This window comes from Alistipes sp. ZOR0009, from assembly GCF_000798815.1.
Taxonomy (GTDB): Bacteria; Bacteroidota; Bacteroidia; order Bacteroidales; family ZOR0009; genus Acetobacteroides.
Genome location: NZ_JTLD01000119.1, coordinates 141,438 through 199,108 on the forward strand (window position 1 = coordinate 141,438; position 57,671 = coordinate 199,108).

Sequence of the window (57,671 nt, forward strand, 5' to 3'; positions counted from 1 at the left end):
TAGGTTGTCCGACAGCATCGCATACCCTATGGAGTGAATGTCGTAGTCGAACATCCGATCCTGAAACTTTTGAACCCGAAAGGCATCCAGCAGCCCGCAGGCGTAGAAATGCTGTTTGGCCTTTTGAATACTTTTTTCTTGTACCAATTCAAAAAGGGCAAATATCAAGTTACACCTAAATAAACGCCCTATTCTAGGGCTATCCATCTCATATTTTAATAAAATAGACTCTAAATCCTGATAATCATTTCTAATTTCTACCACGCCTAAAAATCATTAGAAAGTTTTGTAAAGTAACCTGCACCATCACTCTTATCTATAGTAAAGACATAACGTTCAACAATATTTTCGTTCTTTCTTAGCGTATTAGATAAATCTTTATGTATACCCCCCCGCTCGCTGTAGTCTACATCAGCGCACTAGGCTGGGCGAAGATTAGCTTCGCTGAGCTCGCACTTCGTGCTCGGTTGCAACTTCGTCTTTGCTAAGTAGCAGTCTGCAGCCCGCCATCCAAAAGTAGCAAAAAAGCAAAGCGCAGCTGTTGATAGGAGCATCTGCATTCTGCTGGTTTCTTCCCGCTACTTTTTTGTATCAAAAAAGTAAAATCCCAACGCTTAATCTTCTATTGCTAAAGCTCCTTTTTAAGATAGATCATATCAACAAGCTGTATGTCGCCATCGAACATGGGATGGTCGTAGTTGTCGGTGAAGAAATTCTTTACTCGATGCGATTTTTCGAACCCGCAGCTTTCGTAGAACGATAAGGTGGTGGGAGTTTCGCCTGTACCGACAAGCATCGTTTGGTAGCTGTTTTTGTAGAAGTCAGAAATAAAGTTTATTAGAGTCCTACCATATCCTTTGCCCTGATACTTCTCGTAGGTTGCAATGTTTTTGAGCTCGCAGGTTTCGTTGTTTATTGCTACCACAACGCAAATACTTTTCAAATCATTGTCGTATAAGGCAAACATTTCTCCATTCGGTAGATACCTGTCAACCATATCTTCCTGTTCGTCTGCCAATAGCAGTAAGTCGAGAAACTGCTTCTTGTTTTCGGTAATCTTCTCTATTTTCATGCGATCTCAGCTGTTGTTTTTAGTATAGTAAAAACCCTGCCCTTTTGCCTTCCGCTCATCTTGAAGCTTTCCCCACGATTCCCAGCCCTTCTCCCGTAAAACAGAGTTGTCGTTTTTTAGGAAGGAGTAGCCTTCGAATAGTTCTGGAAAATGTTGGCAAGGGTAGCTCTCACAGAATGCGCACATTTCAACATTCTTTTCCTTAGCGCACAATCTTATTTTGCAGCCTGGATTTCCGCTCCCCGCCTTACACGATATGCATACGCCTCCGGTGGTCATCCCTTTTAGAAACGACCAAAACTTATCTCCATCGGGGAAGAAGGACATAATTTCGGCAAACCCTAGCTTCTGCATTTCTTCATACAAAACTTTTGCAGCCGGTTCAACCTTCATCTTAACATCGCAATTTTCGCAGTAAAGACCGCAATAGCAGCTGTATTGTTTGTCCATTTTTAGTGTACTATTTAGTCAATTTGTAGTTTACAGGCTCATTGTAGTTTAGATCGAGCCATTTTTATCTTACAGCCAACCCTAATATATAGGCTACTGGCAGCGCTTACTTTATCTTTTTACTTTTCCCTTCGACGTAGGTGGTAAAGTTCACGCCGTCTCTAGATATTTGGAACCTTGTATTTACCGTTTCGTTTTCGAGCAACTCGTAGGTTAACCTAAAAAATGGAGCGTTCTCCACCTTTACGCTTGTCAACGTAATAGATTTGTCGGTGTATGCTACCGAGTAGCTAATCGTGTGGCCTTCATTATCAAAGTATATTGCCTTTGTAGAGCTATCGCTGGCATCAAAGTGGACTATCATTAAATCGTCGTGTACGATTTTTGGTTTATTATTAGCTGCAGGATACTCCGAGTGACTTTTGCGGACTACTATATTTTTATCTAAGTCAAACGAAAAAGAAAATGTCCCGCTACCTTGACCGGGCTGTCCACCACCTTCACCCTTCCATTCGCCTATTAGCCAGCTCCATTTATTCCAGTTGGTGTTCTGTTGACTGTGACAAACAGCAGTCAGGGCAAGGAAAGCTATAATTAATGGTAGTCTTGTCTTCATTTTCATACCGTCTTTAATGTTTTTTGATTATTCCGAAGCATTAAAATGGCCTTCTCTGCTCTAGCTTGTCTTGTTGATTCTTGCTTGGCAGAGCCAACCCAGTCGCAATATCCCTGTTTGTACGATTTTGATAGTGTATTGAAAAAATCCTGAGCATCCTTGTCGTTATCTAGCAGCTTTTGTAGCTCTTGAGGAACTCCTTCTATGTGATTACCTTTTTCCATCATGGTATTAATCCTTTATAAGTTTTTGCTAGCTACCTAATCTATGTGTAGGCGCTACTTGCAGCATACTTTATGGCAAGCAGGGCGAAAACGAATTGTTACTTAACGCCATCCTTATTTTAGGCTTACGGTTATTAAGTAGGGTGGCAATATAGCATTTATTAGTAGGCGTTATTGTACGTGAGCCAAAGCAACCCTATCTTTTTTGCCGTATTGGCCCAAAATATTCTTTTCGAAAGCGCTTCTCCGTCAAAAAAAGTGGCAATATCGGGGTTTTTAGCCCCTTTTTCGAAAATCACAAAAGCTGTAAAAACGACCAGTTATCGGGATGAAACGACCAGTTATCGGCTAAATCGTACCACTTAATTATTTTTTTCAATTTGTTGATACCAACAGCTGGTTTTGTTACTATTTTGGTGTTACAATAAATGTTAAACAAAATTCTAACGTATGAACGAGTCAAATACTCTTTTTTATCGTTTGCTTACTGGCCTCAATAAATATGTCAAAGGGAATGACGTGCTTATGGGGATTCCAGCCATAGAAGCAGCAACTTCGAAGATAGATTTGATCATCTCGAAGATAGATAAAACGGCAGTGCTTGTTGATACCGAAAACAAGGGAGTGTATATCGCCGTAGAGGTTGCTACCAAAAGGGTTGTTGCGCCGCTGTTTGCGGTGGTAAAGTCTATGGAGCTCTACTACGGTTCGCAAAACGATGCGGCCAAGATGGCCGAGCTGCACACCACCCGTTCGGAGATACAGCGCATGCCGTACAAGATGCTCGATGCTACGGTAAAAACGATACTAAAGTTTGCATCGGCCAACCTTGCCATTTTGGGTACCTATGGCATTACAGCTGCAACCTTAAAGGAGATAGAGGATGGGATGAAGCAGCTGCAGCTTGCCAATACGGTGCTCGAAGCCTACCTCGAGGAGAAGAGCCAGAATAGGGCCGTACTTTCCGCGCTGGTAGAGGACGGGAAAAAGATTCTCGTCGAGTGCGATATGCTGGTCGAGATTATCAGCCTAACCCACCCCGCTATTTACAAGGGGTATATGGAGATACGTAGTAAAAAGGAGTACTCCGAGCGGCTGCTAACCATTACCGTGCTTAATAGCGAGACCAGGAAGCCGGAGGAGAACGCTAGGGTGGTGATGGTATCTACCACTCGGACGGTAAAGGGTGAGCCCTACGTGCTCCTCGATAGAAAAACGGGAAAGTTGGGCGAAGTTCGTAATAGCCGTCGCGAGTTTGATATTTACAAGCTGACCGTCGAGAAGGTTGGCTGCGATTTACAGGAAGAGATTGTTACAGTTGCCGATAATACACCGCTACGGCTGGTGGTGCTGCTTAAAAAGAAGCAGGTGTCGAGCTAGATTGTTCTTTATTTGGATAGGTTTGTTACACTCAAAGGCGCAGCTGCTATTTAGCAGCTGCGCCTTTGATATGTGGTAGGCTGTAGCTGCGGGCTATGCAGCATCACCAAAAAAATAGCGGCGTTGTACTGTCGCAAATTTGCCTAAATGTAGTCTTAGAGTCAACAGGCTGTAGTCAGGGCCCTTTTAGGGTCCCTGTAGCAGGGAGGTTTGAGCTCACCTTATCCCTGCAGGCAGCCTTATTCTAAAATAAACATATTAGGATGAAACATAGCTGTTTTTTAAAATTTACTCTATTGGTAGGTCTTCTTATGGCTGCTGGGGGTGTATCTGCAGCCATTAATAGGGGGAATATTACCGGAAACGTTGTTGATAAGCTAAGCAGTAAGCCCATTCCGTATGCTGTTGTTACCCTAGGGCTGCTTCCCGATACCACCGTAAAAAAGTCGGTGCAGACCGATGCTAGCGGGAGCTACGTTTTTAATCAGGTTCCCGACGGGAGTTACGTGGTAACGGCCCACATGGTGGGCTATGGGCGTAAGCACTCGAGCCCGCTGGTGTGCCGGCAAAATGCGGTAACGGTGGAGACGCTGGCCATGGAAAATCTGGTTATTAGCGGGGTAACGGTGTACGGTAAGCGTCCCGAAATTGAGGTGAAGGCCGACAGAACGGTGGTTAACGTTGATAATAGCGTCACCGCCACCAGCGAAAATGCCTACGAGGTGCTGCGAAAGGCTCCGGGCATAAATATCGATAAGGATGAGAATATCTCCTTGAAGGGTAAGGATGGGGTGATGGTTACCATTAACGATAAGCCCACCTACCTTTCGGGTGCAGAGCTGGCCAGCTACCTTAAAACCCTTAGCGGTACAGAGATCGAAAAGGTGGAGTTGATTACCACGCCACCTTCGCGCTACGAGGCTGCTGGTAACACCGGCATCATCAACATTAAGCTAAAACGGAATAACCTAGTAGGGGTAAACGGATCGGTAAATGCTGGTGCTGGCATTACCCATAAGGTTAGCGAGTATGGTGGGCTGTCGCTTAACCTGCGTAGGGGGAAGTTGAACACCTTTGGCTCTATTAATGGCAGGTATAGCCAATATAAGAATAGCCTCGATATTGAGCGAAAGCTGAAGGGTGACGCCGATACCTCGCTAATTACGCAAAGCTCCACGTCGCGAGGCACCAGCAAGGGCTACAGCTACAGGGTAGGCGCCGATTACGAGCTAAATCGCCGTCATACTTTTGGGGTGATGGCCAATGGCTCGGTATACGAGTCGAACTCGGTGCAGAACGTGGGTACCTCCCTGCTGCTTAAGGATGGGATGCTAGCCAAAAGCCTCGCTAGTACTACCAGCAGAAGTGGTAGCTACCAAAATATCCTTTTAAATGCCAACTACAAGATGGCTATTGATACGAATGGGCGAACGCTTAACGTCGATGCCGACTTTGTAAAGTACTACAACCGTGCTACAGAGTTTAGCGACACCTACTACTTTGGTTCTTCGGGTGCCGAGGTCGCGATGCCGTTGCTTCTTCAAAGTCATACACCTTCTGATATCTACGTCAAATCGTTTAGGGCAGATTACGTGCATCCTTTCTCGAAAACGGCCATTTGGGAGGCCGGAGTAAAGGGTAGTATGGTTAATAGCGACAACGACCTGCGCTACGAGCGTTCGGTAGATGGTAGCCACTCGTATGTAGATGATCCCAGCCGCTCTAACCATTTTAAGTTTGACGAGCGTATCGCCGCAGCCTACACCTCTATGGCCTACGATGCCGGAGGATGGAGCCTGAAGGGCGGGCTACGGGCGGAGCATACTTGGAATAGGGGCAACCAGGTTACCACTGGTGCTGTAAATAGGAGCAGCTACCTCGATCTATTCCCCAGCCTATTTGTGCAGCGCCGCATTAACGAGAAAAACTCGCTGGGGGTGAGCTACAATCGCCGTATCGATAGGCCTAGCTACGGCAAGCTAAATCCGTTTGTGTGGAGAATTGATGAGTATAGCTATCGGGGAGGTAGTCCAAACCTACGACCTCAGTATTCCAATAATATAGAGGTTAGCTACTCGTGGAATAGCCGTGTCTTTTCGAGTATTGGCTACTCGTACACCAACGATATACAGACGCAGGTTGCCGAGGAGGTGGATATTATACGCCCTGCAGGCGGATCGAGCCCCGCAAAACCGATTAAGGCGGTAATGCTTATCGATAGAAACTTGAGCAGCCTTAAAACCTTTAACGGTAATGTGAGCGTAAACCTAAATCCTGTAAAGTGGTTTCGGACTAGCAGCAGTATATCGGCCTCCTACAGGGAGTACGGTAGAGGAGGCGACCAATCGGGTAAAAGCACCTTTATGTACTTACTTCAATCTACCAGCAGCTTTATCCTACCCAAGCAGTATACCTTCGAGGTCTCGGGTTGGTATCGCAGCCCTACAGTGTACGGAATGATGGACCTAGATCCGCAGTATATAGTGAATGTTGGCGTTCAAAAGAAGTTTTTAAATGATCGGCTATCGGTAAAGGTTAGCTTCGACGATGTTTTTCATACAATGGAAAACAAGTCGTGGGCTAGATACGACAATATGGATATCTCCTTCTACAACAGGTGGGATAGCCAGCGGCTCAACCTCTCGCTCTCCTACCGTTTTGGGAGTAAGGATGTGAAGCAGTCGCGCCAGCGCACCATTGGCGCAGACGAGGAACAAAAGCGTATGGGCAACTAGGCCTTTTAACAAGAGAAGCAAGAGGACGTTTAAAGAACGTCCTCTTGCTTTGCATATTTGAAGTAGATTTTTTTTTAGTTAGATGGTTCTGCAAGGAGTGTCGTGTAGCCTTGCGCTACTGCTGATTCTTCATTCCGTACACTGCTCCTGTTTCGGGGCGGCGATAGAACTTAACTCTTTTCGATAGGCTTCCCTTTTTGCCGCTAGGTAGCGTAAATTCGACTATCACATCCAGCTCTACCATTATTACCCCTTTGGCGAAGTAGCTGTTGTCTGTCCAAGTTACTATCATCTCGCTGGGGTTGCCTGTTGCACTTACTCCTCCTGCTACAGGATCAGACAGCCTCCAAGAGTAGGAGTACCCGTCGTACTTGGTAACTTTAAATACCGTTTGCCCTTTGGCACAAGCAATGTTGCCCGAGGGTTCCTCCCAGCTTATAGGCTGGCGGATGTTAGCCTGAAGGGCATCCTCGGCCCAGCAACCTGTAGTTGTATTTACGGCTCGCACTTTTAGCTCATCGCCGTTAATCAGGGCATCGGAAGTAAACGTGTTAGACTTTCCTGCTGCTTGAACTGAGCTGCCGTTTACAAAAAACTCGTAGGTGCAATCCGCTGCCGAGGAAGTGGCCGTAAAGGTTATAGAGGTACCTGGCTCTACCATGCCAGCAGCGCTCGATTTCAGGTTGACGGAGATGTTATCTACCTGAATCTTCTTCGTTGATGTTGATATGCAGCCATCATCGAGCGTATAGGTTAGCCTTATTGCTCCTGAAAGACCCTTAGGGTCAAACGTATTAGCGGTAACTCCCGTTCCGCTAAAGGTTCCTCCTTCCGGCGTAGCAACTAGCGCTATTGTACTGCCCGACGAGCATGTCGAGGCGGGTAGGTTAAAGGTTATAGATGGTTTTGTTTTGACCGTCACCTCTACCTGCGTACGGTTGCTTTGGCATTGGGTTAGATTGTGCACCGCTACCCAGTAGGTGGTATTGGTGGAGAGCGCCTCGGTTTGTAGCTGCGAGCTGGTGGCAATGGCAGCTCCACCATCGGCTGTGGTGTACCATGTAAATATTGGATTGTCAATGGTCGATGTTGCTGTGAGCGTTGCACGTTCGCCTTGGCAAACTGGCTTTGTGCTAACGCTAGGTGCTGGTGCTTTTTGGGTTGCTACCACAACCTCTACTGCGGGCGACTGCGCCGAACAGCCGTTAGCATCTACCACCGCAACCGTGAATGTTTGACCGGGGGTATCAACCGTAATCTGCCTATCGGTCTTTCCATTTGACCATTGGTAGGATACCGCCTCGGAAGAGGTGAGGGTAACGGTTGAACTGGGGCATATAGGTACCTTGCCCGATGGCATTATGGTAGGTTTAGGTAGCGGATTGACCTTTATAACAACAGGACGAGACTCCTTTTTGCAACCTGTTTTGTCGCTAACCACCACCGTGTAGCTTCCCGATTGTGTAACCTCTAGGCTTTTTAAGTTGGCTGTTGCAATATCTATCCCATCGCGTCGCCACTGGTAGTTTTTACTTAACGTGCACGAAAGTTTTACCGAGCTGCCTTCACAAAAGGTGGTGGAACCATCAGCTGTAATTGTAGGTTCGGGAATTTGTGCTCTCGAACGCACCTCAACGTATTCGGAGGTTTGCGAGCAGCCTTTTTCGTTGGTAACAGTAACCTTGTAGTAGCCGGGTTGGTTTACCGTAATGGACGAGGTCTTTTCGCCCGACGACCATCGATATTCAGTGGCATTTTGTATCGATGAAGAGAGTTTGATTGAGCCAACGTCGCAAATGTTTATTGGTCCCGAAGGATCGATGGTAACTTTTGCAGATATCAGCTTGTCAACCACCATTTCGTCCGAGCGGCTGCTGCATCCTGTGAGCTTATCAGAAACCTTTACCCAATAGTTACCTGGTTTATTGGCTACAATCCCAAACGTTTTAGCACCCGTAGACCATTCGTAGTTATAGCCATCGGACTGTGTAGCAATGAGAGCTATTGACGGATCGGGACAAATATCATTGGACGCAACGCTGAATATCTCCGGTTTATTGGGATTTCGGTTTACTTTGATGTAAACCTCAGGCGAGGTATAGGTACACCCTTCGGGGTAGGTAACCGCTACGGAGTAGCTAAAGGATCCAAACTTTGTTTCCTCCTTTACAGGAATGGTCGATGTAGTTGCCCCGTTGTTCCATAGGAAGGTGGTCCCTTCGGATGGAGCTGCGAGCGTAAGCTCCTCTCCTTGGCAGATGGTTAGTCCTCCTGCAACTTCGATCACAGGGTTTCGGACAGGATGCTTGCCGATGGTTACAGAGGGCGATGTTGCGGTACATCCGTTTGCATCGGTGGTGGTAATAGAATAGGATCCTGCATCTTTAACAGTTATAGATTGGGATACCTCTCCCGTACTCCATTGATAGGCGATGGCGTTGCTGGCATTAAGAACTACTGATTCATTAGTACAGAGCATATTCTTGCCCGAAAGGGTAACCGTGGGTTTTGTCACCTCGAACATGGTAACATCAACGGCATCGGAAGCTAGCGTACAGCCATATTCGTCGATAACCGTTGCAAAGTAGGTGCCTGCTTTATCAATCTCAATTTTTTGTGTATGCTGGCCGCTATTCCATACAAACGAACTTCCATGGTCTAACTCCAGCGTTAGCTTTTCACCTGGACAAATTGCGGTTCTTCCGTCTACCGTAATCATCGGTCTTCGGCTGCGTATTAGCACCTCCACCTCTTTTGATACGGATGTACAGGTGCTTCCATAGGTAAGAGCAACAGAATATCTTCCGGGTTTACTAACCTTTATTGTGCGGGTAGATTCTCCTGTGCTCCATCTGTACTCTGCCGCTTCGTTTGCTTCGAGGGTTACCTCATCATCTGGACATATATATATTTTATCGTCGACTACTGGTTGTGACGAAGATATGGTTGCAGGAGGTATTTCTCCTGTATACTGTTGCACTGCTAACGGGGCCGTGTTAAAGCGGCATCCATTTTCGTCTGTTATGATAGCAGAATAATCACCTGCTTTGGTTACGGTGATGGATGGCGTTTTTGCTCCAGTACTCCATTCGTACGCTATCGCATTTAATGTCCGTAGCTCTAATGCATCACCAGCACAAAGAATGGTTTTACCCATTGGTTCAACGGTTGGCTTCTTTTCTGGATAAACCGAAACCTCAATGGTTGGTGTTTGAACATCGCAGCCGTTGGCATCGTATACTGTAGCCTTGTAAACTCCAGCAGAAGAAACCTGAATCGTTTTATCTGTTTGTCCCGTATTCCATGCGTAGGCATTTCCTTCGCTAACGGTAAGCGAAAGGCTTTCGCCCGGACATAACTTTGTTGATCTAGAAGCAATAACTGAAGGCTTGATGGTTACAGGCACCTCCTTAACGGTAATACTAGCCGAAGAAGGGCAGCCAAAGCCATCAGTTACCGTTACCGCGTAATCACCAGGTTTCATAATAGAGATTTCGCGCTTAGTATCCAAGGTAGACCATTGGTAGCTTGCTGCATCGGGGGCTGTTAGCGTTATCGCTCCACCCTGACAGAGCGTACTCCTTGAAGAGGAGATGGAGGCTAGAGGCGTAAGCGTTCCGTTTGAGATCACAGTAACCTTGTTTGACGTAAATACGCAGCCAAAAGCATTGGTAACCCGAGCCTCGTAAATGCCGGCTTGGCTTACGTTGATATTGGCTCCAGCTAGCGGCACAAGGGCGCCATCTTTATACCATTCAACCCTTGCTCCTGCTGGCATTACGCTAAGTGCAACAGGCTTGCCGTAGCAAATGGTGGTTGATGATGCTAAAACCTTTGGTTCTAGGTTATGTACAATTACAGAAACAGGTGCAGAGGTAGCCTCGCATCCATTTGCGTCGCCAATGCGTACGGTGTAGGTGCCGCTTTGGGTGGCATCAATACTTTTAGAGGTTGATCCATTCGACCAGCGGTAGTATGCGGCATCAACAGAGGTTAACCGAACAGCGCTCCCCATACAGAACTCGGTGGCACCTTCGGGCGTAATAATCGATGTTGGAGAGGGAAGCGATGCCTGCTTTATCTCGATAGGTTCGGACGTTGCCACGCATCCATTCTCATCCTCAACTGTTACCTGATAAGTTCCTGCAACGCTTGCTTCTATTGCTGCTGAAGTAGCTCCGGTGCTCCAAGAATACTTAAACGCTTTAGAAGTTGTAAGAGGGACGGAGCCTCCCAAGCAGATGGTAGAGGAACCTCCAATATCAATAGTAGGCTTAGGTAAGCCATCATTAAACTCGGCAAAAAAGATCTTAGACTCCTTTGAGCATCCTTTAGTGCCGTAGATAATCAACTTAAAATATCCCGACTCTTTTACTTCTACGCTTTTCGATGTGCCATATTTTGTCCATGTTCCTGTAGGAGTATCCGCTCGCAACCATTCATAGGTTGTAGCTTCCGATCCTGTAAGAGTTAATGTCTTTCCTTTACAAATGGGTATCGTTCCAGATGCAGTAATAGTTGCTGGCTTCAACTCAATGCAAGGATCCGTGAAGCAAGATAGCGGTTGCTGCTTAGAAGCGCCTCCGTTGTAGCATCCAAGGACATTACCCAACGAGCTAGAGGCGTCGGCACAGGCAAGCCTATTGAAACGAGCAATACCTCCGCCGTATAAATTTGCAGCATTAGGATTTTCATCGGCTACCGTTTTACAGGCTACAGCCATTGCCTTAGAGATACCTCCCTTAAACATACTGGCACCATCAGTGAGGCTTGTTCCTGCATTGCTACAGCCTAAAGCGGTAATTGTCGATGATCCACCTCTGTATACATCCACCTTTCGTCCCATGGCAATCGGTTCGCCGCAGCTGATGGAGGTGTAGCTGCGCCCTCCTTGAAATACGGGGTAGATATAGTTAAGAAGAGTTGGGGCATCAAGGCACGAAATAGCAGGTAGTGTACTTACCGAGCCTTTATAAAGTCCTGTTAAAGTCTCATCAGGGGTTAGTATAGAGGGGGCTCCGCATGATATTGGCTCTACATTGCTGTCTCCTCCCTTGTAAATTCCTCCATGGATCTTTCCATCGGCAGATAGTACAGCTCCTTTTAGGCATCCTGCGGGGAGGGTATTCAGCGGAGGTGTATCACCTTTATATATGGATAAAAAAATTCCAGCCTGTAATAGCATACCACAGCTATGCAACGAAGAATTGGACGTACTTCCCCTATAACAAGGTAAGTCTTCGTCTCCTTCAGTTAAGGAGGATAGGGATGTCGTTTTGCTACCGTTTGCTGCTAAGGCAGACATAACTACTGCAAAAACGAGCAGTATGCAGGAGTATAGGACTCTCAACAAGATGCTTTTTAGTAGATTAATAGGAGTATTAGAGAATAAATGAAGCGTTTGGGCGTATTTTGTGCCACCGGTAATACCCCAAACTATAATATAAGAACGATATTATGGTGCAGTGCGAACACCTCTACCACCATAGCTATCCTGTCGTGAAGCGTCAGTATCGTTTGCTTTAAGCCTATCAGAAATTCGCGCTCTATCAGGATGATCCTCGAAGCTGCCACCTCTGAATCCTAGTCCTGTACCATTAATATTGGGCCAAGTTCCAGGCAAATCAGGATTAACGCCTGGGCCTATCTCTCCGTTACCATGGTTACCTATAAAGGTACGACCTGTGGCATTACCTAAGCCAACGCAGCGTTCCCATAGGTTTCCTGACATCTCCATAATACCCCAGTAGGTTGCTCCAGCTTTTGTTCTGCTGCTTACAGGAGTGGCAAAACCACCCGATCTTATTGGTCCAGAAAGTACTGCGGTAACTTTACTATCTGAACCAACCTTTCCTACAGCGCAGTTGGCCTCGACGTTTGAGGGAGCCTCGTTGTTCATTCCCTCATTAGATAAACCTAGCGCATTATTAATGCTAATGCTACCCCATGCGTACTGCGTATTATTGGGTGCGGATGGCACGGCAAGGGTGCCTCTACATGCTTTTTCATACTCTAATTCGGTCATAGGTCTAAGGCCAGCCCAATCGAGGTATGCAAGCACGTCTTTTGCAGATAAAAAATTACAAGCTCTAAACGCATCGCCTGCATTCTTTAGGTCGTACGACGCAGGTGTTGTCCCTGTTCCCCCATTCTTGACAATCCCATGACGGGCTTCAGCCTTGTTTGGGAAATATGTTCCAGCATTTTTTACTGCAACGGAGACCTTATTTAAGAATAATACATACTCTCCTTGAGTTATTTCATGCTTCATACAGTAGAAACCTGCATATCCTTTGGGATAGTTAGCGTCAAGATTTCGTCCTGTATAGTAATCGAAATCATCGCCAACACCAGCACCAGCACCAGTCCAGCTTTTATACGATTCGCTAAAGTACGAGCGCATATGAGATGGGGTTGTTTCTGCATTTATGAAGGCAGGAGCAGTGCTGGTATAGTTGATTAGCCTACCTGTAGAAGAAAAGTCTCCAGCATAAAAAGCACCCTCAGGGACATATACCATTTCTGTTGCAAGCACGCAAACCTCAACCTGTTCTCCGCCAGTAAGCCCATTGGCTTCGTAGTCCCACTCCAACTCTACGTCCTGAGCGGTAAAGTTTCCGTTTCCATCCGTTTTACGGTAGATAAATGCGCCTACTCCTGGGTTTACATCCTTGCCGTTGATGTTCGCAGGGCTTGTTCCTACCTTGTAGTCTGCATTATCTGGAACCTTATGTTTTACTCCTGTACCTGTTGCTAGGTAGCCGTGGTACCAATCTTCGTTGGGAACTTCCCTGAACTTAATAAACACCCATGCTGCATCCCAGTTTTTGGGGCCTGTTGCTTCTGATGATATTCTCCACGAGTGATCCCAAGTTACGGTGAACTTTACCTGAGCTGTTTTTTTGTCGGAGTTAGTAGTGACGGTGGTGTTGAGAACCTGAATTCCGCTTGCCAATACCTTACATGGAACAGCTATTACAGCGAATAGACAAACAAGCGCTCCCAACAGCGTTGACTTACAATTTCTCATATTTATATTTTACTTAGCCAGATTTTTTTAAATTATGGCAAAGATAGGCTCTAAGGCTTCTGTATTTTTACAATAATTACCGCTCTGCCGCTTTTAAACTTTAATTAAGTAAGTTTTTGCTAACTAGGTTAAGGTGTCTTGGGGTGTGTTGTCGTTTCCTGATTTTAATCTCTTAGTAATCAAATTTAGGGAGCATGTTTTGGTTGGCTTATAAGTATTTCATGCAAGTGTACTTTAACATACAAAAAATGGGGCGGCATAAATTTTATCCCGCCCAATCCTAGTTGTAGCGTTGTAGCGTTTTTTATTTTGTTAGAATGCTCAGGTTTGTTGTTTGATGGTTGTTTTGTTGCGGGTTGGAAAAGTGTCATTTTGCAATATCTCGCCGAATGTTTGGCAGTATACATAAAAAAGAGGGTGCTCTACTGCACCCTCTTCTTTTTATCTATGTCTTTAGCTATTGATCCGTTAAGTAGAGCCTGCTTCTTAAATTATACGGAATGAGCCTACTGTTGAAACGGAAGTGTTTCCAGCCGCATCTTTAGTAACCACCTTCCAGAAGTAGGTTTTACCGCTGTCGAGTTTCTGTTTAGTGCTTGATTCTGTTAATGATTTAACTACCTGCGTCGAAGCATCCTTGTTGTCGAGGTAAAAAGAGTAGCTGACAATGTCGTTATCTAGATCATTACCCTTCCAGCTGAAAGATACTTCTATAGATGTCGCTCCATCAGAGCTGATAGCTGTTCCATTTATTGGCGTTTGCAGTTCGGCCGGGAATGGCACATATTTTTCGGCTATCTGGCCTGCAAGATAAAAGAACCACGTTTCGGAGGTTGTTTTACCCGTTACATTAATAGCCTTTACGCACCAAGAGTAGGGTTTGTTTGGCTCTAGTGCAACCTTACAGGATGTCTCTTTTGCAGTGTAGGTTGTTGCTTTTTGAGTTTTTAAATCTTTAACCTCAATTTCGTAGCTATCAGCATTGGCGGATTTTGCCCACTTAAGCTCGACTTCTGGCTTATCATTTTTAATACAGGCGCTATTGTTCGCTGGTTGCGATAGTAAAAATAAGCCTGGTGCTGGTTCGCTATCCGACTTCCCACAGCTGGCAAGTGTTGCGCAAATGGCAACTATAGAGAGAACCGTAGAAATTCTATGTAACATAACTTTTAATTTAGTGGTAAGGAGTCGACGTAAGAGTGTTTCTTTATTGAAATTCTTACGTCGAGCTCATGTTTATTTCACGTTTATTTTTCGGTAGCACTGCTACATCTTTATCAGCTTTTGGTTGTAGCTAAGTTTTGTACCCTTGATGATAACGCCATAGGTTCCAGAAGGAAGGTTCGATACGTTTAGTTCAATCGTGCTCCCTGAGTAGATTGCATATTTTTGGCTGAAGCATATGCTGCCACTTGGTAGAGATACAATTTGAAGGAAGATATCCTTTTCTTCTGTCTCTGGAATTCTTACGGTAACCTTATCGGTTGCTGGATTAGGGTACATGATGAAGTTTGTACTACCGTCATTATGAACAACCTCCTCAAACACTCCTTGACAAAGTTTTTCTGTTGCAATCCTAATTCTGTTTTCACCCAACTTTAATGAAAGTTGTAGATCAGAATCGTAGGTTTGCGTAGTATTTCCGTTAAGGGTAACATAGTACTGCTCTCCTCCCTTTAGGTGGTAGCTGGCCATATTTTTGGCATTGTCAACTTTTTGGACGTTGAGTGCTTCTGGCTCTGCTATGGTGACATCGAAATTTTGTTCGTAGCCACTGAGTGCGGCAATCCTAAAGGTTACGGTGTAGTTGTCAGGTACAAGATTCGTTACTGTTAACTCAGTTCCAGAGGTGAGGTAGGGAGTCTTAGATCCTGTCTTTTCCCCTTTTATGCTGATCTCGTAGTCAAAAGCTTTGCTCATATTCAGTTTGAGGATCCCATCGTTGGTTCCTCTACAGCTACAGTTGGTGGCTTTTAACTGGTAGTTAGTGGTAGCGACTAATTCCGATATACCAACAACGGCCAGCTTTGAGGCTTCATAGATTGTACCATCTGATACCTTTTTCAGCGTAATGGTGTAGGTGCCAACCGGGATATCAGAGAATACGTTGCTGCTTTGGTAGGTTGTTCCGTTGATGCTGTATTCGAAACCAGCGGCAGGTGTAACCGTAATTGCTCCCGCTAATTTTTTATCGGTTGGCTGAGTAACCGTAAAATCAATGGGTTCAAAAGAGGCAACAAGAGTACGGTCTGACGCATCAACATTAAAGGTGTATGCAGAGTTGGAGGCAACATCTACAAGATTTTCTTTCCAACCCGTGAATGCATAACCGCGTTTTGCTGTTGCTGTTAGCGTGCAGCTTGCGTTGTAGGGGTACGATCCAGCACCAGAAATGTTTCCTGCTGCATCAATTGATGTAGTAGCAGCAATGGTGTAGCTGTTTACAGTCCATTGTGCTTGGGCTGTTTGGTTTGATGAATAATTCCAAACTTTTGAAGCATCTATGCTGCTGTCCCCGATTTTCCAGCCTGCAAAGGTGTGTCCTTTTTTGGTAGGAGTAGGAAGATCGCCAAAGGTGTCGCCGTAGCTCAAATTTTTACTTGTGGTGGTAGTTTCGCCTCCAATTGCATCGAAGGTGAGGGTGAAAATACTGCTCCAGCTACAAATTTTTTGGTTCCAAGCGCCTTCTGTAATGAACGATTGCGGGCCGAATTTAGGAATCGCATTGGATGCTCGATCTCCTCCTTTCAGTGTTCCCATACCGCCTGTAATAGTAACGTCGTTGTACCAGTTTAGAAGAGCAGTGCTTGTATAACTACAAGGGAAAGTTGTTGCAATAATATTTCCGCCTCGAATAGTAATAGTATTGGCTGCTATCGAACTTGTGCTATTACAATTCTGGCCACCTGTGATTTGTATGTTTCCACTTTGAATTGTAATAGAGTCATTGGCTACAATTCCTTGCGTGTTAGATACTTTTCCAGGTGCAGTTATAGTAAGTGTTCCTTTTCCTGCAATGTTTAGGCTCGAGTAGCTTTGTAGAGCCACATTGCTATTTATATTAGAAGGTGATGTTATGGAGTTACTCCCTTCAAAAGCAATGTTTATAGTGTTTGTTGCGTCAAATGATACGATGCCAAACTCTATATTGTTAAGCTTATAAGTATTGGTAATGTCTGCATTTTTGAGTTTTAGAGTAAAGCTGTTAGGGTCGTAAGTTGCCATTCCCTTTCCACACGCAATGGAGAGTTGGTTGGCCGTAAATTCTTGTCCATTAGCGTATACTCCATAAGGGGTTGCCCCACCTTTATTCCATTGGCATTCGGTCCCATTCCAACTTCCAGAGGTAATTCCAACTCCATTTTTAAAGAAGGGGAGCGAATTGAAGGCTATATCAGTTGTTGTTTGGGTGTTTGCTTTTGCACTTCCACTTCCTCCACTAATGTTGAATGTCGACTGATTGCAAAAAACACCCCAAGAGTGAGCTTCGTTTGAAATGGCTCCTCCTGTGATATTAACATTCCCACCAGCAATTGTGATGGAGGATTGGGTTGCGTAAATACCGCTACTAATCCCTTGTTTGTAACTTACATCACCACCTATGATAGAAACACTACCGTTACCATCGATTGTGATATTGGCTAAATTAGTGGAAATTCCAGCAGATAGTGATTCTTCGGTAGGGGCAGGATGAATGCTATTATTACCTTCGAGCATAATTTTCACCTCTCCATACTTTGCTACTATGCCAGCCTTGGGTTGGTTGGGTGTTGTGGCGGTTATTTCCGCATTGTTTAGCGTAAGTGTACTATTACTTGCATTGTATGTTGCAGATCCGCTTCCACATGCTACCGTATTGTTGGGAGCTGTAATGATATTAGTTCCGTTTACATATAACTCTAAGTTAGCTTCTTTTGCTGTTAATTCATAACTACCCGTCATTCTCGGGAAATGAGAGCATTGTAGCAAGTAGTATTCACCGGGCATTAACATCTTGTCTGCATCCCAGAGGTTTTTATTTATGAGGCTAAAGTTGTTCTCTCCATTCTTTTTGTAAATGAAAAACTCAGAATTTGAAGATCTGGTAAATGATACTATTTGTTTTTTTGCGATAGTCAACTTGTGGGCTACTGCAAAGTAGGCGCCTCCTGCCTCCATAAAAGCAGGTACATTTTGTCCTAAAATGAGAGGAGATTCTTCTGTAAATTCACCTTTTCTAGAAAAAGGAAGTTTTTCGATTGAAGGTGCTGCATTTAAAAAGTCGTTAAGAGTTAAGGCTGGGGATTTTTTTACCTCAAGAGCATATTCTCCCGTTTCGCGTGGTTCGTACGCACTTCCTACAATATAGTATTCGCCAGCAGATAATTGCATCTCTAGCGAAGTGGTTGATCCTCTTCGATACTTTGCCTCTAATTGGCATTTGCCACTGGCACCTTTCTTATAAAGGAAAATGGTGCTAGCCCTTCTGCTTGTAAAACTTATTTCAACCGATTGAGGAGTGCTTACGATTACCTTATGGGCTACAGCATAGTAACTGTTTCCGTATTCTCCAAATTCGGGTAGGGTTTGGCTTAGAACTGGAGTTGATTGATTGGTAAATTCTCCGCTTGTATTAAAAGGTAATGTTTTAATTTCAGTGGCTCCAGAAATAAGTTCGGATAGCGTGATTGATGTAGAGGCATCTGCCGTTAAGGAATAGGTTCCCGTTGTTCTTGGAGTGCTCGTTGTTCCTACAATGTAGTAGTCTCCTGCTTGGAGAAGAATATCAAGAGGTGAGACGCCATTTTTGCTGTTGTTTGTAACAAGACTAAAGCTATTGTCTGCATTCTTTTTGTACAGGTAAATGCGGGAATTTGTGGCCTGTGAAAAGGTCGCTCTTAGTTTTTTAGGAGTGTCTGTTGCTATTTTGTAGGCTACTGCATAGTAACCGCAGCTTTGTTCTCCAAACATAGGCTCTGTTTGTCCTAAAACAAAATTTGATTGGCTGGTAAACTCTCCTTCTTTAGAAGAAGGAATAACTCCTAAATCGGGAGCATTTGTTAGCAGCTCATTTAGGGAAATGGCTGTTGATCTGCTCACGTTAAAGGTGAATGCCCCAACTTCTCTATAGTTTTCAGAACTTCCTACAAAATAGTATTCGCCGGGTGTGAGGGTGATATCGAATCCTGTATTTCCATTGCTATTAGCCTTTTTTTTGGATACCAAAACGTAGCCTTTGTTGCTATTTCTTTGGTAAAGGTAGATGTTAGCCTTTGATGAGTTTAATTTAGAGTATGTTACGGCAATGTTTTGAGATGTTTCGATTGTTAGTTTGTAGGCCGTAGCATAGTGACTTCTGATATTGTACCCAAACGGTGGTTGACTTTGGGCTAACACTGCTGTTGACTGATTGTTAAATTCTCCGCTATTAGCGTATGGTAAAGCATCTATTACAGTCGCTTTTTCGAGTAGATCGTTTAAGGATATTGCAGTAGATTCGTTAACCTTAAAGCTATAGGATCCTTTTGTTTGAGGGATTCTGGTGGATCCAACTAGGTAGTACTCTCCTGCGTTGAGTTTTATATCAAAACTTGGATCTGGCTCGAATGAGTAACCCATTACATCAGAGTAGTTATTGCCATCTTTTTTGTAGATGTAAAATCTTCCTTCTTTTTGAGAATGTTCATATTTGAAAGCAAGATTTTTAGTTGTGCTAAGATTTATTTTGTAGGCTACGGCATAGTGTACCTCGTCAGAAAAACCAAAACCTGGGTTATTTTGACCTATTACACGAGCAGATCGGTCGTTGAATTCTCCGCTTTGTGTGAAATTTAGAGGATCTATTTCTGTGGCTCCTTTTAAGAATTCTTTAAGTGTAGTTATAGTTGATTGTTCAACTACGAATGAGTAAGTTTCATTGGTTGCAACCTCAGACGAATATCCTACTATGTAGTAGTCTCCTGGAGCGAAAATTTGTTCAATAGTTGGATTGTCAGAACTATAGGTCTGCTTGTATAGTTCGTATTTATTGTCGGTATTCCTCCTATACACGTAAAGATTAGAGTAGTAACCTTTCTTAAACTTTATCGCGAGATATTTGGATTCGCTGAGGGTTAACTTACGGGCTATAGCATAGCTGGCCTTGCTGTCGTCTCCAAAAATGGGGTTGGATTGACCAAAAACAGACTTGGCTTGGGCTAAGAACTCGCCAGATATGGAAAATGGCATAGATCCGATTGGATCAGCTTCATTTAATAGCTGGTTTAAGGTTATTGTGGATGAGTTTGTTATTTCTAGCGAGTAAGTTCCTGTAGCATTTTCGTTGTTGGAAGTTCCTACTATATAGTATTCGCCAGCTGCAAGCTGACGATCTATTTTCGTAGAGTTTCCATTCCAATTGTATTTTTTTTCTATGAGGGTATAGCTGTTGTCGGTATTCTTTTTATACAGATAGATAGCTGGACTTATTGCGAATGTGAACGTTGCAGAAATCGCTTTAGGTGTATCTAGTATTAACTTTTTTGCTATTGCATAGTAAGATCCACCTATTTCTCCAAAGTTGGGGGTTTGTTGCCCAAACGTAGATGTAGATTGTAGGGTAAACTCTCCGGATGTAGATGCTGGTAATGCTTCTATATTGCTAGCACGAAGCAGCAGCTGGTCTAGGTCTAGAGACGTAGAGTTGGTTACTTCAAACGTGTAGGCTCCTTGAGCTTTTGGGTTCTCTGTAGTTCCTACTAAATAGTATTCTCCAGTGGTAAGCTTGAGGTTTAATTTGCAAGATCTACTATTGCCATTTTGGGCTACAACAGTGTAGCTGTTATTGGCGTTCTTTTTATAAAGGTATAGGGTGGCATTTGAGTCAAATGAGAACGTTGCAGTAATTGCTTTAGGTGTATCAATTGTTACTTTTTTTGATACAGCATAGTAAGTACTTCCTGTATTTTTAAAAGATGGATTGGTCTGCCCAGGAACTAAGTCGGATTGAACGGTAAACCCTCCACTTTCTGTAAAGGGCAGAGTAGCTATAGCAGGTGCTTTATCTAAAAGCTCATTTAGAGTAGTGAGTTTTATATGATCTACGGACATCGTATAATTCCCCAAGGTATTAGGCTGGTAGCTGGTGCCTACAAAGTAGTATTCACCAGGTTTGAGAGAGAGCTCTAGCAAAGAGTTGCTATTTCCAGCTCTGTCATCATCGCTATTCACTAGTTCGTAGCTGTTGTCTGCGTTTTTTTGGTAAACATAAAGGTAGGCATCTGAGCTTAATTCAAATTTGATGCTTACATTTTCGGTTCTACTGGTTGTTAACTTATATGCTACCGAATAGTAGTTGCTTCCGCTGTTTCTAAAACTGGGGCTTGATTGTCCTGCAACTAAAACAGACTGGCTAGTAAACGTTCCTTTTTCAGTAAAGGGTAACGTGCTTATTTCAGAGGCTTTACTTAAAAGCTCTGAAAGAGGAATGGCGCTGGATTGTGCTCGAAGCGGCAAAGACGCAACAGCAAAAAAGATCCATGCCATTAGACTGACAATTGTTTTGGATTTCATAAGAGATTAATTTCAATGTATGTTGATTTTTTTTACATCTACTTAAAATAGTTGTGTTATTCTAGATGTTGCTAGAAAACATCTAGAAGGGAGTGTCTGCTTTTATTTATACCCCCAAAAAGATACTATGTGGAAAAAATGGGAACTACGCTCATAAAGAGCGTTTGCTTGTGAAAGAATAATGTCATGCTAACTTAATAGGTAAAAGATAATTTAAATTATGCAGCATACAGATTGGAATGTGGGCATGTTTCATCCCACCTAATTAATATCTCCCGATTCTATTCGTAGATTTTATAGCTAAAACTTCCAACAGCTGTTTGCTTGCGGTGCAAAGTTAAAAAAATTAATGAAGTCTTTTTGTTCCGATAGTTGTTGCAATGCAGTAGGTCTGCTTTTGTCGTTTTTATTTAGCTCACATATCCTTGTTTTTCTTGTTTTGGGTTGTGCGGTGTGGTCTAATTTCCTTCTTAATAGCAATACATCCAACAGTTTTTCTCGAAATATTAGGAATGGAGTATCTATGAGCTGAACTCAATAAAAAGAAGGCTGTACAATTGTACAGCCTTCCTTTTATTATATTCCTATTTGGTAATCACCCCAATCTCACCTACTGATACCCAGCCTTGATGCAGCACATCGTCTAGCGAAACCAACTTGAAGTATTTACCCTGTAGGGGCTGGTTGAAGCGAATGTACTGCTTTACCGTGTTGTTGGCCATGTTGGCAAACTCTCCGTTGCAGTCGGCCTTCTGCCAGGTTGCTCCATCCATCGAGGTGTAGAACTCGAACTTTGTGATTGTACCGCTTTTGTTTCCATCTACTCGGGGCGAGTAGGTGAAGCCTTTCAGCGTTAGCGTTTCGCCCATGTCAACTACGATGGAGTAGGGGTGCTGCTTTATCTTTCCCTCCCAGGGGGTATGCCACATGGTGGTGCTCTTTCCGTCTATGGCGTTGGAGGCGGGGAACGAGATGTCGGCGCTATCGGCAAATACGATTTGCCATTTTGCGCTGCAGATGTCAAATGGTTCTGCTACCACTTCGCTCATGTCTTTCCCGTTGTTGATGTAGGTACGAGCCTTTACTACTCCACCTTTTGCTAAGCTAAAGGGCTGGCGGTAGATGGGAGATTTTGCGGTAGGAGTGCTGCCGTCTGTGGTATATCTTACGGTGGCGGTTTCCGATTCAGCCGCAATACTTACCATTCCCTGCTTGTTGCGCGATATGGTGGGTAGCGACATTATTTCGGGAGCCTTAAAAAGCCCAATGTTGCTGATGTTAGGAAGCGCTCTTGCCTTGGTGATGGTGACCTTTATCTTACTAATGGCCATTGTTGGGAATTGAAGCAGGCGCTTGTAACCAATGGTTGTTTCGTTGCCAATGGTAATCCATCTTTTGCCATCGAACGCTTCTACACGAAACTCCTCCACGCGTTGTCCTTTCCCTATATTTTCCTGTATTTGAAAAACGTTGGCAATAGCAGGTTTGGTAAAGGAGAACTCTGCCACTGCAGGTAGCGTGGAGGGACTCCAGTCTGTAGCGCTATTTCCATCTGTGGCAAATTTGGCATTGGTCGATTTTGCTTTACGCATCAAATCTACCGCAAAAGTTTGCTTAAGGTATGCCCCAAACTCCTTTAGGCGGGCTGCATCCTCCTCTTTTATAAGGCCGCGGGTATCGGGTGGTATGTTAAGCAGCAGAACGGAGTTGCGTCCTACCGAGGTGTAGTAGATGTTGGCCAGCTGCCCAAGAGTCTTTACTCGGCTATCTTCCGACTTGTGGTAAAACCACCCTGGACGGATTGAAACGTCGACCTCGGAGGGATACCAGTAAACGCTGCTGGCTTTATTAAGTAGCTCGCGGCTACCTAAGTCCTTTGCCTCTGCATGGATATTAAGTGCCGCATTCTTTTTTACCATCTCAGGGCGTGCGCCTGGGGCAAATGGGGTAACGCTCCATTCCGTGGTTCTGCCTTCGCCATGCTCGTTGCCAACCCAGCGAACATCTTCGCCGCTAACGGCAACAACGGCGTTAGGTTGTAGCTTATGGATTAAGTCGTAGTAGGCATCCCAGTTGTAAATTTGCTTTTTGCCGTTTGGTCCTTCGCCACAGGCGCCATCGAACCATACCTCGTCTACTTTGCCATAGTTTGTTAGCAGCTCGGTTAGCTGCTCCATAAAGTAGCTGTCGTAGGCAGGAGAGTCGCCGTAGCTTTTGGCATTCCTATCCCACGGAGATAGGTACACCCCAAACTTCATTCCATACTTGGTGCAGGCATCACGAAGCATACGTACAACGTCGCCTTTGCCACCCTTCCATGGGCTGCTGGCTACCGAGTGGGTGGTGGTTTTTGTTGGCCACAAGCAAAATCCGTCGTGATGCTTTGCTGTTAGGATGGCCATCTTAAAGCCAGCCTCCTTTAGGGTACGCACCCACTGTTCGGCATCGAGCTGCGAGGGATTGAATATTTGAGGAGATTCGGTTCCGTGTCCCCACTCCAAATCGGTAAAGGTATTTACGGTAAAATGGAGAAATGCAGTCATCTCGAGCTCCTGCCAAGCCTTTTGCTGCGGCGAAGGAACCACCCTAGAGGCCAGCTCCATCTTTTGCTCGATGGTAGAATTTGGGGGGAATGCAACCGATTTGGGATAGTACGTTGGGCTATCCTGTCCCATAACATTCACCTGAGACAATAGCCCAAGAGCAACGATGTGGGCAATTATTGTACGTTTCATACTAATAAAATTAAGAAGCACGCTTTACCGGTGCCTGCACTTCGGTAAGGCGTCTTTGGGTTAATGGTGTTTATACTCCAAAAGAGCAAATAATTATTAATTCTTGAAACATCATTTTTATCTGTGCGGCTATGAAAATATGAGGCACGCTAATAACCCGCAGTGTATGCTCAAGTAATTATCTATGAGTGAATGATTTTATAAATTGGGCCTAAAGTCGTTAGTTCCTACCAGTTGGGTGTTTATATGTATAACATACCTTTTGTTAAGCTTTATATAAATAAGATGAACTCTTTTATGGCATACATTTGCTTACGACAAACCCCATTTAGTTAAAACATGAGAACACTTATCTACTGTTTTTTAATTATGCTTATTCCCTTTGCCTCTATAGGGAAAAGCAGCAAACCCCAACGGGCGAATCTTATTCCTCAGCCAACTTCTGTGGAATGGAAGTCTGGTGGCTTTAACCTTAAGAATGGTATAACCATTTATGCCGACAACAGCGTCGCTCCAATTGCAGGTTACCTGAAAGATATCCTTAAAAAGGGAGGTAACGTTGCTGCCAATGTAAAGGCTTTCGATGCCAATGCCAAGGGTGGTATTACCCTTTCGTTGGTTGATGATGGCCAGTATGGCGATCAGGGCTACCGGTTAGATGTATCCGCTAAAGGTATTGAAGTTAAGGCTAAGACTGCACAGGGTCTTTTCAACTCGGTGGCAACCATCCATCAGCTAATCCCTGTTAGCGGAAAGATGCAGATTCCTGCGGTTTCCATTACCGACAAGCCTCAGTTTGTTTGGCGCGAAATGATGCTCGACGTAGGTCGTCACTTCTTTAGTAAGGATGAGGTGAAGCGCTTTATTGAGCTTGGCGCTATGTACAAGTTCAACGTTTTTCACTGGCACCTAACCGAAGATCAGGGTTGGAGAATTGAGATCAAGAAGTATCCTAAGCTTGCTGAGGTTGCTGCTTGGCGTACCGAGGCCGATGGCAAAAGGTATGGCGGATTCTATACTCAGGAAGATATAAAGGAAGTTGTTGCCTTTGCCGCCTCAAGAGGGGTAACCATCATCCCCGAAATTGAGCTGCCAGGCCATAGCGTTGCAGCACTTGCTGCCTATCCTGAGCTATCCTGTACGGGAGGTCCTTTTGAGGTGCCTAACTCTTGGGGCGTATTCCCTGATGTGTATTGTGCTGGTAACGATAAAACATTTGCCTTCCTTCAGGATGTTCTAACAGAGGTTATGGCGCTATTCCCCGGTAAGTATATTCATATTGGTGGAGACGAGTGCCCCAAGGATCGCTGGGAGAAGTGCCCTAAATGCCAGCAGCGCATTAAAGATAACGGACTAAAGAACGAGCACGAGCTGCAAAGCTACTTTGTAAAGAGAATAGAGAAGTTCTTGAACGATAATGGGCGTAAGCTTATTGGCTGGGACGAGATACTTGAAGGTGGTTTAGCACCTAATGCTACGGTTCAGCTTTGGAGAGACTGGGACCACGCCGTTAAGGCAGCAGAGGAGGGGCATGATGTGATTATGACCCCAACAACGCATTGCTACTTCGACTATCTTCAAAAGAATTTAGATTTAGAAAAGGTGTACTCCTTCAATCCAATTCCCGAGAAGCTGGCCGCTGAGCACCAAATGCATATCTTAGGTGGCGGTGCCAACCTTTGGACCGAGCGCGTACCCAACAGCGATCGTGCTGACTTCATGCTATTCCCTCGTCTTTTTGCCATCTCCGAATGTTTGTGGAATGGTAAGGCGCGTCCTGCCTTCAGCGAGTTTTTGGAGAAGGTGCGTACCGAGAATACACGCCTAGAGAAGCTAGGTGTTAAGTACGGTCCAGAGGGACGCGATTTTGATACAAAGGCAACGCCTGATATTGCCAACCGTCAGCTTAAGGTAGCCATTAAGTCCGATTTAAAGGACATTGAGTTCCGCTACTCTGTTGACGCTTCGGTGCCAACCACCGCTTCGCCTTTGGTTAAAAATGGCGAGTTTAGCGTAAAGGATAAGGCATCCATTACCATTAGCGCTTTCCGCAATGGTAAAACATTTGGTAGCCCAGTTCTCTACAACTTTAATGCCCACAAGGCTTTTGGTAGCCCAGTGAAGATAAAGAATCCTCTTGGCAGTAGCTACAAGGGCCTTTACAACGACTGTATTACCGATGGGCTAAAAGGTTCTCCAACCGACTTCAGAGATGGATTCTGGCAGGGAACTCCTTTAAACGATTTTGTTGCTGATGTGGAGCTACCTGCTGTTACAGAGGTGCGCTCGCTATCGCTAAATGCTTTTCAGGATGTTGGTTCTTGGATCTTCTTCCCAGTTACCGTTGTTTACGAGGTTTCGGAAGACGGTGTTAAGTACACTCCTGTAGCATCGGCGCAGGTGCCATTAAAGAGCAAGACGCTTAGCACCTACGACTTTAAGGTAACCATCGAACCCGTAAAGGCTAAGTTTATTCGTGTAACAGCGAAGAACATCGGGCTGTGTCCACAGGACCATTCGGGCAAGGGTAATGCTGCCTGGGTATTTGTAGACGAACTTACGGTAGAGTAAATCATAAGATATTGTTAGGTTGTGAAGGGATGCGTAGCTGTACGCATCCCTTTTTTGTGGGTATACTTTCTGCTTGAATGGGTGCTTAAGTCCCACGAGGCATCAACATATACCAACATTTGGGGATTGATGCCTCCTTATTTATAATCTTTCTTTGTTGCGTAAAATCGACACGCCACAATGAAGAAGTTTTTAAGGTATGCTCATCGCTATTTGGGCTATGTAACGGGTGTAATACTTGCCGTTACCTGCCTCACCGGAGCCATTCTCGTTTTTGAGAAGGAGATAACCTCCGCTCTTAACCATCACCTTTATAGAATCGAAAATGTAGCCAACCAGCAGCGGCTGTCGCCCGAGGGTTTACTAACGAAGGTAAGCTCCGTGCTGAATGGAGAGATCGAATCGTTGACGGTTAACGCTGGCGACAACCAGAGCTGGGGCGTAGCGCTAAAGGATAGCGAAAAGATTACCTATATCAACCCTTATACGGGCGCGGTACTTGGCGAGGCTGCTGGCCGTCATCCGTTTTTTATTGGGGTGATGAAGCTGCATCGCTTTCTACTGGCCGACGATGCAGGCCGTATGGTTGTCGGCATATCAACCATCATATTTACGTTAATGCTTATAAGCGGTCTGGTTGTATGGCTTCCGCCATACCTTGGCCGACTACGCAGCTATATTCGTTCCATTAGAAAAAAGGCCTCCTTTGCACGCGGAGGTAACCGCTACCGCAAGCTCTACGATTGGCATGTTCTTCCCGCGCTTGTGGCCCTGCCTTTGCTGCTGCTGATGTCGCTAACGGGGCCAACATGGTCGTTTAAGTGGTACCGAAGCGGAGCTTATGCCGTGCTGGGAGCCGAGGCTCCAGAGCACAAAAAGCCGGAGCGAGATGGGGAGAACGCAAAGCAGCAGCCATCGAGCTATACGTATGTTGGGTTAGACGCTGCCGTTGCCAGCGTAAAGGAGGCAAGCCCCCTGGCGCAGAGCCTAACGGTTAAGCTACCAGCACGCAAAGGGGTGTACTCCATCACCACGCTCGGCAAAAATCCGCTTACGCGTCGTCAAACAGACAGCTTTACCTACAGCATCGAAAAGGCTAAGATTGTAAAGAGTGAGCTGTGGAAGGACAGGCCTCGATCGGCAAAGATGCCCGCGTGGATATACGCTTTTCACACCGGAACTTGGGGTGGCGTCTTCTCGAAGGTACTCTACCTGCTGGCGGTGCTGGTTGGCGCGGCATTGCCTATCTTGGGTTTCATGATGTTTGTAGCCCGTACCCGTCGGCGTTCGTTGAGGCAGTAGCCTTACGGCCGATATACTAGCAATCAGTAATTTCTTAAATAAATACACCGTGGTGTTTTGCCACGGCTAGCCACGCTTTTGTCAAATTTATAACATACTAAATCGATGAGAAGATTAATCTTGGCCATTCTGCTTATGGGATGCGCGCTAGGCTTTAGTGTCGCGGCGCCTGTAGAGCGGCTCTCTGTTAGGGGCACCGTAAAAAGTGCGAAGGGGGATGTCCTTCCGTTTGCCACCATTGTGATTGATGGTAGCAACCTAGGAACCACCTCGGATGAGAATGGAACCTACTCCGTATTTAACCTACGTCCAGGAAAATATACGCTTAAGGTTTCGATGGTGGGATTTGCCACCGTTTCGAGGGTGGTGTTTGTGCAGCCACGAGAGACTACCGAAGCCGACTTTGTGCTCGACGAGCAGGCGCTAGTGCTCGAAGGCGCAGAGGTGTTTGGTGTTCGCAACCGCCAGCCCGAAAAGATGGACGTTATTACGCGTCTCCCTTTAAAGGTAAACGAGCAGCTGCAGAGCATCTCGGTGGTGTCCGATAAGCTTATTGCCGATCAGGGTGCCCTTACCATTGCCGATGTAAGCCGTAACGTTCCCGGAACCTACACCTATGCCACCTACGGAAACACCAAGGAGAGCATCTCCTCGCGCGGCTTTCGTGGTATTCCGGTGCTAAAGAATGGCGTGCGTATCAACTCCGACTTTAGAGGTCAAGGCTTTATTACCGACATGAGCGGGGTGGAGAGCATGCAGGTGATGAAGGGAGCCGCTGCGGTAACGCAGGGGGTGGCTACCGACCTGGGAAGCCCCGGTGGTGTGGTTAACATCGTTACCAAGACACCTAAGTTTGTAAACTCGGGGTTGGTGTCGCTGCGTGCAGGTAGCTGGGGGCAGATTCGCCCTACCTTCGATGTGCAAAGCGTGCTCGACAACCGACAAACCGTAGCCATCCGCTTTAATGGAGCCTACGAGCGTGCCGACAGCTACCGCCCGGTAGTTGGTTTAGAAAAGATGTACCTTAACCCTTCGGTAGAGTGGCGCCCCAACGATAAGACAACCGTAACTTTGGAGCTCGACTACCTAAACGATAGCCGTACCCCCGACGTGGGAACCGTTAACCTCTCGCTTACCGAAAATAAAATATATAAGATACCTAACGACCGCTTCCTAGGCTTTAAGTCGGATAGGCAGCAGACCCACAATACCACTTTTGGGCTTCGTTTCCGTCGCGATATCTCCGATAAGTTCTACGTTCGTGCAGCGCTGTTTGGTTCTGACCTCTCCATCGAGAAGTCGGCCGCCTCGTTGGCCGCATTTACCACTACCGATAAGGCGGGGGCCATCTCCATTCAGAAGCCGCTAAACTTTCGTAAGCGCTCCATTACCCGCGACGACCGTTTTGATAACAACCGCGTTATGCAGCTCGACTTTGTGGGCAAGGATCTTATAACGGGGCCGTTAAAGCATACCCTTCAGCTAGGTTTCGACTACTCCGATTACGATGTTACCACCGTAGCCTACAACGCCAAGCTGGTAGATACCATCGACGTGTATGCCCCAGTTTCGAATAAGCTGCGAGGCGGCAGCAGCTCGCTTACCGAAAAGAGCCGCGTTAACGCCAAGTCGCAGCGCATGGGGGTAATGTTTCAGGATGTGATTTCGTACAGCAGCTGGCTGCGCATGTACTTTGGCGGCCGATACAGCTCGGTACAAACCTTCTCGCCGGGGGCAGCTGTTGCCGATCGTACGAACACCTTTAACCCGTTAGTAGGGGTTATGGTTACGCCCATAAAGAATGTAAGCCTATTTGCCTCGTACACCAACAGCACTGCACCATCGAGCGCTACCGAGGTAGACTCGAAGGGCAACCAGCTGGGAAACTCCAGCATAACCCAGCTCGAGGCGGGTATTAAAACGGAATGGTTCGACAACCGCCTTCGCTTTAATGTTACCCTTTACAAGATAAGTAATAAGGATATGAACCTACAGGCCGCAGAGGTTAATCCAGCTACCGGCTTGGTGGAGTTTACCGGCTACTATGTTAAGGGTGGCAACGACGAACGTAAGGGGGTAGAGGTCGATCTGTCGGGCCGCGTGCTGCCCAACCTCGAAATTGTGGCCGGCTACTCGTATATCGATGCCCGCTACCGCGAGCACACCACCTTTGTACGAAATTCGAGACCCAACAACACCCCTAAGCATACGGCTAACCTGTGGGTTAACTACTATGTGGCTAGCGGCCTACTAAAAGGGCTAAGCGCCGGTGCGGGAGTTTACTACCTCTCCGAGCGTCCTAACAACGACTGGACGGTAACCAGCTGGCACGGTATAGAGCCCGGCGTGGCGCCTTGGTATATGAAGCCCTACACTACCGTAAACGCGCAGCTGGGGTACGCCATTACCAAAAGCTTAGATGTACGCCTTGTTGCTAGTAACCTGCTGAATAAGGAGGGATACAACGCCTACCGTACCGTCTACATAAACCAGATAGATCCTCGTAGCGTTGCCGCTACCGTTTCGTATCGCTTTTAGTGTTTTTTCTTTGTTTTTAGCAGCTACTCGTGGGCGATACCGGGGCATTCCCGGTATCGCCTTTTTTCTACAGGTTGTGGAGTATTTTGACGTTCCAAAGCGGGCCGTTTTTTGAAGAGTTAGCTAACGTTGTTGTTTTTGCAATACTCTTCTCCCGTTTTTGTAAAAGGCGTGCAGCTTTTACGCTTTGCGAAAAGGACGACCTGCTTTTCGCCCCCATTTCCCGCTTTTGGCTGTAAATTGGCTCACTATCTGTATCCTTTTGTTTTACTTTAGAGTATTGCTTCTACGAAAAATAGATACTAATACCTATGTTTTGAAGCATTAAAACAATTTATATTTGTCTTGCTGCTCGATATAAGCTGTTGAAATCGAGCGTATGTTATAAAAATCTTTGGAATATTGGTGTATTTAACAAAACTTTCGTTAAGTTTAAGCAACGGAAAGATGTAAGTCTGTGAGAAAAACTGTTAATTTGTGAGGTGGATATGGGAGTAGGATGGTGAGGAAGATAAAGCAGAAGATAACCACGAAAAAGCCAAAGATTTTAATCGCACCCTTATTTCCCCTACCGTATTTTTAGAAAATCGCCACAGCCACGCAAACTTTGCTGCAGGGGCGATGCTGTTTTTTTAATGTAATGGCCATTCCAACGACTGGTGACGAAGGGATATGTGAGGGAATGGGCCTAAAATGTAAAAACCACGACAAGGATTTGGGAACACAAACGACAATTCATAATAACGTTTTAACACTCTTTCGTATGAAGAAAACTAGAGTTTTAGGGGTAGCCCTAACCCTCGCTGCTACAATGGCTGTTGGTGGTGCAATGGGGCAAGCAAATACAACAACGGCAGGTTATGTAAAGACAGGGGCTACAGATGCTGCTGATGCAACTAACCAAAGAAGTTATATCACTAAAGGGAAAAAGTTAGGTTTTTTTGTTGAACCAGATATGGCATTTCACCCAAACTGGACTGCTGCTGGTACTTGGAAATTGACTCCTGATTTTTCATGGATTTGGTCTGTTTATGCTGCAGATGGAACAACTCCAAGTTCGAATATCAAGTTTGGTGCTGCTGTTGCTGGTGCTCCTAGTTATACAGGAACAGCCGCTAAGCCTGCAATTGCAAATGACCCTGCAAACTTTGTGGAAATGACTGCAGTTAATTCTGGTGTTTACACTATTAAGGTTGCTGAAAAAGCTGCTGCAGCTTTCGGATCATGTACGGGGGCTGCCAAAACTTTTAGTTTAGTTGTGATGGACGAACCTGAAATTTCTATAGATGCAGATGTTGCTCCTGCAGTAGCAACTCCTACAACTGGAGGAACTAATAATAGAACTCTACTTGCAGATGGATGTGGTGATCTAACAAATTGGAATGTGAATTTTTCAATTAAAGCGGCTGATTATTTTAATGCACAGATTAAGTTAGAAGAAATATCTGTGAAAATAGATGCAGCAGGTGTTCCTACTGAAGCAGCAACACCTCGTAATACCTATACTTACGATTTCAGAAATCAGGCTGTAACAGCAACTTCTGCAGTTGCAACATTGAGCGGGACAGCACCTTCTGTAACTGGATGGAATGCAGATTGGAACGTAAAGGCTGATGCTGCGTTTAGCTATCTGACAACAGATGCTAATAGAAATATAACATTGAAGCATCAGCGTGATTTTAAAGTGTATGTTGATGGAGCAGATGCTACAAAAAGTGATATTGTGACCCTATTTAGATATACTGTATTGGGTGTAAATGACTTTGTTTCTAGAAAAAGCGACTTAGTTGCAAATAATACAACTTTAGGAGCTCTATATGGTGCTTCAACTGTTGGAACACCTAAGATTATTGATATCTACGTTAAGCGTGCTCCAAAAACTGGTCCAGTTTACCACATCAACAACAACATTGCGAAGTAATTTTTGCTAGCAATTTAACCGCACTAGAACCGTTAATACGATTTAATGCTTAAACGACTCCACATACTATTTGTGGTAGCCACAATATTTACCTCGGTGGCATACGGTCAAACCTCCATAACGGATTTACCGTATGCCTGCCAGGGTAGTATAGAGAGCTACTGGGTTAAGGGCAACAATGGCGTTTCGAACTTTACGTGGCGCGTTACTGATCCTAAAGGTAACGAGGTGCCTGCAAGTGCCATTCAGTTTCTCAATGCCGGTGGCGACACTGTAAAGATTAACTGGAACTTTCCGGGAATGGTTGGAGGGGTTTACACCTTCCATATTGTAGAGAAGAGCGGAATGTGTACCGGCGAGGAGTATACCCAGGATATTCAGGTAAATACCCCCGTGCTATACGTACCAATCTCCTCCTTTGTAAATGTAAAAGATAACCTTATCGATCTCTGCTCTAACGGTAAGTTCGAGCTCGAGGTAGAGCATAAGGATAGCAAGCGTAAGTTTATAAACGAGCTTAGCAAGTGGTCCGATCTCTCATCGGCATTCTCCGTTAAGCGAATCGTTTCCGAGGCCGGAACCTATACGGTGAAGGTTGTCGACGATTTGGCAAGCTGTTCGTTCGATACCGCAAAGGTGGTACTGCACGAATTGCCTAAAGTTAGTTTAGGCGACGATATTAGCATCTGCAATTCGCTAGGTGCTACCATACAATCAACCGTCGACCATGGTAGCTACTATTCATGGTTTGTAGACGGGGCTCAATCTTCTGCAACTGGCTCTAGCTTTACCATCGAAAAGCCAGGTGTTGTATCTCTTACCGTAAAAGACGACTACGGTTGCGAGGGTTCCGATGCTGTTACGGTCTCAGGATGTGACCCTAGGAATATCCGAATCCCTGCCGCCTTTACCCCTAACGATGATGGGGTGAATGATGAGTGGTATATCCCCGGAATAGAGTACGACTGGGTGCTAACCAAGGTGGGAAGCAACAACGTACCCCTTCCTAAGGAAGGAAAGATGAAGGTTGACAACCTTAAGATAGAGATTTTTACCCGTTGGGGTAAGCGTGTTTACAGCCTAAAGTCTGATAGAAAGGCTTGGGATGGAAAGGACGAGTCGGGTAGCCCGCTACCAGTCGATTCGTACCACTACCTGATACGTTTCGAGGTTAACGGCGAGAAGATTCAGCTTCGAGGCCCAGTTACCATTCTACTTTAGCAATAACCACAACCGCTGATGAAATTAAATAGAACATATAGGCTCATTTTACTACTTGGATTTCTTGCCATGCTGGCACCCGCTAGGGTAATGGCGCAGCAGGAGCCGCTTATTGGGCAGTATATGTTCAACCCATACCTTATAAACCCCGCCTTTGCGGGCTACGAGGGAGGTACCTTCCTTGCATTTACCGCCTCTAACCAGTGGGCGGGCTACTCTAAGGGACCGCAAACCTACACCGCCTCGGCCCAAACGCGTATCGACATGAACTTCCTCCGCCAATTTGGGGGTAAGTACCGCTACAAGCGCACCTCCGGTAAAACGGGGCTTGGTGTGATGCTTTTTAGCGACTGGAACGGTAACGTATCGCGTAACGGATTTCAGGGAACCTACGCCTACCATACCGAGTTAAGGGGTAACGACCTGCTTTCGATGGGCGTTTCGTTGAGCATCTTCCAGTTTAGGGCTAGCGTTACCAACGAGGATCTTCCTAATCCCGACGGCTCGGATGTGACCCTCCAAAAGACGCCCTCGCAGATGTCGCCCGAGGCCAACGTGGGTATCACCTACACCAAGGAGAACTTTTATGTGGGGCTATCGGCAAATAACCTCTTCCAAACCAAGATTCGCTTTGCCGTAACCGACAACAATGCCCACCCCGAGTTCCTACGCCACTACTACGTGCTAGGGGGATATAAGTTTAAGGCTAACTACGCTGTCGATGTTGAGCCATCTATTCTATTTACAGCTACCGAGCGCGGCACGTTTAATGCCGATATCAACATAAAGGGATACTACAAAAAGGACTACTGGGCGGGTATCTCGTACCGCTCATCGGGATCGGCCCTGTTTTTGGTGGGAGGTAGCTACATGCAGTTTAAGTTTGGATACGGCTTTAACTTCGGTTTTGGCGATGTATCAGCCCTCTCCAAAATTGGTTCGCACGAGCTGATGGTGGGTTACTCTATTGGCGATAGAACTAAGCGCTACCGCTGGATGCGCCGCTACTAGCACGCCGTGGCGCTCTGCGCTATATCCTCCTCCTTACTACTCCGACAAAAGATTCTGGCGAGCTGCTGATGGCCTTCCCAATTTGGCATTTGGCGGTTGGTATAATGCGTAGGGGCGTTTCTTATTCGCCGAAATCTTACTACTTTTGTCTGTTGCGTTGGCTACCAGCGGTAGGCGGCGCTACCAATAAAACCTATAGGATGAAGAATTACATACTTGCCATAGCAATTGCCCTAGTGGTGGGCGCCTGCTCCAACAGCAGCAACGTTATTTCGGAGAAAAAGATGGTTTCGGTACTGGCCGACATCTACCTAACTGATGGTACCGTGGATACCTACCGCTATGGAATGAATAAATACCAGAATATTGACTCTCTGTACCTCTACAAAACGGCCTTCGAGCGCAACGGCGTTACCCGCGAGGAGTTTGTAGCCAGCTTTCAGTACTACGCTCGTTCTCCTAAGGTTATGGATAAGATTTACACCGAGGTGGTAAACAAGCTCTCGGCGCTGCAGCAGGAGACAATGGCCATTTCCGAAAAGGAGCACAAGAAGAAGCAGGGGGCAAAGCATCCTAGTAAGAAGGATTTGGATGTGAGCAAAAAGCAGCTTACCCAACCCCAGCAGTAGCTTGAAGCGTACCTTTCTGGCAATCGCCATTCCTTTTACCCCGGCGCTACAGGCCGTATGGGGCGAGTTGCAGGAGGCGTTTGCCGCCATTCCTACCCGCTGGGTTTCGCCCAGCACCCTTCACGTAACGCTTGCCTTTATTGGCCCTACAACACCCGCAATGGAGGCCAGCATCTGCACCCTTGGTACAGCGGTGGCAGCCCATCACGTACCATTTCGGATGGTGGTGCAGGGCGTTGGCACCTTTGGCAAACCGAACCCTAAGGTCTTATGGCTGGGGGTAGGTTCGGGCGCCGATCCCTTAACCCGTTTAGCTTCCGATATCTGCCGTGCCCTTACCGATGTGGGGATCGCACTCTCTGCCCAGAATTACACCCCGCATGTTACCTTAGCCCGCTTTCGGGGCGCGGTACCTCCCGAAGCACCCGCCCGCGCTGTGACAGCTTTTGGCTCGCTGCGCCTGCTACCCACCGAGGTGAGCGAGGTGGTTCTCTACGAAAGTATCTTGGAGGATGGCCGTCCGCCGCTTTACCGCCCCATTGCCACCTTTCCGCTAGGCTAGCCGCTCTGGCTCCTTTTTGGCCTATACAGCGCTTATAAAGGCCTTTACCCTTTTACCTATGGCTTATTACTTATCGGTTTTGCGTTATTTCCGATCAGTTATGGCTTATAACCGATCAGTTTTACGTTATTTCCGATCAGTTATGGCTCATTTCCGATCGGTTTTGCGTTATTTCCGATCGGTTATGGCTTATTTCCGATCGGTTTTGCGTTATTTCCGATCGGTTTTAAGGCATTTCCGATTAGTTATGGCGCATTTCCGATCGGTTTTGAGGGGCGTATTCACGGAACTGTGTCTACCCTATTTTTTCTCGGAAGCCGGAATCGTGAATGCCTTTATAAATCGATTGGGTAGCCTATGTGTTTTGGAGGGTAGGGGGTAAAGCAAAAAGGGAGCAATCCGAAGACTACTCCCTTTCGTATTATCAAATTCAGCTTACTGGAATGCAACCACTCCTAGGTCAAAGATATCTCCAACTTTTACATTTACGTTCTGCACACTTTTAGGCGCATACTTGTAGGCAGGAGCTACCTGTACGGTATATCCACCCTCTGCAAGCCCACCAATTAGGAAGCTACCCGATTTTACAATGGAGGTAGCAACGGTATCGTTTTTTTGGCTAACGGTGTTCATCTTAAGTAGGTAAACGGTGGCCGATAGGGTGTCGGGAGTCACCTTCCCTGCTACAGCGCCGCTAACGGCCTTTTCGTACGTTCTTAGGCAGGGCTTTAACGAGTATTTGCCGTTACCCTCTTTTACAACCGACTTAGCAGCATCAAAATCAACGGTTAGCACGTAGGTAATCCCAGCCTTTAGCTCGGCGTGGAGGTTAAGCTTAAGGCCCGACTCTGAGCCGCTTGGTACCTTCATGCTAATGGTTTCGCCACTCTTAGTAACTACGCTATTATTTTCACCTAGCTTCAGCCTGATTTGGCTAATCTTTCCTGCCGAAATCTCGGCACCCGCTAGCAGCGTATCTACGCCATTTCTAAAGTCGAGAAGGTTGTAAACGCCAGTTCGAGATAGCGGAAGAACCTTCCAGTCGCCATCGTTTCCGCTTACGTTGTACTCTACTCCTTGTATATCAACCAGCACCTTTGCATAGTCGGCTGGCGCATCGGTTAGGCGAACCTCAAATCGGCTGGTGGTTGCGTTATCATTCGAGCATGACGAAAATCCTCCTAATGCAATCCCCCCAGCAATCAAACCTAAAATCAAATTCTTTCTCATAATGCTGTAATGTTTAATTTATCGTATATGGTACAACTGAGATTAACGTCACCCTACCTGTTTGTGGGATTATTTTTGATGGTGGTTAGATTGGGGGAGCGATGCGTTGCATGCGTCTCCCTTTCTTCTGTAGGATCTGTTTCTGCTTTAGGCCGTTTAATGCGAGGTATTCCTAATAAAGGAGACGCGAGCATCGCGTCTCTACAAGTTTGATTATGCGTGGCTTGTAGAGACGCATTGCATGCGTCTCCCTTTTTTCGGCAGGATCTGTTTCTGCTTTAGGCCGTTTAATGCGAGGTATTCCCAATAAAGGAGACGCGAGCATCGCGTCTCTACATGCTTGATTATACGTTGCCACGCCTGCATCTACTGCTGCTGCTATCTTGTTAGTGGCTGCTTTTCCGTGTTATACAGAAATTCTTTTATCTGAATGTCTGTTTGATTTTCCTTTAGAAGCTCCTCGCGTACCTGCTGGTAGTAGGCAAGGGCGTTGGTTCTATCTCCTTTAAGGTCGTAGCAGAAGCCAATGGTGCGGAGGCTGTAGTAGTTGGGAAACTCTTTGGTTTTGGCGTCAGATGCAAGATCCTTCTTACAGTATTTGATAGCCTCGTCGTAGTTCCCGTTAAGGAAATGGTACCAACCCCATTCGTAGGGAAGCCTAGAACAGGTGGGGAGATCTTTACTCCACTTATCCAGCGTAATCTTTACTAGTGGGAGATTGGCGAGGTTGATAATCTTGAAGTTGAAGTCCATGTTCATTCCATGCACAAGGGGAAGAAGGGCGTAGAAGTAGTACTGTTCAATTTTTGTGGAATCTACGTTGGTATAGTATAGCTTGGGTGACTCCTTTTCGAGAAGGTTGGCAAAATCGAACTTGGGGAGTTGCCCTAGCTGGTTTAGCTGAACCACCTCGCAATGCTCCTCGTTGGCAAAGGCATCGTCTACAAAGCTCTTATGCTCGCCCCCGGTAAGTACTACCACCCGCTTGGCCTTATACTTGGCAATGCTTGCTTTAATGTTGTTGCACATCTTAGCGTTTCGCGTAACGGCATGCAGGTTAAAGGGGCTATCGCCAAACACGGAAATTGATATCCGGTAGTTTTCGCGGTTAACGTTGTTATACTCCTGCCCATTCCAGAAGTTGATGTCGAGCTCCTTGTTTTGGTAGGGGTTGCCATACTTGCTGCTAAAGTTCTTCAGCAGCTCGCTGTTTTGTTCGAGCGAGTCGGCCTTTTTGATAAGAAGCTGGTAGGCTTCAAGCTTACCTAGCGAGTCTCGTTCAGCGCGGTCGTCGTTTTTATCGTCCCACCAGTCTATGGGCGCAACGGCTATCTTATTGATGTCGCCGTAGGCAGTTGCCAGCATCATCTCGCGGAGGTAGGGCTCGGTTCTAAACTCTTGAGGGCGTATTTCCACGCAAATAAGGTCGGGCTTAAAGGCGGCAACGGCAGCCATCATGTCGGCGAACGAATACTTGGAGGTGCTATGACCATTGTGTATGGTTCCAAGTGTAAGCACCTTAGTTTTGGCGCTTTTGCCACAAAAGGCGGTAAATCCTATCGCCACTAGTAGCGATAGCAGAAGAATCTTTTTCATTGTTGATAATATTTACTGGTTATAGTTTAGTATATGCTAGACGATGAAATTGGAAAAATATTACACGCTAGCGAGTTTTTTTTCTTTTGGTCGTTGCTTTCGTGCTGCTACGCTTTGTTTGGTGTATTGCGGAAATTTAGGTTTTGCTTTTTTAAGGTTTATCGGCTGGGTTAAAAAGAAGAACCCCCAACCAACATGATAGTCGGCTAGGGGTGCTGCGTTTAGTCAAAATATCGTTTTCGGGGGTAATGCTACCTCCTTCATGCTTAGTCGATAAAGGTTTTGATACGCTCGCTCTTGATGTCGGCAGGATCGTTGCTTTCGTGAAGGTAGATTAGGCCATCCCAAGCACGCTTCGATTTTGCGCCCATCCAGTTGTCAAAAGCCTTGTGGTAGTCGATCTGCTCCATGTCGCAGCCGTTTTGTATACCTTCAAGAATACCGGTAACGATAAGCTCCTTGGTATCTTGCGATGGGTTTTGGAATGCTTGCTCAATTCTGTCGAAAAGCTCGTATAGCAGTCCGGTATCGTCGCTGCGGTACTTTTCGATGATATAGTCTACCACGGTGATAATGTCTACAAGGTCTTGGCGATTCTCTGCGTAAGAGCCTTCGTACTCCTCTTCAATCGTGTTTTCCCAGTAAGCTTTAAGCTCAGAATTGGCGTTTACAATGAGGTTAATAGCCTCATCAACGGTGGTCTTCCCCTCTTCGTTCACTTCCTCTAAAAACTCGCGTTCTTGTTCTTGCATGGTAGTTTTTCGCTTTATATTTTGCTCAAAAATACTAAAACATTGTAGAAAATTTGGCGACCGAAAGGAGGCTAATTTGCTAAAGTTTCATATAGAAAATGGTTGGGCTTAGCTGCTAACTAGTTACTCGGGGCAAAAATAGTCCCCTTTCTGCATTATTTTTTGGGCTTGCCGAAAACTCAGTCCAAAGATTCTGGCAATAATTCTGGCTCTTTGCGTTTCTTTTTTGTTAGGAGTGTGGGGCTTGCTCCATCTCTCGATTTTTAGGGAAGTATTAGCAGTAAAACGACTCGAGATGAAAGCCATTAATAGTTTTCAGGTAAGATTCTGGGTGCTTTTTTTGTTGGCAATACCAGCTCTGTCTCATGCTCAGTATGCCGATAGGTATGAACGGGTGGTATTTGATACCACTAAAAAGGAGGTTCGCTACGCGCCTCTTTCCGATCCTTTTCGTAATGAACCGTTGGAAAATAGCTTTCAGCGAATTACCACCAGCCGGGCATTTCAGATATCCTACATTCCTATCGGGCTATTTACTTTTTCGGCCTTAGCCTCTAAAAGCGACGACTACGTGCACTCGGCTCGTAACTATAACGTTCCTAACTTTAGCTACCGATACGACGATTATCTGCAGTATGCACCGGGTGTTTTAACCTACGGATTAAAGGCCTTAGGCGTTGACGGGCGTAGCTCGTGGGGGCGATTGGCTACGTCTACCGCTTTTTCGAGCGTTGTTATGGGAATTACTGTAAACACCCTAAAAGGAAGCGTGAGTAAAAGGCGCCCCGATGGTTCCGCCAACAACTCCTTCCCTTCGGGGCATACCACCATGGCCTTTATGATGGCCACTTGGCTGCATAAGGAGTATGGCGTTACCCGTAGTCCTTTATATAGCATCTTTGGATATGCCACTGCAACATCAATTGCGATGGGGAGGGTTATGAACAACAAGCACTGGCTTTCGGATGTGGTTGCGGGTGCCGGATTGGGCATTTTGTCTACGAATCTGGGTTACTATTTTGGAGATTTGATTTATCGGGATAAAGGAATATCGAGTAGGGCTATTAACCAAGCTTTACCGCCCACCGATTTCAGGCCTAGCTTTTGGAATATCAGCTCGGGCTACTCCATCCTGAATAGCCTTATAGAGCTGGATAAGGGAACGAACATAACGCTAAATCCCGGTTTTTGCGTAAGCACCGAAGGCGCATGGTTTTTAAATTCTTACGTAGGCTTGGGCGCAAAATTTTCTGTAAATACCAGCACGTTGAGTCTCAACCAGTCTTCTTTTTTAGAGAATCAGCCACTTTTTAAGGATCAGGTAGACTACATTCAACCTGGTAGCATGTCGGTGGTGCACTTTTTTGTGGGTCCCTATTTCTCTTATCCTATATCCCGTAGGTTTTATTTAAATACTAAGCTTATTGGAGGGTATGCATCCTCTTCGGCTTCGGAGATTGTTTTTGTAAAGAAGATAGCCGATGCAGCAGGTAATCCCGAAAAGGTGGTTGGCTACAAATCTAAAAAGGACAGCCATTGGGGTTTTGAGACAGGTGTTGCAGCGGTGACGATGGTTTCTCGTAGTATGGGACTTCGTTTTTTTGCAGATTATTCGGTAAGCGTTGCTCGTCCTCGTTACGCTCAAATACTAGATATTAATGCGGGTATTCCATCTTACTCTCCGTTTAAAGATAGCCACGATGCTACTCAGAACTTGGTAGTGGGAATTGGGATTAACGCTTTCTTTGATTAGCATACTAAAAGAAATAGAGCGAGCCAGCGGCTCGCTCTTGCTTATGCTAGAAGTCGAACTCCATTTTAAGCTTATATGCCAGCGTTTTATCTATTGGCTTGTCCACGGCATCGCCGTAGGCGGCAAACACGCCCGCGCCAAATCCAAGATAGAAAACGTTGAATACCTTTTGGCGTAGCACGTTTCCAATAATAATCCCCGACTCAAAGTAGCCTTTCCGCATATCCTTTACATCGAGCATGTCGAAATCTTTGAGGCTAGCGAGCTCAGACCAACCTGCTGCCTGAAAGAGGGAGACGGTTGGCTTGAATTTCTTGGAGTTGTAAAGGAGCGAGCTTAGATCGTAGTAAAGGAATAGGTTGGCGTATCTATCGGAGGCATACTCGAAAGGTTTGGCGCAGTTAAATGAGTTGGAAACAAGAAACGGGAAGTAGCCCGTGTTGGTTCCGTTAGCCCCAAAGAGAAGGGAGTAGGGGGTATCTCCTTTAAGGGCACCTCCCAGCGCAGTGATTCGAAGGATACCTGCTTTCCTTATTTTAAATGCCTTGAACACTCCACCTTCGACGCTTAGGTAGCTGTAATCGCCAGCAAGCGTCTTTATCCCCTTTCTGATGTTAAGCCCCACAACGGGATAGTCTTGGGTGTCGAAGAAGGAGAGGTTAAAAAAGCGGGTTTCCTTTTCTTTTAATCCCAACCGGAGGTTTAGGCTGATCTCTGCGTTGTTACTCCAATGCTCTTGCTGCTGCACGCCTTTATAGAGGTAGCTGTACATTGGCGCAAAGTGTTGGTATGTAGCGGCCACCTTGTAGTCGATGTCCCAAGTGCGCGAGCTTACACCTATTTTGTGCTCCTCTACCTTATCGGCCCTATTAAGCAAAAAGCGATTTATAAAGCTGCTTCTTCGGTCGTCTACAAGGAAGATGGAGGTGGGCATCTCTAGGTCTTTTTTGTAGGCGTAGGTAAAGGAGGTTATGTGATCTTTGTGCGGATAGAGGGCTAGGTAGCCTCCGTACTTCCACTCCGCATCTTTTGTTCCATAGGCAAAGTAACCCCCTACTTTGAAGTAGTTGCTAATGGTTCTGTTGGTTTCGAGTCCTAAGCCCAACCGATGTTTTTCGTACTCGTTGGTGCTGTATAGCGATTTGATTGGCATGCATAGCGGACCAATAGGTAGCAGCCCCTGTCCAAAATATTCTATCCACGATTGTATGTTATCTAGGTTGCGCTTCTGGGCAATAACCTTATCCATGCGGAGGTAGGTAGAGGAGTCTTTGCGAGTAAGCGGGGTAGGCCTGTGCTCTTCGATGGTTTTGTAGGCTTTATCGGCGCTATCGGCAAGGGTGATGGTACTTTTCGTAACTTTTGATGGTGTGCGGGCTATGCTTACATCGTATACGCTTCCTATTCCCTCGTAGTAGGTATCCCCGTAGTTGGGCGGATAGTTTTTCAGCTCGTAGCGGTAGCGGTATTCGTCGGGGAACCATTTTCCTTTTTTGATGCTGTAGTGCTGCTCTATTTTTACATTTACTCCTGAGTTTATAGCGCGCTCTGCAACTACGTTCTGTATAGCCCATCCTTGGGTGCTAATGTGGATAAAACCTTTGAAACCTTCGAAGTTGGTGTTTCGTCGCGGGGTAAATTCAATGACGAAGGTGCTATCTTTTCCGGTAATGATGGTGTCTTTGATTTGGAAGAAGTAGTTCTTAGTACTATTAGCACTTATCGGGTTAAGCAGCTGCTTGTTGAATAGAGGGATGTAGGTGTTGTAAAAATGGAAGGGTTGGAAGATGGAGTTGGTGAGGGCAAAAAGAGGGTGCTTAAAGCCACTTACCCTGTTTGCAATAACCGTTTCCTTCGACTTGTCTTTGTAGCTGTAGCTTTTATCTACCACCGATTCGGTAATCATGAGGTTGGTTGTATCCATCAAAGATTTTAGGCGGACAGCATTTTTATTCTTTAGAAAGGGATCAATCCCAATGGTTGTCTTATTGTATATTCTGCAGGTGTAAGATGGATTTTCGTCTGGATTATTAAGCGGTATGTTGGCTATGGCGTTGCGAATAATTCGGTGAGCGGGATTTTCGGTTGGGTAAACGGTTACTTCGTTTATGGAGAAGGTTGATGGTGTTAGGAGTATCTCGTTGTTGGCAGCGTCGCGTCTAAGTGTCGAAATCGGGACAACTTTGGTCTCATACCCCATGTAGCTTACTATTAGCTGTTGGTCTTTTTCGGAAACGGAGAGGACGAACTGTCCGTTAAGCCGAGTTGTTGTACCTTTCGTATTTTGCTTATCAATAACGATGGTAGCAAAGGGGAGTGGCTTGCTGTTGCTACCATCTTTAACAACGCCTTCTAATCTGTTTTGAGAAAAGGAGAGAAGAGAAATACATAGTAGAACGGAGAGGGTTATGAGAAATTTCATTTGTATATTTTTACTATTATGAGCTGTAAAAATATACATTTTACAAACATGTGAAATATGGATGCTGTTTTTTATAGCCAATAGTTGTTACTGGCGGTTTTACCGCTTAAAAGCAGTTTCTACTTGTTTTATAAATTGTTGCTCGGAGGCTAAAGGTTAGTAGATGATATTGATACCAGCATCCACTTTCCCTTAATTCTTTTGAAGGTGCAAATGTTTTGGAAGCCGCTGTTGGGGATAAAAACTGTCTGGGTTACGGTTTCCTTTCCAACCGTTAGCTTCTTTTGGTACCTCTCCCCGTTAATAATGGTGTCTTTGGGGATGGTGTAGATTACGTTCCACCTTTCGGCGGGGATCTGAATGCTGCTAATGCCGCTTGGTGTCTCATCCTTTTGTGCAAGAGGAAACTTCACCCGGCTTCGTTGGAAGTTGCTGTCACTATAAAAACGCTTATAAAAGAGATTAAAATCTTCCTTATAATCCTTTTTCAGGGGCGTACAGCCAATTCCAACTACCAAAATAAGGAGTAGAGCCTTAACCTTTCCCATGATGTTGACTTTTATCATAACTTCATCCTTCAATTTACGAATAAGATGCGACAAATGCCAACCGAGAAAGGTTATATCTCCATGCGATTATTTTACTAAGAACTGGAGCATGTCCGTAACAATGGGGCGTAAACCGCTAAAGAAAAACTCTACGGCAATTACCATCACAATTAATCCCATAAGTCGCATCATCACGTTGTTGCCCGTTTCTCCTAGCACCTTTACGATTTTTGAAGAGCTGTATAGAATGATGTAGGTGAGGAGCATTACCACAGTTAGCGTAAGTATAAGTACCAGCTTGTGGCTAATGCTATGGGCATCTTCCATAAGAACGATGGCATTTGTTATGGCGCCTGGTCCGCAAATCATGGGTATGGCAAGCGGTGTAATTGCTATGTTGTTGACATACGATTTCACCTCCGAGTCTTTTATTTTGGTGCTGGTAAGGCGGGCGTTTAGCATGTCTAGTCCCATCATGAAGAATATAACGCCGCCCACAATCCGGAAGCTGTTGACAGAAATACCGAAGAACTTAAAAAGTAGCTGTCCGGAGAAGGCGAAAGCAAGAATGGTGATCATTGCCGCTACGGTTGCCTTTTTTGCCGTACGCGTTCTATCTACATCGCTAAGGGTCGATGTCATGGTCATGAAGATGGTCATTATCCCTAGCGGATTTATCAGTGTAAAAAAGGAGGTGAAGCACAGAAGCCCAAATCCAAGAAGTTCGCCAATCATTTAATTCGAATTAGTAGTGTTTATTATGCAAAATAGTGACAATATTTTGGGCTTGGTGAAAGAAATGCATTCTCTTTAAATAAGATTAAGCTCTATTTAAATGAATAATAGGTGATGTCGTTGTAATTTTGACCCGTTAAATGAAATGGTCAAATAGTTAGTAGCGTAATATGGTTCTTGTAACGCATCAAGGCGATAACTCAGATAGGTTGAATGCCATACTAGAAGCGGCGCAGCGGCGCTTTGGCATGTACGGATACGATAAGGTTACGGTTAGTGAAATTGCGGCCGACTTAAGTCTTTCAAAAGCTTCGATATACTACTATTTTCAGGATAAGCCGCAGCTTTTTGCCGCTGTGGTAGAGAAGGAGCATTTCCAGTTTGTGGAGTTGGTAAATGAGCAAATCGATCTTTTGGAGGATCCCCGAGATATGCTGTCGGTCTATTTGGATGTAAACGTGGAGCACTTTAGAAAGATGCTAAACCTTACTCGGCTAAAGCATTCCGACTATACCAACAAGCAGATGTATATCGATATTGTATCCCGATTCCGGCAACGGGAGGCAGAGATTATTCGTCGAATCCTTCAGAAGGGAGTTGATTCTGGCTTTTTCCGGATAGATGATCCAGAAAAGGTTGCTCATCTATTTTTGGATCTGCTAAAAGGGTTGCGGAAAATAAGCATCGGGTATAGGGATATCATTTATTTGGATGATGAAGAATTTCAGGGACTTGTTGTGAAACTGAAGCTTTTTGTCTCCATTTTTATAAAAGGAATAAGTGTGTAACACCACATATTAAAAGAGAGTTGCAATTTTATAAAGTAGCTAGTTAATTAATAAAAGAGGTAGATGGAAAAGGAAAGTAAGAAAAGCAAGAAAGTTTATATTCCTCTAATTGTCATTATTGCTGCAGTAATTGGGGCAGCGGTATATTACTATGTAGAATATTCAAAGTACATCTCTACTGATGACGCTAAGGTTGATTCTGATAATGTCTCGGTAAGTTCGAAAATTTTAGGTCGAATATCGACTTTATATGTTGATGAGCAAGATTCCGTTCATAAAGGGCAGCTAATCGCAGAACTTGATAGTGCAGATCTGGTATCACAAAAAATGCAGGCACAAGCGTTGGTTGGGCAGGCAGATGCTAATCAGGTGCAATCCGTTGCTAAGCTTAGGTATGACGAAGAAAATCTAAAAGTTTTAGAGGTTAACCTAGGGAAGGCTAAGGAAGATTATGGTAGGGCAAAGGAGCAAATCGCTGCAGATGTAATCACAAAGGAGCAGTTTGATCATGTCAAGAAGGCTTTCGAAACAGCATCGGCTCAGCTTAATGCTGCTAAAACACAGCTTGAAGTTTCCAAGGCTCAAATAGGAAGTGCAGGGGCAGCCGTTGCTAACGCTCATGCTCAGGTCGGAGTTCTTTCTGCTCAGCTGCGAAATACAAAGCTTTATGCGCCGATGGATGGCGTAATTGCAAAGCGCTGGTTACTTGCAGGTGATGTGGCGCAGCCAAGCCAGTCGATATTTACCGTAACCAATACCAATAAGTTGTGGGTTACGATGTTTATTGAGGAGACAAAACTTGCAGATGTGTATATTGGGCAACCTGCTATTTACAGCATTGATGCTTTTGAAGGTGTTCGGTTTACAGGTAAGGTGTATGCTATTAGCTCAAATACGGCGTCTCAGTTTTCTTTGATTCCTGCAAATAATGCTTCGGGAAACTTTACCAAGGTAACACAGCGTGTTGCTGTGAAGATATCTATAGATGGAACGGCAGATGGCTCTCCATTAACTAATTACCGTGTATTATCTGGGATGTCTGCTGTTGTTAAGCTAATTAAAAGGTAGATATGCGAAGGAAAATAACACCTTCTCATCGATTTAGACAGCTCATACGGAAGCGCCATCATGGTTATCATCCTCAGCATAACTCCTATAAGTGGTGGGTGCTGGCAAATGTAATGATTGGAACATTTATGGCAGTGCTCGATGCGACTATCGTCAATGTGGGGCTGCCTAAAATTATGGCATCGTTTGGTGTTGGTCTTGATAAAATCGAATGGGTTATAACCGCTTATATGCTTGCTATGGCCGTAATGCTGCCAACCGCTGGTTGGTTGGCTGATAGGTTTGGTTATAAGAGGCTTTACTTCTTGGGTTTACTTCTTTTTACATTTGGTTCATTCCTATGCGGGATGTCGGGTAATGAGAATATGCTTATTATTTCACGGATCATACAAGGGTTAGGGGCAGGTGCTATTCAACCTGTTGGTATGGCTATTGTAACAAGGGAATTTCCTCCGAAGCAACGAGGGGTTGCCCTTGGTTTTTGGGCTATTTCTGCAGCTGCATCAGTTTCGTTTGGTCCGCTGATCGGTGGCTATCTTGTTGATAAATTTAGCTGGCCTTTGATTTTTGATGTCAATGTACCAGTGGGGATTATTGGCTTATTGGCTACGCTCGTTATTCAGCGCGAGTATATTAACCGGAAGGTGAAAGGTTTCGATTTCTGGGGTTTTATAACCATTAGTATATTTCTTCCAGTGATTCTTTATGCCTTAACAGAGGGAAATGCTGCAACCAATTCGGCGGGGTGGCATGCTCCTTACATAATGGTTTGCTTTGCAATTGCAGCAGTAGCCTTTGTCGGTTTTATAACGGCTGAATTAACGGTTAAACATCCTTTGATAGATTTGAAACTACTGGCTAATCATAACTTTGGATTGGCTAATCTGGTCGTTTTTATTTTTAGCCTAGGTATGTTTGGGAGCACTTTTTTGATGCCAATATACCTTCAAAATGCATTAGGATATACTGCAATTCAATCTGGTGCAGTCTTTTTGCCTGTTGGAATTATTCAAGGTTTTATTTCGCCTATAGCAGGAATTGCCAGCGATAAAATAAATCCTAAGATACCTATAGCTCTAGGTTTAATGCTTTTGGCTACCTCGTTCTTTCTCAATTCGAAGCTTTCGTTTCTTACAGAACGCGATTTTATAATGCTAAGCTTATATCTGAGAGGGTTAGGAATGGGGATGCTGTTTACTCCGCTTAGTGCAATTTCCTTGTCAGAAATTCCGAGAGATAAGATGGGACAAGCTTCTGGTATTTCTAATGTCGTAAGGCAGCTGGCTGGGAGTTTTGGTGTTGCAATTTTGGCCACCATGCTTACAACTCGGGTGAACTATCATACCGAAATGTATTCTCAGAGTGTTAATTCTCAGTCTGAAATTTATAAAGAGGTGGCTAGGAACTCATCAACATACATTCGTACTAATGCGGGATATTCTCCAGCAAATGCTCAGCTGCTAGGTCGATCTGTAATTTCTCAGCATCTGTCTAAAGAGGCTTATATACAAGGAGTAGATGACGATTTTCTTTTAGCAGGGGTTTTTACATTATTGGGAGGCATTCCGCTTTTTTGGCTTCACACAAAAAAGAGTAAAACAAAACAAGAAAAGGGAGTTCATTATGAATAGAAAAGTGCTATTGATATCTGTGATGGTGTGCTTTATTTCCATCAGTTTTGTTGGCGCTGTAAATGCGCAGGTTGCGGATTCTTTAATTTTGGCAAGTGCTATAAAGGAGGCTGTAAACTCACATCCTACCATATTGCAGGCCCAAGAGGCGCTGAAGATGGCAGATGCAAGAATTGCGCTTTCAAAATCTAACTATTTGCCAACGGTTGAAGGGAACGCTACCTTTTCAAGCATAGGTCCAGTTCCAAGTGTTGAATTTGCAGGAAAGTCTTTTAAAATGGCTCCTCAAAATTCGTATAATGCAGGAGTTACCGTTAGCCAGTTGGTATACGATTTTGGACGGAATTCGAATGGTGATGCAGTCGAAGAAGAAAGTAAAAACTTGGCAGGAATTAATATAGAGCAGGCGAAGCAGCGTATTGCAGCATCTGTTGTAAACAGTTTTTTTACTCTAGTTTATCTTCAGAATGCTATAGCCATTAAAGAAGAGCAGCTACGTACATTAAATAGACATCTCGAATTTATTTTGAAGAAAAAGGAGACGGGATCGGCAACCGAATATGAGGTTCTATCAACAAAGGTCAGAATTAGTAGTATCGAAAGTCAGAAAACTGATATAGAAGCGGCTAAAGGTATTCAGCAAAGCGTGATGAATACGCTATTAGGTCGAGACGTAAATGCTGTGATTGTGGTTGCTAATAGCATTAGTTCTCAATCTTTAGGAATGAATTTGGAGTCTGTTTATAATCATGCTTTATCCAATAGGCGTGATTTGATGGCAATTTATGAAAAAACCAAAATCGCAGAATTGCGCTATAAGTTTACTCGATCGCAAAATAATCCAACCTTAGCAGCATTTGCAACCGGTGGTGTAAAAAATGGTTATACGCCTTATCTAGGAGATCCTAAGTTAAATTATGTCGTAGGGATATCATTAAAAGTTCCAATTTTTGATGCTAATAAAAAGGAGAATAATACATTATTAGCTCAGTCTTCTATTGTAAGTAGCAGGTTGGATGAGGAGTTGATGCGACGTAGTATAAGTACAGAGATTGTAGAAGCACGTTTAAATATCGAATCAGCAGAAAAAAAAGTAAAGCAAATAGAATTACAGCTTCAGCAGGCTATTAAGGCTTTACATTTAGCAGAAGTAAGCTACAAAAGTGGGGTTATTACAAATTTAGATTTGTTAGATGCAACAACATCTTTGTCTGAAAGTCAACTGAATTTTTTAAAGTCAAAAGTTGATTATACAATTAGTACATATCGCCTTAAAGTAGCAATGGGAGATAATCTTTATTGATGTTTACATATAAAAAAGGGGGAGTTAAAACTCCCCCTTTTTTATATGTATTCCTAGAATACTAGGAAAATTTCAGATCTACGGTTTAGTATTCGTCCTTTCCTTGTTGCGTTGTCTGCAACTGGATTTTCAGAACCCTTACCTAGCGTGGTAATTCTATCTGCAGCAATGCCCTTCTTTATTAAGTAATCTCTTACAGCTTTGGCTCGAGATTCAGAAAGAGGATTGTTGATGTTATCGTTACCAGTTATGTCTGTATAGCCATAAATTGTGGCTCCGTATTCAGGATTCTCATTAAGTTTCTTAACGACGTTGTCAAGAGTCTTAAATGATTCTTTCTTTAAATCAGCTTTGTTGAGTTCAAACTGAATATTTGGAGGTAGTGGGTGTTCCTCCTTATTTGGTTGAACTGCAACAGGGCATCCATTATTAGATGCTGGACCTGCTTCATTTGGACATCTGTCGTCAATATCAGGTACTCCATCTCCATCAGTGTCAGGGCAACCTTGGAATCGAACTAATCCAGGAGTGTCTGGGCATCTGTCGTCGATATCAGCGACACCATCACCGTCTCTATCAGGACAACCTTTTAGAGCTGCAGGACCTGCTGCGTCTGGGCATCTATCTTCACTGTCAATTATACCGTCGCCATCGCGGTCTGGACATCCTTGATTTTCTACGGTACCTGCTTCATTAGGACATTTATCGTCGGCATCAGCAATACCATCTCCATCAGTGTCAGGACAACCTTTAAGTGCAACGACACCAGGAACGGTTGGACATAAGTCGTACTTGTCTTTTACACCATCCTTATCTTGATCTCGCATCTTTCCGAAGCTAAATACAAATCCTACTGAATGGGCTGCGTACTGTTCGTTATGGCCATTCGTTGGTTGGTGGTCGCGTTTGTCATGGCTGGTAAAGTTGTATAGCAGCTGATACTGCAATGCAAACCAGTTTGTAATGTTTAATTTTAAACCTCCACCGACAGGAATAATGTAGTCTCTACCGTTCCATACTCTATTGCCATGATAGTGAGCCATCCCCACCCCTGCAGATATGTAAGGAGTAACCAAGGCATCTTCTTTAAATATGTACCCATTCGATAATTTGTAGGTTAGAAGAAGACTGACATCAAACTTCTCTCCAAAAAAACGACGATCAGGCGTTTTTTTATACCCGTATTCGCCATACGAAGAGTAAACACCTAAATCAAATGATGGATTAAGATAGCGATTGATAGAAATCGCACCGAAAGGATAAAAAGCTTTGTCGAATTTAATGAAGGCATTCCCTAAATCACCGTTGTACTCGGTTTTACCTCCAAAGAGTCCTATCGACCACTTGTGATCTGAATTTTGGGCGCTTGCCACAGCTACTGTGCATGCAATGAGCCCCATCAAAATAAACTTTCTCATAGATATAAACTAAGTCGTCCTACTCGTAAGGCTTTTCGGAATCGCCCCGTTTTTTAAGTGGTGTCATGCCTCCACATTCAATTGCATTAGCAGTTTAATGCTAAACCTTACAGATAGAACACAAGTCGTTGGTTGTGTTCAATTTTTATTGAGCTAAAAGTTTGTTGGTGTTAACTATAATTAGCTTTAGTCTTATTCTGTAATGTCGCGTAAACTTGCTCGCGCTATATTCTCTTGATGTTATTGCTAACATTATTCTAGTTTCTCATTATATCTCTCTGAAAAAATTTACTTGTTAAATTTTTGGAGGTTTATCTTACTCATATTTTGTGAATCCAATTTACGGTATGACGACTACGTAAGTCAATGGATATGTTTTATTGACTCCTTGATTTTAAGAATGAAAAACTCTTTTTGAATTATTTTAATGATTTATTGTAGGTGTTCGTTGTGTTGATTGCTGGCGCATAATTTTTAACTTCGCAAGCATAACGCGTTAGCTGCAATGATTTTGAAAAAAGCTCTTATTATTACCTACTACTGGCCTCCAAGTGGCGGAGCAGGAGTTCAACGTTGGCTTAAGTTTGTAAAGTATTTGAGGAATTTTGGTTATGAACCAGTTATTTATACTGCAGAGAATGGCGAAATGCCAGTTTATGATCCGTCTCTACAACATGACATCCCGGCAGGTATTGAGGTAATTAGAACAAAAATATGGGAGCCATACCATTTGTATCGAAAACTTGTTGGACATAAATCTCAGGATAAGTTAAACACAGGGTTTTTATCAGAAACTTCAAAGCCAAAATTTTCGCAGAAATTTGGAATTTGGGTGAGAGGAAATTTTTTTATTCCAGATGCTCGTTGTTTTTGGATTAAGCCTTCGGTAAAATACTTGTCGCGATACTTAAAAGAGCATCCTGTAGATGTTATTATATCAACAGGACCTCCGCATTCTATGCATATGATTGCGCTAGATCTCAAAAAGAAACTTAACGTTCCTTGGGTTGCCGATTTTAGAGATCCTTGGACAAATATTGATTTCTATAAGGATTTGATGCTCACAAAATTGGCGGATTATAGGCATTGTGTGATGGAGCGTAAAGTTGTGAGGGGTGCCGATTATGTGGTAACTGTTACCAAGCAAGATAGGGACGATTACATTAAACTTGGAGCCAGAAAAGCAACTACCATTACCAATGGTTATGACGATGATGATTTTAAAGCTGGCGATGTAAAGCCTGACGAGATGTTTACCCTTTCTCATATAGGAACGATACCTCCGTCTCGTAATCCAGAAGCATTGTGGAAAGCAATTTCTTCTCTAGTCAAAAGAAATACGGATTTTGCAAAAGACTTCAGGCTTAAGTTGGTTGGTAAGGTGGATGTTTCCGTTCGGGATATGATTAATAGGTATGGGCTTCGTAGTAATGTTGTTTTTATAGATTACTTGCCTCATGCAGAAGCTGTGCAGCAGCAGCTAAAGTCAAGAGTGTTGCTCCTTTTGGTAAATAATACGCCTAATGCTAAAGGAATTCTTACAGGTAAATTTTTTGAGTACTTGGCAAGTCGGCGTCCAGTTCTCGCAATAGGACCTGTTGATGGAGAAGTTGCGTCTGTTTTGCAAGATACAGGAGCAGGTTTTTGCTCTGATTTTGCTGATGCAGATACTCTATCTGCAAATTTAGAAAGTCTTTATGAGCAGTACCGACTAAATGGAGATTGCCTGTTGAATTCTTCTGGGGCTTCCCAGTTCTCTCGTTATAATTTAACTCGCCAAATGGCAGCTGTGTTAGATGTCGTTACGGCAACAAGAGGGTAGTGAACAATTTTATTTGAAAAGAAATGAGGAAGATAATTACAATAGTTGGAGCTCGTCCCCAATTCGTAAAAGCCGCAGCGGTGTCGCGTGCTATTGCGAAAACAAGCATTAAAGAAGTGCTGGTCCACACCGGGCAGCATTTTGATAAGAATATGTCCGATGTTTTTTTCGAGGAGATGGAAATCCCTGTTCCTAACTATAATCTGGACATACATAGTCTGAGCCACGGTGCAATGACTGGGCGAATGATTGAAAAGATTGAGGAGATTCTTCTGGTCGAAAAACCTGATGGATTGATGGTTTATGGGGATACTAATTCAACTTTGGCTGGAGCCATTGCTGCATCAAAATTACATATCCCAATTATCCATGTAGAAGCTGGTTTAAGATCCTTCAATATGATGATGCCAGAGGAGGTTAACCGTATTCTTACAGATCGCATATCGAGCCTTTTGTTTTGTCCCACCGATGCCGCAATATCAAATCTAAAGAGGGAAGGATTTGATGGCTATGGGGCAAAGGTGGTTAAAAATGGAGATGTAATGCAGGATGCTGCGCTTTTCTATGCTGCTCGTTCTGCTGCTAAATCTCGCATTATTTCAGATCTAGGGTTGGAGAGTGGATTTGTGTTAGCTACGCTACATCGACAAGAAAATACGGACGATCCACAAAAATTACGATCAATAATAAATGGGTTAAATGCTGTAAATCGAGAGGCGCGAGTCGTGGTTCCTCTACACCCCAGAACTCGTAGCATATTAGCGAAACAGGGGATAAATCCAGAGTTTGATGTTGTTGATCCTGTTGGATATTTTGATATGGTTGAACTACTTAAGCATTGCTCTCTGGTCGTTACTGATAGCGGAGGTGTTCAGAAAGAAGCCTTCTTTTTTAGGAAGCCATGCATAACAGTTCGAGAACAAACAGAGTGGGTTGAACTCGTTGATGGAGGTTTTAATACCTTGGTTGGCGCAGATACTAACCTGTTGATTAGTGCGTTTAATCAGGCAAAAAATAAAAAATGCAATTTTGATGTTAACCTTTACGGGAACGGGGTGGCATCTCAAATTGTGGCACAGGAGATTGAAGCTTTTTAGTTCATTTAAAAGCCATTCATCTTTAGAAATCGAAATGTTTTTTACTTTTACGAGTTAATTGCAGACAGGTTGTTTGCATGCTAGTATTTTTTTAACGATAAAATAGCCAATGCATCCACTTTTGAAGAAATCGTTGCCACATATTGCGGCCATTCTATTTTTCTTGGGATTATCTTATGCGTATTTTGCACCTCAGCTGCAGGGTAAGCACCTGCAGCAGAGCGATACGGAGCAATTTTTAGGAATGTCGAAAGAGATAGTCGACTATAGAGCGGCAACTGGTGAGGAGGCGCTTTGGACTGACAGCATGTTTGGCGGAATGCCCGCTTACTTGATATCAACTGTTTATAAAACAAACTATATTCGATACGTTGATGACTTTTTTCAGTTGGGGCACTCTCGTCCAGCGAGTTTCCTTTTTATTATGCTCGTCGGAAGTTACATCCTGATGCTCGCTTTTGGAATGAATCCTTGGTTGGGTATTATTGGCTCATTGGCTCTTTCATTATCGTCGTACTACTTTATTATTATTGCAGTAGGGCATAACTCGAAGATGATTGCAATTGCATACTTAGTCGCTCTTATTGGAAGTATTGTTCTTGCTTATCGACGAAAAATGTGGCTAGGAGTGTCTTTAGCAGCGTTGTTTTTAGGGTTGGAATTATATTCGGGGCACCCACAAATTACCTATTATGGTGGATTTTTGGTGTTCTTTTTCTTGGTGGCAGAGTTTATTCGTTCGTATAAAGAAAAGATTGTAAGTCAATTTGTAAAGGTTTCTGCGGCGTTAACCATTTCGTTAATTCTAGGGATTGGTGCAAACTTTTCTCATTTGTATTTAGTTTGGGATTACGGTAAAGATTCCATACGTGGAAAAAGCGAGCTTACTCACAATCAGGAAAATAAAACGACAGGTTTAGATAAAGATTATGCCTTGGCTTGGAGTTATGGAATTGCAGAATCTTTCAATATGTTCATTCCTAACTTGATGGGAGGTTCTTCTGTGGTTGGACTTAAAACAGATGGCGAAACTGCCAAAGTTTTATCGCAGGTAGGTTACCCTGCTGATGCAGCAACCCAGATACCTTCATATTGGGGGCCGCAGCCAATGACGATGGGGCCTGTATATATTGGAGCTGTTGTTATTTTCTTCTTCATACTGGGGCTGTTTTATATAAAGGGAACATCAAAGTGGTGGCTTGTAGGAGCGACCATTCTTTCTATTCTTTTAGCGTGGGGAAGTAACTTGCTGTTCTTTTCTGAGTTCTTCTTGTCCTATTTCCCAATGTATAGTAAGTTTCGTACTGTTTCAATGGTTCTTGTTATTGCAGAAATTGCGGTTCCGATACTTGCAATGCTTGCCCTTAAGAAAATGCTTGAGCCCAATTTTAATAAAGAAGAGGGAATTCATGGATTGAAATGGGCTACTGGTATTGCTGGTGGAGTTGCGCTATTTTTTGCATTGTTTGGAGGATCGATGTTTAACTTCCTTTCTACTAATGACCAGCAGTTACCAAAAGAACTGCTAGGCGCAATTGCGACCGACAGAGCAGCTCTTTTGTCTGCTGATGCTTGGCGTACTTTTGCGTTTGTTGTAGTAGCGGCAGCGGCATCTTGGCTTTTGATCACAAAGAAGATAAAGTCACCTCTGTTTTTGGGTGCAATAGGGTTGCTCATTCTTGTAGATATGATTCCTGTAAATCACAGGTATTTGAATGAGAAAAATTGGGTTCCGGCTATGCAAGCTGCAGTTCCTTTTACACCTAGTCAAGCCGATCAGGCCATAATGAAGGATACTACTCACTATCGCGTACTCAATCTTTCTGTTAATCCGTTTAATGATGCTTCTACGTCATACTTCCATAAATCGGTAGGAGGGTATCATGCTGCCAAGATGCGACGTTATCAAGAGTTGATAGATTTTCATCTATCTCAAAATAACATGGCGGCATTTAATATGCTTAATACCAAGTATATTATTGTTCCAGATCAAAAAAGTCAAACTCTTCAAGTTCAGGTGAATAGTGGTGCCCTTGGTAATGCTTGGTTTGTGAATGAAATTAAGATGGTTCCGAATGCGGATGCTGAAATTGAGGCCTTGAAGGGGTTTGATCCTAAGCACTTGGCTATTGTTGATAAGCGTTTTGAGAAGGAACTCGGATCATTTAAATCAAGTGCAGATACAGCTGGGAGTATTGTTTTGACCAAATATAAGCCGAACTATCTAAGCTATCATTCGAACAATAAAACAGAGCAATTGGCCGTTTTCTCCGAAATATACTATGAAAAAGGTTGGGATGCGTATATTGATGGAAAGTTAGCCCCTTATTTAAGAGCTAATTACGTTCTTCGTGCAATGGTTATTCCTGCTGGTGAGCATACTGTTGAGTTTAAATTTCAGCCAGTAATGTTTAAGGTTGGTAAAATCGTCGACTTGGCTTGTTCTTTGACATTAATTTTATTGGCAATAGGCATTATTGGGGTTGAGTTATATCGTTTAGGTTGTCCAAAAAAGAACCAACTTAGTTAGGGATTATGGCAAAAAGCGAAAACAAATCGATTAGACGAGGCATTAGAAATTCATACTTATCTTCTATAGTAAGCGTTACTCTGGTGCTTTTCCTGTTGGGGGCAATGGGGCTGATTATGCTTAATGCTAAGCAGCTGTCTGATAATGTTAAAGAAAATGTTGGATTCAATGTGTTTCTTGCAGATTCATTGTCTAATGCCGAAATAAACTTGTTTAATAAATCGTTGAATGGCAAGTCTTATGTGTACGAAACTACACTTACAACCAAGGCTGAGGCTGCTCAGCAATTCTCGCAAGAGTTAGGGGAAGATTTTGTGAAGTTTCTTGGTGTTAATCCGTTGCCTGCTTCTATTACAATAAAATTAAAGGCGGAATACCTTCACCCTTCTGCTCTAGCAAAGGTAAAAGCAGAAATAGAGAGAATGCCTCAAGTTCAGGAAATAGTATTTCAAGACAACCTAGTAGAAGCAATTAATGCGAATGTAAAGAAGATTAGTCTTATAATTTTAATTTTTGCAGGATTGCTTTTGTTTGTTTCTATTGTATTGATTAATAATACGATTAGGCTTGCTATTTATGCCCGAAGATATATTATTAATACGATGAAGCTTGTAGGAGCAACAGCTGGATTTATTCAGAAACCATTTCTGCTTAGAAGCATTGCGCATGGCTTGTATGCAGGGTTGTTTGCGGTTGTGCTTTTGGTTGGATTAGTTTTTGTGGCTTTAGAAGAGCTTCGCGAGGTAATCTACCTTAATAACATAAACTGGATCATTATTTTATTTGGAGGAATAATAGTTCTTGGTGTTGTTATAAACTTTATATGTACTTTCTTTGCAGTAAATAAGTTTCTTCGATTAGGTTCTGAAGAAATTCATTATTAAAAATTTGATTATGGCTAACGAAACAAGTAATGAGCGTAAAAATTTTGCGCTAGGTAAGGAGAATCTAAAGTTGCTTCTTATTGGTTTTGTAATCATCATACTTGGATTTGTATTAATGGCGGGTGGCGGATCAACCGATCCAAAGGTGTTTGATGAGAGCATTTTTAGCTTCCGCCGTATAACCTTAGCTCCGATTGTGGTTCTTATAGGTTTCGGGTTTGAAATCTATGCAATAATGAAAAAGCCTAAAGAGTAGGCTGAACAGCCTTGGGCATATAGAAATTGCTTGTCATAGCCTCTGTTTTTGCATTCAATGCAGGCAGAGGCTATGGCAATTCGTCGTTTAAAAGAGAATAATGGATACATTACAGGCAGTTATTATTTCGATTGTAGAGGGGATTACCGAATTTCTTCCGATATCGTCAACGGGGCATATGATAATTGCCCAAAAGTTACTAGGAGTTGAAAGCACTGAGTTTGTGAAAGCGTTTACCGTAAATATTCAGTTTGGTGCCATTCTTTCAGTGGTAGTATTGTACTGGAAGCGCTTTGTGTCAGGACGTTTTC

General features: G+C 44.2%; 38 protein-coding genes (1 of these 38 only partly in view). 21 read left to right on the forward strand and 17 right to left on the reverse strand.

Translation table 11 applies throughout. The features are described from left to right. The 5 genes from L990_RS20275 to L990_RS17820 form a co-directional block, all read right to left on the reverse strand. Window positions 1-264, reverse strand: a 264-nt coding sequence (locus tag L990_RS20275) for a hypothetical protein (RefSeq protein ID WP_197057333.1), incomplete at its 3' end; no start/stop codon positions are given. 364 nt (window positions 265-628) lie between these two features. Further along, window positions 629-1,072 (reverse strand): GNAT family N-acetyltransferase, encoded by a 444-nt coding sequence (locus tag L990_RS17805; RefSeq protein ID WP_047452203.1) that lies wholly within the window; start codon window positions 1,070-1,072, stop codon window positions 629-631. A gap of 6 nt (window positions 1,073-1,078) precedes the next feature. Beyond that, the gene (locus tag L990_RS17810) at window positions 1,079-1,522 is read right to left on the reverse strand and encodes a DUF3795 domain-containing protein (RefSeq protein ID WP_081981798.1); all 444 of its coding nucleotides are present in this window, start codon (window positions 1,520-1,522) and stop codon (window positions 1,079-1,081) included. A 106-nt stretch (window positions 1,523-1,628) separates the two neighbouring features. Continuing rightward, entirely contained in the window at window positions 1,629-2,138 is a 510-nt protein-coding gene (locus L990_RS17815) for a hypothetical protein (protein WP_156121672.1), read from the reverse strand. Window positions 2,139-2,140: 2 nt separating this feature from the next. Then, the gene (locus tag L990_RS17820; protein WP_052181135.1) at window positions 2,141-2,365 is read right to left on the reverse strand and encodes a YdeI/OmpD-associated family protein; all 225 of its coding nucleotides are present in this window, start codon (window positions 2,363-2,365) and stop codon (window positions 2,141-2,143) included. A 447-nt stretch (window positions 2,366-2,812) separates the two neighbouring features. On the opposite strand from L990_RS17820, the gene L990_RS17825 reads away from it, so the two are divergent. After that, on the forward strand, window positions 2,813-3,742 hold the full coding sequence (locus L990_RS17825; protein ID WP_047452209.1) for a hypothetical protein: 930 nt from the start codon (window positions 2,813-2,815) through the stop codon (window positions 3,740-3,742). Window positions 3,743-4,005: 263 nt separating this feature from the next. Then, window positions 4,006-6,477 (forward strand): outer membrane beta-barrel family protein, encoded by a 2,472-nt coding sequence (locus L990_RS17830; protein ID WP_081981800.1) that lies wholly within the window; start codon window positions 4,006-4,008, stop codon window positions 6,475-6,477. Between the two features lie 115 nt (window positions 6,478-6,592). Here the strand turns inward: L990_RS17830 and L990_RS17835 are convergent, their stop codons facing one another. The 5 genes from L990_RS17835 to L990_RS17860 form a co-directional block, all read right to left on the reverse strand. Further along, window positions 6,593-11,827, reverse strand: coding sequence for a hypothetical protein (locus tag L990_RS17835; RefSeq protein ID WP_156121674.1), 5,235 nt, complete (start codon window positions 11,825-11,827; stop codon window positions 6,593-6,595). 105 nt (window positions 11,828-11,932) lie between these two features. Beyond that, window positions 11,933-13,507 (reverse strand): formylglycine-generating enzyme family protein, encoded by a 1,575-nt coding sequence (locus L990_RS17840; RefSeq protein ID WP_047452216.1) that lies wholly within the window; start codon window positions 13,505-13,507, stop codon window positions 11,933-11,935. Window positions 13,508-13,993: 486 nt separating this feature from the next. After that, entirely contained in the window at window positions 13,994-14,671 is a 678-nt protein-coding gene (locus tag L990_RS19515; protein WP_052181136.1) for a hypothetical protein, read from the reverse strand. 102 nt (window positions 14,672-14,773) lie between these two features. After that, window positions 14,774-21,010, reverse strand: coding sequence for an InlB B-repeat-containing protein (locus L990_RS17855; RefSeq protein ID WP_047452220.1), 6,237 nt, complete (start codon window positions 21,008-21,010; stop codon window positions 14,774-14,776). A 611-nt stretch (window positions 21,011-21,621) separates the two neighbouring features. Further along, window positions 21,622-23,712 carry an alpha-L-fucosidase gene (locus L990_RS17860; protein WP_231562305.1) on the reverse strand — a complete coding sequence of 697 codons (2,091 nt, stop codon included), beginning with the start codon at window positions 23,710-23,712 and terminating at the stop codon, window positions 21,622-21,624. Between the two features lie 399 nt (window positions 23,713-24,111). Between L990_RS17860 and L990_RS17865 the strand changes: the two genes are divergently transcribed. From L990_RS17865 to thpR, 8 genes are all read left to right on the forward strand, one after another. Further along, the gene (locus L990_RS17865) at window positions 24,112-26,343 is read left to right on the forward strand and encodes a beta-N-acetylhexosaminidase (protein ID WP_047452223.1); all 2,232 of its coding nucleotides are present in this window, start codon (window positions 24,112-24,114) and stop codon (window positions 26,341-26,343) included. Window positions 26,344-26,523: 180 nt separating this feature from the next. Beyond that, on the forward strand, window positions 26,524-27,645 hold the full coding sequence (locus L990_RS17870) for a PepSY-associated TM helix domain-containing protein (protein ID WP_047452225.1): 1,122 nt from the start codon (window positions 26,524-26,526) through the stop codon (window positions 27,643-27,645). A 105-nt stretch (window positions 27,646-27,750) separates the two neighbouring features. Beyond that, complete coding sequence (locus tag L990_RS17875) at window positions 27,751-30,183, forward strand: TonB-dependent receptor (protein WP_047452227.1); 2,433 nt, start codon at window positions 27,751-27,753, stop codon at window positions 30,181-30,183. Between the two features lie 763 nt (window positions 30,184-30,946). Beyond that, window positions 30,947-32,104, forward strand: coding sequence for a hypothetical protein (locus L990_RS17885; protein WP_156121676.1), 1,158 nt, complete (start codon window positions 30,947-30,949; stop codon window positions 32,102-32,104). A 45-nt stretch (window positions 32,105-32,149) separates the two neighbouring features. Further along, a complete protein-coding gene (locus L990_RS17890) occupies window positions 32,150-33,325 on the forward strand; it encodes a gliding motility-associated C-terminal domain-containing protein (RefSeq protein WP_047452233.1) in 1,176 nt (391 codons plus the stop codon). Window positions 33,326-33,343: 18 nt separating this feature from the next. Further along, window positions 33,344-34,336 (forward strand): type IX secretion system membrane protein PorP/SprF, encoded by a 993-nt coding sequence (locus tag L990_RS17895; RefSeq protein ID WP_047452235.1) that lies wholly within the window; start codon window positions 33,344-33,346, stop codon window positions 34,334-34,336. A gap of 200 nt (window positions 34,337-34,536) precedes the next feature. Continuing rightward, complete coding sequence (locus tag L990_RS17900) at window positions 34,537-34,965, forward strand: DUF4296 domain-containing protein (protein ID WP_197057334.1); 429 nt, start codon at window positions 34,537-34,539, stop codon at window positions 34,963-34,965. A gap of 1 nt (window position 34,966) precedes the next feature. Continuing rightward, window positions 34,967-35,527 carry an RNA 2',3'-cyclic phosphodiesterase gene (thpR, locus tag L990_RS17905; RefSeq protein ID WP_047452239.1) on the forward strand — a complete coding sequence of 187 codons (561 nt, stop codon included), beginning with the start codon at window positions 34,967-34,969 and terminating at the stop codon, window positions 35,525-35,527. A 435-nt stretch (window positions 35,528-35,962) separates the two neighbouring features. Here thpR and L990_RS17910 read toward each other — a convergent pair whose 3' ends face one another. The 3 genes from L990_RS17910 to L990_RS17920 all read right to left on the reverse strand — a co-directional run bounded on the left by L990_RS17910 (window position 35,963) and on the right by L990_RS17920 (window position 39,105). Then, window positions 35,963-36,757, reverse strand: a complete 795-nt coding sequence (locus L990_RS17910) for a DUF4382 domain-containing protein (protein ID WP_052181137.1) — start codon at window positions 36,755-36,757, stop codon at window positions 35,963-35,965. A gap of 378 nt (window positions 36,758-37,135) precedes the next feature. Next, a complete protein-coding gene (locus L990_RS17915; protein WP_047452241.1) occupies window positions 37,136-38,353 on the reverse strand; it encodes a tetratricopeptide repeat protein in 1,218 nt (405 codons plus the stop codon). A 266-nt stretch (window positions 38,354-38,619) separates the two neighbouring features. Next, a complete protein-coding gene (locus tag L990_RS17920) occupies window positions 38,620-39,105 on the reverse strand; it encodes a hypothetical protein (protein ID WP_047452243.1) in 486 nt (161 codons plus the stop codon). A 295-nt stretch (window positions 39,106-39,400) separates the two neighbouring features. On the opposite strand from L990_RS17920, the gene L990_RS17925 reads away from it, so the two are divergent. Continuing rightward, a complete protein-coding gene (locus L990_RS17925; protein WP_052181138.1) occupies window positions 39,401-40,858 on the forward strand; it encodes a phosphatase PAP2 family protein in 1,458 nt (485 codons plus the stop codon). 46 nt (window positions 40,859-40,904) lie between these two features. On the opposite strand, the gene L990_RS17930 is transcribed toward L990_RS17925, so the two are convergent. From L990_RS17930 to L990_RS17940, 3 genes are all read right to left on the reverse strand, one after another. Further along, window positions 40,905-43,280 carry a DUF5686 and carboxypeptidase-like regulatory domain-containing protein gene (locus L990_RS17930; protein ID WP_047452245.1) on the reverse strand — a complete coding sequence of 792 codons (2,376 nt, stop codon included), beginning with the start codon at window positions 43,278-43,280 and terminating at the stop codon, window positions 40,905-40,907. Between the two features lie 149 nt (window positions 43,281-43,429). Then, window positions 43,430-43,846, reverse strand: a complete 417-nt coding sequence (locus tag L990_RS17935) for a DUF4348 domain-containing protein (RefSeq protein WP_047452246.1) — start codon at window positions 43,844-43,846, stop codon at window positions 43,430-43,432. A 69-nt stretch (window positions 43,847-43,915) separates the two neighbouring features. Further along, entirely contained in the window at window positions 43,916-44,563 is a 648-nt protein-coding gene (locus tag L990_RS17940; RefSeq protein ID WP_197057335.1) for a MarC family protein, read from the reverse strand. Between the two features lie 170 nt (window positions 44,564-44,733). Here L990_RS17940 and L990_RS19520 point away from each other — a divergent pair, with 170 nt between their 5' ends. The 4 genes from L990_RS19520 (at window position 44,734) to L990_RS17960 (ending at window position 49,353) form a co-directional block, all read left to right on the forward strand. Beyond that, window positions 44,734-45,351, forward strand: coding sequence for a TetR/AcrR family transcriptional regulator (locus L990_RS19520; RefSeq protein ID WP_052181139.1), 618 nt, complete (start codon window positions 44,734-44,736; stop codon window positions 45,349-45,351). Between the two features lie 63 nt (window positions 45,352-45,414). Next, the gene (locus L990_RS17950; RefSeq protein WP_047452248.1) at window positions 45,415-46,419 is read left to right on the forward strand and encodes an HlyD family secretion protein; all 1,005 of its coding nucleotides are present in this window, start codon (window positions 45,415-45,417) and stop codon (window positions 46,417-46,419) included. 113 nt (window positions 46,420-46,532) lie between these two features. Continuing rightward, window positions 46,533-48,050, forward strand: a complete 1,518-nt coding sequence (locus tag L990_RS17955; RefSeq protein WP_052181148.1) for a DHA2 family efflux MFS transporter permease subunit — start codon at window positions 46,533-46,535, stop codon at window positions 48,048-48,050. Beyond that, window positions 48,043-49,353 carry a TolC family protein gene (locus L990_RS17960; RefSeq protein WP_081981810.1) on the forward strand — a complete coding sequence of 437 codons (1,311 nt, stop codon included), beginning with the start codon at window positions 48,043-48,045 and terminating at the stop codon, window positions 49,351-49,353. The genes L990_RS17955 and L990_RS17960 overlap by 8 nt, the downstream gene beginning before the upstream one ends. A 53-nt stretch (window positions 49,354-49,406) precedes the next feature. Here the strand turns inward: L990_RS17960 and L990_RS19525 are convergent, their stop codons facing one another. Further along, window positions 49,407-50,771 (reverse strand): OmpA family protein, encoded by a 1,365-nt coding sequence (locus L990_RS19525; RefSeq protein WP_081981812.1) that lies wholly within the window; start codon window positions 50,769-50,771, stop codon window positions 49,407-49,409. Window positions 50,772-51,276: 505 nt separating this feature from the next. On the opposite strand from L990_RS19525, the gene L990_RS17970 reads away from it, so the two are divergent. The 6 genes from L990_RS17970 to L990_RS17995 all read left to right on the forward strand — a co-directional run. Continuing rightward, on the forward strand, window positions 51,277-52,593 hold the full coding sequence (locus L990_RS17970; RefSeq protein ID WP_047452252.1) for a glycosyltransferase family 4 protein: 1,317 nt from the start codon (window positions 51,277-51,279) through the stop codon (window positions 52,591-52,593). A 23-nt stretch (window positions 52,594-52,616) separates the two neighbouring features. After that, on the forward strand, window positions 52,617-53,690 hold the full coding sequence (gene wecB, locus L990_RS17975) for a non-hydrolyzing UDP-N-acetylglucosamine 2-epimerase (protein ID WP_047452254.1): 1,074 nt from the start codon (window positions 52,617-52,619) through the stop codon (window positions 53,688-53,690). A 319-nt stretch (window positions 53,691-54,009) separates the two neighbouring features. After that, entirely contained in the window at window positions 54,010-56,220 is a 2,211-nt protein-coding gene (locus L990_RS17980) for a YfhO family protein (protein ID WP_231562304.1), read from the forward strand. Window positions 56,221-56,225: 5 nt separating this feature from the next. After that, the gene (locus L990_RS17985) at window positions 56,226-57,104 is read left to right on the forward strand and encodes a cell division protein FtsX (RefSeq protein WP_047452258.1); all 879 of its coding nucleotides are present in this window, start codon (window positions 56,226-56,228) and stop codon (window positions 57,102-57,104) included. A gap of 10 nt (window positions 57,105-57,114) precedes the next feature. After that, the gene (locus L990_RS17990; RefSeq protein WP_047452260.1) at window positions 57,115-57,360 is read left to right on the forward strand and encodes a DUF3098 domain-containing protein; all 246 of its coding nucleotides are present in this window, start codon (window positions 57,115-57,117) and stop codon (window positions 57,358-57,360) included. A 100-nt stretch (window positions 57,361-57,460) separates the two neighbouring features. Continuing rightward, on the forward strand, window positions 57,461-57,671 hold the 5' end (the start) of the coding sequence (locus L990_RS17995; protein WP_047452264.1) for an undecaprenyl-diphosphate phosphatase. Its footprint extends 635 nt past the window's final position; only the first 211 of its 846 coding nucleotides appear in the window; the start codon lies at window positions 57,461-57,463; its stop codon lies beyond the right edge, outside the window.

What these genes read in the sequence shown, in the direction of transcription:
- L990_RS17860 (WP_231562305.1), bottom strand. Translation starts at nt 23,712, where the DNA reads ATGGGACAGGATAGCCCAACGTACTATCCCAAATCGGTTGCATTCCCC.
- L990_RS19515 (WP_052181136.1), bottom strand. Translation starts at nt 14,671, where the DNA reads ATGTTACATAGAATTTCTACGGTTCTCTCTATAGTTGCCATTTGCGCA.
- L990_RS19525 (WP_081981812.1), bottom strand. Translation starts at nt 50,771, where the DNA reads ATGAGAAAGTTTATTTTGATGGGGCTCATTGCATGCACAGTAGCTGTG.
- L990_RS17875 (WP_047452227.1), top strand. Translation starts at nt 27,751, where the DNA reads ATGAGAAGATTAATCTTGGCCATTCTGCTTATGGGATGCGCGCTAGGC.
- L990_RS17955 (WP_052181148.1), top strand. Translation starts at nt 46,533, where the DNA reads ATGATTGGAACATTTATGGCAGTGCTCGATGCGACTATCGTCAATGTG.
- L990_RS17865 (WP_047452223.1), top strand. Translation starts at nt 24,112, where the DNA reads ATGAGAACACTTATCTACTGTTTTTTAATTATGCTTATTCCCTTTGCC.
- L990_RS17910 (WP_052181137.1), bottom strand. Translation starts at nt 36,757, where the DNA reads ATGAGAAAGAATTTGATTTTAGGTTTGATTGCTGGGGGGATTGCATTA.
- L990_RS17930 (WP_047452245.1), bottom strand. Translation starts at nt 43,280, where the DNA reads ATGAAATTTCTCATAACCCTCTCCGTTCTACTATGTATTTCTCTTCTC.
- L990_RS17935 (WP_047452246.1), bottom strand. Translation starts at nt 43,846, where the DNA reads ATGATAAAAGTCAACATCATGGGAAAGGTTAAGGCTCTACTCCTTATT.
- L990_RS17915 (WP_047452241.1), bottom strand. Translation starts at nt 38,353, where the DNA reads ATGAAAAAGATTCTTCTGCTATCGCTACTAGTGGCGATAGGATTTACC.
- L990_RS17960 (WP_081981810.1), top strand. Translation starts at nt 48,043, where the DNA reads ATGAATAGAAAAGTGCTATTGATATCTGTGATGGTGTGCTTTATTTCC.
- L990_RS17980 (WP_231562304.1), top strand. Translation starts at nt 54,010, where the DNA reads ATGCCCGCTTACTTGATATCAACTGTTTATAAAACAAACTATATTCGA.
- L990_RS17870 (WP_047452225.1), top strand. Translation starts at nt 26,524, where the DNA reads ATGAAGAAGTTTTTAAGGTATGCTCATCGCTATTTGGGCTATGTAACG.
- L990_RS17990 (WP_047452260.1), top strand. Translation starts at nt 57,115, where the DNA reads ATGGCTAACGAAACAAGTAATGAGCGTAAAAATTTTGCGCTAGGTAAG.
- L990_RS17815 (WP_156121672.1), bottom strand. Translation starts at nt 2,138, where the DNA reads ATGAAGACAAGACTACCATTAATTATAGCTTTCCTTGCCCTGACTGCT.
- L990_RS17805 (WP_047452203.1), bottom strand. Translation starts at nt 1,072, where the DNA reads ATGAAAATAGAGAAGATTACCGAAAACAAGAAGCAGTTTCTCGACTTA.
- L990_RS17925 (WP_052181138.1), top strand. Translation starts at nt 39,401, where the DNA reads ATGAAAGCCATTAATAGTTTTCAGGTAAGATTCTGGGTGCTTTTTTTG.
- L990_RS17970 (WP_047452252.1), top strand. Translation starts at nt 51,277, where the DNA reads ATGATTTTGAAAAAAGCTCTTATTATTACCTACTACTGGCCTCCAAGT.
- L990_RS17940 (WP_197057335.1), bottom strand. Translation starts at nt 44,563, where the DNA reads ATGATTGGCGAACTTCTTGGATTTGGGCTTCTGTGCTTCACCTCCTTT.
- L990_RS17855 (WP_047452220.1), bottom strand. Translation starts at nt 21,010, where the DNA reads ATGGCATGGATCTTTTTTGCTGTTGCGTCTTTGCCGCTTCGAGCACAA.
- L990_RS17985 (WP_047452258.1), top strand. Translation starts at nt 56,226, where the DNA reads ATGGCAAAAAGCGAAAACAAATCGATTAGACGAGGCATTAGAAATTCA.
- L990_RS17950 (WP_047452248.1), top strand. Translation starts at nt 45,415, where the DNA reads ATGGAAAAGGAAAGTAAGAAAAGCAAGAAAGTTTATATTCCTCTAATT.
- L990_RS17825 (WP_047452209.1), top strand. Translation starts at nt 2,813, where the DNA reads ATGAACGAGTCAAATACTCTTTTTTATCGTTTGCTTACTGGCCTCAAT.
- L990_RS17890 (WP_047452233.1), top strand. Translation starts at nt 32,150, where the DNA reads ATGCTTAAACGACTCCACATACTATTTGTGGTAGCCACAATATTTACC.
- L990_RS17885 (WP_156121676.1), top strand. Translation starts at nt 30,947, where the DNA reads ATGAAGAAAACTAGAGTTTTAGGGGTAGCCCTAACCCTCGCTGCTACA.
- L990_RS19520 (WP_052181139.1), top strand. Translation starts at nt 44,734, where the DNA reads ATGGTTCTTGTAACGCATCAAGGCGATAACTCAGATAGGTTGAATGCC.
- L990_RS17840 (WP_047452216.1), bottom strand. Translation starts at nt 13,507, where the DNA reads ATGAGAAATTGTAAGTCAACGCTGTTGGGAGCGCTTGTTTGTCTATTC.
- L990_RS17830 (WP_081981800.1), top strand. Translation starts at nt 4,006, where the DNA reads ATGAAACATAGCTGTTTTTTAAAATTTACTCTATTGGTAGGTCTTCTT.
- L990_RS17820 (WP_052181135.1), bottom strand. Translation starts at nt 2,365, where the DNA reads ATGATGGAAAAAGGTAATCACATAGAAGGAGTTCCTCAAGAGCTACAA.
- L990_RS17900 (WP_197057334.1), top strand. Translation starts at nt 34,537, where the DNA reads ATGAAGAATTACATACTTGCCATAGCAATTGCCCTAGTGGTGGGCGCC.
- L990_RS17920 (WP_047452243.1), bottom strand. Translation starts at nt 39,105, where the DNA reads ATGCAAGAACAAGAACGCGAGTTTTTAGAGGAAGTGAACGAAGAGGGG.
- L990_RS17895 (WP_047452235.1), top strand. Translation starts at nt 33,344, where the DNA reads ATGAAATTAAATAGAACATATAGGCTCATTTTACTACTTGGATTTCTT.
- wecB (WP_047452254.1), top strand. Translation starts at nt 52,617, where the DNA reads ATGAGGAAGATAATTACAATAGTTGGAGCTCGTCCCCAATTCGTAAAA.
- L990_RS17810 (WP_081981798.1), bottom strand. Translation starts at nt 1,522, where the DNA reads ATGGACAAACAATACAGCTGCTATTGCGGTCTTTACTGCGAAAATTGC.